The sequence below is a fragment of the Asticcacaulis machinosus genome (assembly GCF_028550435.1).
GTDB lineage: Bacteria > Pseudomonadota > Alphaproteobacteria > Caulobacterales > Caulobacteraceae > Asticcacaulis > Asticcacaulis machinosus.
Map to the genome: position 1 here is coordinate 228411 of NZ_JAQQKV010000004.1, position 57425 is coordinate 285835.

Annotated in this window: 52 protein-coding genes (2 of these 52 cut by a window edge); 18 read left to right on the forward strand and 34 right to left on the reverse strand. The window is 57.6% G+C overall.

Features of this window, described 5'->3' with window-relative positions:
• On the forward strand, positions 1 to 205 hold the final stretch of the coding sequence (locus tag PQU98_RS16330; protein ID WP_272746030.1) for a glycoside hydrolase family 2 TIM barrel-domain containing protein. The gene continues 2897 nt to the left of window position 1, outside the view; the window shows 205 of its 3102 coding nt (coding positions 2898-3102); the start codon falls outside the window, past its left edge; it ends in the stop codon at positions 203 to 205.
• Here the strand turns inward: PQU98_RS16330 and PQU98_RS16335 are convergent.
• Positions 192 to 1130 (reverse strand): DMT family transporter, encoded by a 939-nt coding sequence (locus PQU98_RS16335; protein WP_272746031.1) that lies wholly within the window; start codon positions 1128 to 1130, stop codon positions 192 to 194. The two genes, PQU98_RS16330 and PQU98_RS16335, sit on opposite strands and share 14 nt — an antisense overlap.
• 269 nt (positions 1131 to 1399) lie before the next feature.
• On the opposite strand from PQU98_RS16335, the gene PQU98_RS16340 reads away from it, so the two are divergent.
• A complete protein-coding gene (locus PQU98_RS16340; protein WP_272746032.1) occupies positions 1400 to 1888 on the forward strand; it encodes a MarR family winged helix-turn-helix transcriptional regulator in 489 nt (162 codons plus the stop codon).
• Between the two features lie 32 nt (positions 1889 to 1920).
• Here PQU98_RS16340 and PQU98_RS16345 read toward each other — a convergent pair whose 3' ends face one another.
• The 9 genes from PQU98_RS16345 to PQU98_RS16385 form a co-directional block, all read right to left on the reverse strand.
• Positions 1921 to 3108, reverse strand: a complete 1188-nt coding sequence (locus PQU98_RS16345) for a pyridoxal phosphate-dependent aminotransferase (RefSeq protein ID WP_272746033.1) — start codon at positions 3106 to 3108, stop codon at positions 1921 to 1923.
• 129 nt (positions 3109 to 3237) lie between these two features.
• Entirely contained in the window at positions 3238 to 4557 is a 1320-nt protein-coding gene (locus tag PQU98_RS16350; protein WP_272746034.1) for an APC family permease, read from the reverse strand.
• On the reverse strand, positions 4554 to 6083 hold the full coding sequence (locus PQU98_RS16355) for a S10 family peptidase (RefSeq protein ID WP_272746035.1): 1530 nt from the start codon (positions 6081 to 6083) through the stop codon (positions 4554 to 4556). The genes PQU98_RS16350 and PQU98_RS16355 overlap by 4 nt, the downstream gene beginning before the upstream one ends.
• Before the next feature lie 11 nt (positions 6084 to 6094).
• Positions 6095 to 6478: a RidA family protein gene (locus tag PQU98_RS16360; protein ID WP_272746036.1), complete on the reverse strand. Its 384-nt coding sequence runs from the start codon at positions 6476 to 6478 to the stop codon at positions 6095 to 6097.
• Positions 6456 to 8567, reverse strand: coding sequence for an amidohydrolase family protein (locus tag PQU98_RS16365; RefSeq protein ID WP_272746037.1), 2112 nt, complete (start codon positions 8565 to 8567; stop codon positions 6456 to 6458). Before PQU98_RS16365 ends, PQU98_RS16360 begins: the two co-directional genes overlap by 23 nt.
• Before the next feature lie 15 nt (positions 8568 to 8582).
• Positions 8583 to 9554 carry an ornithine cyclodeaminase family protein gene (locus PQU98_RS16370; RefSeq protein WP_272746038.1) on the reverse strand — a complete coding sequence of 324 codons (972 nt, stop codon included), beginning with the start codon at positions 9552 to 9554 and terminating at the stop codon, positions 8583 to 8585.
• Positions 9551 to 11059: a S10 family peptidase gene (locus PQU98_RS16375; RefSeq protein WP_272746039.1), complete on the reverse strand. Its 1509-nt coding sequence runs from the start codon at positions 11057 to 11059 to the stop codon at positions 9551 to 9553. The genes PQU98_RS16370 and PQU98_RS16375 overlap by 4 nt, the downstream gene beginning before the upstream one ends.
• Before the next feature lie 155 nt (positions 11060 to 11214).
• Entirely contained in the window at positions 11215 to 11700 is a 486-nt protein-coding gene (locus PQU98_RS16380) for an Lrp/AsnC family transcriptional regulator (protein WP_272746040.1), read from the reverse strand.
• A gap of 13 nt (positions 11701 to 11713) precedes the next feature.
• Complete coding sequence (locus PQU98_RS16385) at positions 11714 to 13171, reverse strand: S10 family peptidase (protein WP_272746041.1); 1458 nt, start codon at positions 13169 to 13171, stop codon at positions 11714 to 11716.
• Positions 13172 to 13546: 375 nt separating this feature from the next.
• Between PQU98_RS16385 and PQU98_RS16390 the strand changes: the two genes are divergently transcribed.
• The 6 genes from PQU98_RS16390 to PQU98_RS16415 all read left to right on the forward strand — a co-directional run bounded on the left by PQU98_RS16390 (position 13547) and on the right by PQU98_RS16415 (position 25695).
• Positions 13547 to 14755 (forward strand): aminotransferase class V-fold PLP-dependent enzyme, encoded by a 1209-nt coding sequence (locus PQU98_RS16390; RefSeq protein ID WP_272746042.1) that lies wholly within the window; start codon positions 13547 to 13549, stop codon positions 14753 to 14755.
• A 118-nt stretch (positions 14756 to 14873) separates the two neighbouring features.
• Complete coding sequence (locus PQU98_RS16395; protein WP_272746043.1) at positions 14874 to 16565, forward strand: hypothetical protein; 1692 nt, start codon at positions 14874 to 14876, stop codon at positions 16563 to 16565.
• Between the two features lie 8 nt (positions 16566 to 16573).
• On the forward strand, positions 16574 to 18274 hold the full coding sequence (locus tag PQU98_RS16400; RefSeq protein ID WP_272746044.1) for a M61 family metallopeptidase: 1701 nt from the start codon (positions 16574 to 16576) through the stop codon (positions 18272 to 18274).
• A gap of 4 nt (positions 18275 to 18278) precedes the next feature.
• The gene (locus PQU98_RS16405) at positions 18279 to 19766 is read left to right on the forward strand and encodes a M61 family metallopeptidase (RefSeq protein WP_272746045.1); all 1488 of its coding nucleotides are present in this window, start codon (positions 18279 to 18281) and stop codon (positions 19764 to 19766) included.
• A gap of 376 nt (positions 19767 to 20142) precedes the next feature.
• Positions 20143 to 23139: a TonB-dependent receptor domain-containing protein gene (locus PQU98_RS16410; RefSeq protein ID WP_272746046.1), complete on the forward strand. Its 2997-nt coding sequence runs from the start codon at positions 20143 to 20145 to the stop codon at positions 23137 to 23139.
• Positions 23140 to 23274: 135 nt separating this feature from the next.
• On the forward strand, positions 23275 to 25695 hold the full coding sequence (locus PQU98_RS16415; protein WP_272746047.1) for a beta-galactosidase: 2421 nt from the start codon (positions 23275 to 23277) through the stop codon (positions 25693 to 25695).
• Here PQU98_RS16415 and PQU98_RS16420 read toward each other — a convergent pair.
• Both PQU98_RS16420 and PQU98_RS16425 read right to left on the reverse strand, forming a co-directional pair.
• Positions 25682 to 25828 (reverse strand): hypothetical protein, encoded by a 147-nt coding sequence (locus PQU98_RS16420; RefSeq protein ID WP_272746048.1) that lies wholly within the window; start codon positions 25826 to 25828, stop codon positions 25682 to 25684. The two genes, PQU98_RS16415 and PQU98_RS16420, sit on opposite strands and share 14 nt — an antisense overlap.
• Before the next feature lie 82 nt (positions 25829 to 25910).
• Complete coding sequence (locus PQU98_RS16425) at positions 25911 to 26123, reverse strand: hypothetical protein (protein WP_272746049.1); 213 nt, start codon at positions 26121 to 26123, stop codon at positions 25911 to 25913.
• 197 nt (positions 26124 to 26320) lie between these two features.
• On the opposite strand from PQU98_RS16425, the gene PQU98_RS16430 reads away from it, so the two are divergent.
• The 4 genes from PQU98_RS16430 to PQU98_RS16445 are packed head-to-tail and all read left to right on the forward strand — an operon-like array spanning position 26321 to position 29054.
• A complete protein-coding gene (locus tag PQU98_RS16430; RefSeq protein WP_272746050.1) occupies positions 26321 to 27538 on the forward strand; it encodes an acyltransferase family protein in 1218 nt (405 codons plus the stop codon).
• Positions 27525 to 28145 carry a hypothetical protein gene (locus PQU98_RS16435; protein ID WP_272746051.1) on the forward strand — a complete coding sequence of 207 codons (621 nt, stop codon included), beginning with the start codon at positions 27525 to 27527 and terminating at the stop codon, positions 28143 to 28145. Before PQU98_RS16430 ends, PQU98_RS16435 begins: the two co-directional genes overlap by 14 nt.
• On the forward strand, positions 28138 to 28758 hold the full coding sequence (locus PQU98_RS16440) for a hypothetical protein (RefSeq protein ID WP_272746052.1): 621 nt from the start codon (positions 28138 to 28140) through the stop codon (positions 28756 to 28758). Before PQU98_RS16435 ends, PQU98_RS16440 begins: the two co-directional genes overlap by 8 nt.
• Positions 28755 to 29054, forward strand: a complete 300-nt coding sequence (locus PQU98_RS16445; RefSeq protein ID WP_272746053.1) for a winged helix-turn-helix domain-containing protein — start codon at positions 28755 to 28757, stop codon at positions 29052 to 29054. Before PQU98_RS16440 ends, PQU98_RS16445 begins: the two co-directional genes overlap by 4 nt.
• Here the strand turns inward: PQU98_RS16445 and PQU98_RS16450 are convergent.
• The 4 genes from PQU98_RS16450 to PQU98_RS16465 all read right to left on the reverse strand — a co-directional run bounded on the left by PQU98_RS16450 (position 29051) and on the right by PQU98_RS16465 (position 32634).
• Positions 29051 to 29575, reverse strand: a complete 525-nt coding sequence (locus tag PQU98_RS16450; protein ID WP_272746054.1) for a host attachment protein — start codon at positions 29573 to 29575, stop codon at positions 29051 to 29053. The genes PQU98_RS16445 and PQU98_RS16450 overlap by 4 nt on opposite strands.
• Before the next feature lie 94 nt (positions 29576 to 29669).
• The gene (locus tag PQU98_RS16455) at positions 29670 to 30434 is read right to left on the reverse strand and encodes a pseudouridine synthase (protein ID WP_272746055.1); all 765 of its coding nucleotides are present in this window, start codon (positions 30432 to 30434) and stop codon (positions 29670 to 29672) included.
• An 83-nt stretch (positions 30435 to 30517) separates the two neighbouring features.
• On the reverse strand, positions 30518 to 31228 hold the full coding sequence (locus PQU98_RS16460; protein WP_272746056.1) for a Bax inhibitor-1 family protein: 711 nt from the start codon (positions 31226 to 31228) through the stop codon (positions 30518 to 30520).
• 65 nt (positions 31229 to 31293) lie between these two features.
• Entirely contained in the window at positions 31294 to 32634 is a 1341-nt protein-coding gene (locus PQU98_RS16465; RefSeq protein ID WP_272746057.1) for a glycoside hydrolase family 27 protein, read from the reverse strand.
• A 117-nt stretch (positions 32635 to 32751) separates the two neighbouring features.
• Here PQU98_RS16465 and purD point away from each other — a divergent pair, with 117 nt between their 5' ends.
• Positions 32752 to 34020 carry a phosphoribosylamine--glycine ligase gene (purD, locus tag PQU98_RS16470; RefSeq protein WP_272746058.1) on the forward strand — a complete coding sequence of 423 codons (1269 nt, stop codon included), beginning with the start codon at positions 32752 to 32754 and terminating at the stop codon, positions 34018 to 34020.
• Here the strand turns inward: purD and lpxK are convergent.
• The 4 genes from lpxK to PQU98_RS16490 are packed head-to-tail and all read right to left on the reverse strand — an operon-like array spanning position 34012 to position 38844.
• Positions 34012 to 35016: a tetraacyldisaccharide 4'-kinase gene (gene lpxK / locus PQU98_RS16475; protein ID WP_272746059.1), complete on the reverse strand. Its 1005-nt coding sequence runs from the start codon at positions 35014 to 35016 to the stop codon at positions 34012 to 34014. The two genes, purD and lpxK, sit on opposite strands and share 9 nt — an antisense overlap.
• Complete coding sequence (locus PQU98_RS16480) at positions 35003 to 36325, reverse strand: 3-deoxy-D-manno-octulosonic acid transferase (protein ID WP_272746060.1); 1323 nt, start codon at positions 36323 to 36325, stop codon at positions 35003 to 35005. Before PQU98_RS16480 ends, lpxK begins: the two co-directional genes overlap by 14 nt.
• Entirely contained in the window at positions 36326 to 37042 is a 717-nt protein-coding gene (locus tag PQU98_RS16485) for a lysophospholipid acyltransferase family protein (RefSeq protein WP_272746061.1), read from the reverse strand. It abuts the gene before it with no gap.
• Positions 37039 to 38844 carry an ABC transporter ATP-binding protein gene (locus PQU98_RS16490; protein WP_272746062.1) on the reverse strand — a complete coding sequence of 602 codons (1806 nt, stop codon included), beginning with the start codon at positions 38842 to 38844 and terminating at the stop codon, positions 37039 to 37041. Before PQU98_RS16490 ends, PQU98_RS16485 begins: the two co-directional genes overlap by 4 nt.
• Positions 38845 to 39049: 205 nt before the next feature.
• On the opposite strand from PQU98_RS16490, the gene PQU98_RS16495 reads away from it, so the two are divergent.
• Together PQU98_RS16495 and PQU98_RS16500 are read left to right on the forward strand one after the other, a co-directional pair.
• The gene (locus tag PQU98_RS16495) at positions 39050 to 39745 is read left to right on the forward strand and encodes a fused DSP-PTPase phosphatase/NAD kinase-like protein (RefSeq protein WP_272746088.1); all 696 of its coding nucleotides are present in this window, start codon (positions 39050 to 39052) and stop codon (positions 39743 to 39745) included.
• Between the two features lie 78 nt (positions 39746 to 39823).
• A complete protein-coding gene (locus PQU98_RS16500; RefSeq protein WP_272746063.1) occupies positions 39824 to 40747 on the forward strand; it encodes a CPBP family intramembrane glutamic endopeptidase in 924 nt (307 codons plus the stop codon).
• Here the strand turns inward: PQU98_RS16500 and PQU98_RS16505 are convergent.
• The 3 genes from PQU98_RS16505 to PQU98_RS16515 are packed head-to-tail and all read right to left on the reverse strand — an operon-like array spanning position 40744 to position 43148.
• Positions 40744 to 40962 (reverse strand): DUF4170 domain-containing protein, encoded by a 219-nt coding sequence (locus tag PQU98_RS16505; protein WP_272746064.1) that lies wholly within the window; start codon positions 40960 to 40962, stop codon positions 40744 to 40746. The genes PQU98_RS16500 and PQU98_RS16505 overlap by 4 nt on opposite strands.
• Positions 40963 to 40974: 12 nt before the next feature.
• Complete coding sequence (locus tag PQU98_RS16510) at positions 40975 to 41787, reverse strand: inositol monophosphatase family protein (RefSeq protein WP_272746065.1); 813 nt, start codon at positions 41785 to 41787, stop codon at positions 40975 to 40977.
• The gene (locus PQU98_RS16515; protein WP_272746066.1) at positions 41784 to 43148 is read right to left on the reverse strand and encodes a TldD/PmbA family protein; all 1365 of its coding nucleotides are present in this window, start codon (positions 43146 to 43148) and stop codon (positions 41784 to 41786) included. The genes PQU98_RS16510 and PQU98_RS16515 overlap by 4 nt, the downstream gene beginning before the upstream one ends.
• Before the next feature lie 299 nt (positions 43149 to 43447).
• Here PQU98_RS16515 and PQU98_RS16520 point away from each other — a divergent pair, with 299 nt between their 5' ends.
• Positions 43448 to 45433, forward strand: coding sequence for a putative bifunctional diguanylate cyclase/phosphodiesterase (locus PQU98_RS16520; RefSeq protein ID WP_272746067.1), 1986 nt, complete (start codon positions 43448 to 43450; stop codon positions 45431 to 45433).
• On the opposite strand, the gene PQU98_RS16525 is transcribed toward PQU98_RS16520, so the two are convergent.
• Positions 45408 to 46943, reverse strand: a complete 1536-nt coding sequence (locus PQU98_RS16525; RefSeq protein ID WP_272746068.1) for a UbiD family decarboxylase — start codon at positions 46941 to 46943, stop codon at positions 45408 to 45410. The genes PQU98_RS16520 and PQU98_RS16525 overlap by 26 nt on opposite strands.
• Positions 46944 to 47022: 79 nt before the next feature.
• Between PQU98_RS16525 and PQU98_RS16530 the strand changes: the two genes are divergently transcribed.
• Positions 47023 to 47892, forward strand: coding sequence for an NAD-dependent epimerase/dehydratase family protein (locus PQU98_RS16530; RefSeq protein ID WP_272746069.1), 870 nt, complete (start codon positions 47023 to 47025; stop codon positions 47890 to 47892).
• Here the strand turns inward: PQU98_RS16530 and PQU98_RS16535 are convergent.
• From PQU98_RS16535 to PQU98_RS16570, 8 genes are all read right to left on the reverse strand, one after another.
• Positions 47869 to 48216: a VOC family protein gene (locus PQU98_RS16535; protein ID WP_272746070.1), complete on the reverse strand. Its 348-nt coding sequence runs from the start codon at positions 48214 to 48216 to the stop codon at positions 47869 to 47871. The genes PQU98_RS16530 and PQU98_RS16535 overlap by 24 nt on opposite strands.
• A complete protein-coding gene (locus PQU98_RS16540) occupies positions 48213 to 48860 on the reverse strand; it encodes a class I SAM-dependent methyltransferase (RefSeq protein ID WP_272746071.1) in 648 nt (215 codons plus the stop codon). Before PQU98_RS16540 ends, PQU98_RS16535 begins: the two co-directional genes overlap by 4 nt.
• A complete protein-coding gene (locus PQU98_RS16545; RefSeq protein ID WP_272746072.1) occupies positions 48857 to 49696 on the reverse strand; it encodes a DUF3298 and DUF4163 domain-containing protein in 840 nt (279 codons plus the stop codon). Before PQU98_RS16545 ends, PQU98_RS16540 begins: the two co-directional genes overlap by 4 nt.
• A 28-nt stretch (positions 49697 to 49724) precedes the next feature.
• Positions 49725 to 50654 (reverse strand): 4-hydroxybenzoate octaprenyltransferase, encoded by a 930-nt coding sequence (gene ubiA / locus PQU98_RS16550; protein ID WP_272746073.1) that lies wholly within the window; start codon positions 50652 to 50654, stop codon positions 49725 to 49727.
• 43 nt (positions 50655 to 50697) lie between these two features.
• The gene (locus tag PQU98_RS16555) at positions 50698 to 51072 is read right to left on the reverse strand and encodes a hypothetical protein (protein ID WP_272746074.1); all 375 of its coding nucleotides are present in this window, start codon (positions 51070 to 51072) and stop codon (positions 50698 to 50700) included.
• 3 nt (positions 51073 to 51075) lie between these two features.
• Positions 51076 to 51648: a hypothetical protein gene (locus PQU98_RS16560; RefSeq protein WP_272746075.1), complete on the reverse strand. Its 573-nt coding sequence runs from the start codon at positions 51646 to 51648 to the stop codon at positions 51076 to 51078.
• Between the two features lie 123 nt (positions 51649 to 51771).
• Positions 51772 to 52551, reverse strand: a complete 780-nt coding sequence (gene ppk2, locus PQU98_RS16565) for a polyphosphate kinase 2 (RefSeq protein ID WP_272746076.1) — start codon at positions 52549 to 52551, stop codon at positions 51772 to 51774.
• Between the two features lie 50 nt (positions 52552 to 52601).
• Complete coding sequence (locus PQU98_RS16570) at positions 52602 to 53195, reverse strand: PAS domain-containing protein (protein WP_272746077.1); 594 nt, start codon at positions 53193 to 53195, stop codon at positions 52602 to 52604.
• Positions 53196 to 53346: 151 nt separating this feature from the next.
• On the opposite strand from PQU98_RS16570, the gene PQU98_RS16575 reads away from it, so the two are divergent.
• Complete coding sequence (locus PQU98_RS16575; protein ID WP_272746078.1) at positions 53347 to 54114, forward strand: hypothetical protein; 768 nt, start codon at positions 53347 to 53349, stop codon at positions 54112 to 54114.
• A 235-nt stretch (positions 54115 to 54349) separates the two neighbouring features.
• Here the strand turns inward: PQU98_RS16575 and PQU98_RS16580 are convergent, their stop codons facing one another.
• The gene (locus tag PQU98_RS16580; RefSeq protein WP_272746079.1) at positions 54350 to 57223 is read right to left on the reverse strand and encodes a M16 family metallopeptidase; all 2874 of its coding nucleotides are present in this window, start codon (positions 57221 to 57223) and stop codon (positions 54350 to 54352) included.
• 114 nt (positions 57224 to 57337) lie between these two features.
• Positions 57338 to 57425 carry the end of a holdfast anchor protein HfaD gene (gene hfaD / locus PQU98_RS16585; RefSeq protein WP_272746080.1) on the reverse strand. Its footprint extends 1232 nt past the window's final position, so only the last 88 of its 1320 coding nucleotides appear in the window; the start codon falls outside the window, past its right edge; it ends in the stop codon at positions 57338 to 57340.

The following is a 57425-nucleotide window of genomic DNA, read 5'->3' on the forward strand; positions in this document are numbered from 1 at the left end:
GTACGAAGACCTCTATCTGCGTAACCCGCGCGGGACGTGGAAATCCTCGGAAATCCGCCCGCATAGTAATGGCTCTTTGCTGATCGATCTGGCGCAAACCGGCGTCGGTGGCGACACCGGCTGGTCACTGGATGGGCGGCCTCTGGCCAAGTACCGCATCAAGCTTCAGCCGCAGACCTATAGCTTTACCCTTAAGCCGCAATAGGTTTTTGCAGCCAGATGACGCCGATGGTGATGACCGCCGCTCCGGTCAGCAGCAGCGGCGTCAGCGGCTCCCCCAGAAACAGGCCCGCGCAGATGGCGGTGACGGCGGGCGACAGTGAGCCTATGGCCGACGCGCGCAAGGCCCCGATCCGGCGGATGGCAAAGGCATAGGCCAGTCCGGCCAAGAGTCCTGTGCCAATGCCGTGAGCCAGTATGAACGGCCAGGCGCTCACAAGGCTATCCATGCGGATATGGATAGGCACATAGCCAAGTCCGATAAGCGGGGCAAGCGCGGCCAGAGACGACAGACACTGCACCAGTGACACGGCAATCGGGTCAAGTCCGCTGTGGCGTACCGACAGGGTAAACAGGGCCCACAGCGCACCGGCGCTAAATACCAGCGCGGTGCCGGGGACAGACAGCGGGCCGGTGCCGTGGCTGGCAATCAGTATGGCCAGCAGCCCGCTCAAGATGAGGCCAAGCCCGCACAGGGCGTGCCTGAGAGCCGGGCCGCGCTTACCTGCCGCCTGAACCAGGCTGATGATCAGGACACTGCCGCCGGGGATCAGGGCGGCGGATATGGCCGCAGAGGTCAGGTTGGCGCCTTTGACGGCCACCAGATAAAACGGCAGGCCGCCTCCGGCAAATACCGCCAGTGCCGTCTTAAACCCGACGCGGCGTATCTGCGCCCAGCGCGTGGCTATGAATGGCGCAAACAGCAGGGCCGGCAACCCAAAGCGGATCAGGGCGGCATCGCCCGCTGTCAGATTAAGATGCCCAAGTCCGCGCGCCGACAGGCTGAAACCGGTCCAGACGGCGATGACCACCATCATCGCGGCAATCCCCATCAGGACGGATTTGCCCGTTGTAAGCCCCCGCGCCGCCCCATAGGGCCATAATCCGGCAGCCTTTGCGCCACTATTCATTCCGCGCTCCATATTGCACTGCGGCAAATTAACGGAGGGCGGGCGAAAAGATTTGTCTAAATCGCCGTAAATATCGCGGTTGCGAGGTAAATTTAGTCTCTTGTGATTTTAAATCGTATACGGTATTCATGATCGCAAATGGGGTAATATTTTGCGGTAAGCCTTTCTATGTGGAATGGTTCATGCGTAAAATGAATCAAACCGGCATTTTCGGGGTGATATTTTTCTGTTTGGCGATGCTAAGCTTTGGGGAAAAGGGAGTTTTTGGTATGCGACTGGGATTACCGGCTTACAATAACTACTTACCGCATTATCTTGAGCGGCTGGCGGCCCTTGTGTCTGATATTGCCGCCCCCGCCTATGAGGCGCGCGACCTGAGCAGCACGGAATGGCGAATCCTGGCCTTATTGAGCACGCACGAGCGCCTGCCGCAGAAGGATGTTTCACCCGGGATCGGGGTTGAGAAGGTGGTGGCGTGGCGCGCCATTACGGCCTTGCGCAAAAAGCGGTATATTTCACGCGAATTTTGCGAAGGGGATTACCGGGCCTATGACCTGTTTCTGACCGAGGCGGGGCGGCTGAAATATGAGGAAACTGTGCCGTCGGCGCTGCATAGGGCTGCGTCACTGATGCCGGAACTATCTTATGATGAACTGACCCAATTGCTGGGGCTGCTTAAACGGCTGGGCGGGCCAGATACCGGCAATGCCGACGCCGTCAATGATTTCCGTGCATCCGAGCGCGCCACGGCGGCATAAAACCGCCGTTTTGGCTTTCTGTGGGGTAGACTCTAAACGTGGCGGTACTGGCGCAGACCGTGCGTCATGCGCTCCAGCGCCGCAGTCATGCCGGTGATATCCTTGGCAAAGCCGATGCGCACAGACCCTGCCGCGCCAAAATATTCGCCGGGTGCTACGCGGACATTATGGGTTTTGGCCAGCCAGTCTGAAAAGGCGATGGTGTCGTCTATACCGGTCAGTTTCGGAAAACAGATGCAGCCATGTTCAGGCATTTGACCTTCGATCAAGCCTTCTGAGTGCCACAGATCGAAAAACTTAGCCATGACCGGACGGGTCTGCGCCATGACCTGACGGCGATAGGCGTCATAGGTGTCGTCGGCCTCCAGCACGAGGGCGGCCACCGCATGGGACAGGTTCGAGGTGGTGAAGTCATAACGCCCGGCCACTTCGCGCACCGGCGCCAAAGCTTCGGGGGTGCCCAAAATCCAGCCGCAGCGTAAGCTCGACAGGCCGTAGATCTTGGTCAGGGAGTTGATGGCGATAAAATCAGAGGAATAGTGGACGGCTGAGCGCGGACGCGCGCTGTCGGCATAGTCGCCGTAAACTTCATCGACCACGATTTTGAGGCCATAGGTACGGGCCAGTTCCGCCAGCTCGGTCAGGGTGGCGCTGTCCAGCAACATGCCCGACGGATTATGCAGGTCCGACAGGACGATCAGGCGGGTATCGGGACGGATGCGGGCGCGCAGGTCGTCGATATTGATGGCGTAGTCCTGACCGGTACGTTGAAAGTCTTCAACCTCAATGCCCATATCGAGCGCGGTGGTGGCCAAGAGGTCAAAGCGCGGGGTTTCGACCAGAATATGCTCACCCTCAGATACATAGGCGCGATAGACCAGCGCAATGGCCGTCGTGGCGGCTGAGGTCGTCAGGATATGATCCTGCGGCACATCATAGCGGCGCGACAGGGCCTTAAGCACATAGGGATTTCCGCTCACAAAGGCGGAGGTGTAGCGGTCGCTGAAACCGTCTGCGAAACCTTCACGGATCGTCTGTTGCAGCAGGGCCTTGGGCTCATCAACCGAACTATCGAACAACACAAACGCTTCGGCGCGATCGGCCAGAGCCTGACGTACCCACTGGGCATAGGACAGCGGCGGTTGGGCATCTGCGACCGAAGACAGAGGTGACGCCACAAGGCCGTTATCAGACCGGCTCAGCCGCGAGGAGATATTCATACTGATTTCCATATGTGCCAGCCTCTGGTCACAGGGCGGCTGTGAGGAAAAATTTAGCCGATAATCCGGGCAATTCTTATGTGAAGTGGGGTGGGCCAGACCCGGTTTTCGCATAAATTACATTGGATTTTACGGATTGCGGGGCTGATTTATCCGCGTGCGGATGGCCCAGTAGATAACCCCGATCACTGCCCAGACGCCCAAAAGGCCGTAAGGGCGGACATCGGCTTCGATGCCGGCCAGAATGACAACCACTGCACAGACGGCCCCCAGATAGCCCAGCCACAGGACCGAAGATTTCTTCCACTTAAGACCGGCATTGGCGTGAAGTTCGGGATGATGCTTCACTAGGTTGGTGGCCGAGATCGAGCAGGCCATATATTTCAGCATGGTCGGGATATTGACGGCCAGCAGCAGAAACACCAGATCGTCCGGCAACATAATCCCGGCAAGAGCGGCCCCCCAGCCGATCAGGATCGCCATGTAGGGGGTGCCGAATTTCGGATGGATCTTATTGAATATGGCGGGCAGGGCGCCTTCGCGGCCCATAGCGAACAATGAGCGTGAAAAGCCGAGCGCCAGACCATTGAGCGATTTCATGATCGAGATCGTCGCCGCGCCGATGATGACGGGGGCTGCCCACGGGCCGAGAGGAATTTTGGCGGCATCAAGCAGCGGGGTTTTTGTACCCGCCAGCGCGTCCGGCCCGATCAGGCCCAGAGCCGTCACGGCCACCAGACCATAGACCACCAGCGTCAAAAGCACAGCCAGCACAATGCCGCGCGGCAGGGTCTTTTGCGGGTTTTTCACTTCTTCGCCGATTTCAACGGCGGCTTCGATGCCGAGGAACAGGGAAATCATCAGTGGCACACAGGCCAGAATGGCCACCCAGCCGTGACCGACGATCGGCTGAATGAGATCCATAGTGGTCAGTGGCAGGCCGGTAAAGGTAAAGGCCGCCAGCACGAGCAGCAACAGCCCCATCAGTATGGTCTGGATGCCCGCGGCGATCGATACCCCGAAATAGTTGAGCGCAAAGGCAATGGTAATGGCCGCCGCCATTGTGGCTTTGCGCGGCAAGTCAAACGCCATACCAAGATAACTGACCAGAACCGATGACAGGACGATCACCGCCCCGACATTGGCGACGATCCGCAGCCAGGCGATCATAAAACCAATAAACGGGTGGATAAACCGGCGCGGCCACTCATAGGACGCACCCGACGTCGGCAGGGCCGAGCCCATGAAGGCGTAGGATGAGGCAAACAGGATCATCGGAATGGTGGCGATCAGCATGGCGATCAGAAGGCCGGAGCCTGCGACCTGTGCCGCCGGTTGCAGAACCGAGAAGATCGACACGCCGATGGCGCTGCCCGCGCCAAACATGACCACGCCGGTCAGGCCGACATTCTGTTTCAGGTGGCGAGAGGGTGTGGTCGGTTCGGTCATTGGGCGCTGGCGCTTTCGATAAAGGTTCTGAGATCAGCCGACAGGGCCTTGCGGCTGTCGGGGCCCATATAGGGCATATGGCCGGATTCGTAGGTCTTAAACGTGACGCTGCTCAGGTCGATCCCTGAGTGGGCGATGGTGTATTCCGCCGATCCGAGCGTGGTCACCAGATCATAGACGCCGGTGCCGACCATCAGTTTAAGCGAGGGATTGCGGCGCATGGCGACGGCCAGATCGGTGGCATAGTTCTTTGACGGCGGCACACCGGCCCCGCCACCCCAATCCCAGCGGGCATTGATGGTACGGAATTCAATGGCCTTATAGGAGGCATCGATTTTGACGCCGAGGTTCCTGGTGAAATGCTGATCAAGGGCGGCCAGATAGCCCGGCACATACTGGCCCATCGCCGGATCATCGGCGACCGGATCACCGCCGGAGGATTTCAGCGGCAGGGTGTAACGGCCGTCATACATGCCGATCTGGATGTTTTTCGAGGCCAGAACCTCAGAGGCAAATTCATTCAGACTGACGCGCAGGTCTTGGCGCAGGATATAGTCTTGCGTCAGGCCGGTCAGGGCCGACAGCTTTGTGGCGACGGCGGCTTTATCAGAGGGCGTGGCGCGATCCCCCAGGTAGAGCACGCGTAAGTAATCACCGGCGGCAAAGCCTTGCGCATCCTTGATCTGCTGGGGCAGTGTGGTCGCGGATTTATCGACCGCGCCATGATACCAGGCGGTGGCGGCCATGGTCGGAAGGCCCGTAAGGTATGGCGTATCGCCTTTACCGGACATATCCATCGCCTGACCCAGCAGGATGACGCCATTGAGCGTAATGCCGGTCATGGAGCCGGTTTCCGAAGGGCCACCGGCCAATAGCTTGGCCAGACGGGCAGCGCGGATGGTGCCATAGGATTCGCCGACCACGAATTTCGGGGCACCCACGCGATCATATTGGCGCAGCCAGCCCTGAATGAAGTCGGCAGTGATTTTCGCGTCCTGTTCCACGCCGAAGGATTGGGCTTCCTTACCGGCTACGGCCTGCGAATAACCGGTGCCGGGCGGATCGAACAGCACGATATCGGCGACATCGAGCGGGCTTTCCGCATTGTCGGTGATGTTGAACGGCGGCGTGGTCTCAGGCTTAACGTCGTCTTTGAAAGCCACCCGCTTGGGGCCCATGATGCCCATGTGCAGCCAGACCGAGGCCGAGCCGGGGCCGCCGTTGAACACAAAGATCACCGGCCTGACCGTGCCTTTGGGGGTGTCGGTGCGGATATAGCTGGTGGCCACAATCTGGGCGACAGGTTGGCCGTCGGCGCCGATGATGGAAGTTTGTTCAACCACGGCCTTATAACGGATAGTCTTGCCGCCAAAGGTGCCGGAATGGTGGGTTTCAAAGCGCAGCGGAACAGGCGCTGTCGCAGTGGTTTGAGCGAGGGTTTGAGCCTGAGCTTGGGCCGGTGCGGTGGCAACAGGCGTCACCATCAGAATGGCGGCCAGAACAAGTTTGGATACAGCCGTGGTCATTGATGGTCCCCTTAGACTTTCAGACTGACTTCGATTTCGACCTGCGCGCCGTAAGCCAGAGCCGATACCCCAAAGGTCGTACACACCGGCAGGCGTAACGGTTTGAAATAAAGCCGGTAAATCTCAAACACGTCCTCAAGACGACTCATGTCGGTCAGCATCAGCCGGCACTTGAACACATCATCAAAGCTGGCCCCGACGGTTTTCAGCGATGCCGCGACATTGCGCATCATCTGCTCGGTCTGCTCGGTCAGAGTATCCGCCACATGGCCGTCATCGTCATCACCGATATGGCCGGACAGGTGCATTATACCGCCGGTGGCCACAGCCTCAGACGCGGGCAGGTCGAAATCGTACGGAAAATGGACGATGTCAGTAGTGGAAATGGGCGCCATCGGACTCTCCGTGATCAGAGTGATCGGATGTGGCGACCGGGCTTGCGGGTCTGATGACCTTAGGCGCCGTCGTGAATGGTGTGATCCCCAGTGCGTCATAGATCTCGTTCGGGAAATAGACAAAGCCGCCTTTGAGCACCATGCGGGTTTCGCGCAGCGCGCTTAAGTCCTTGGTCGGGTCACCCTTGACGAGGAAGAAATCGGCCAGCTTGCCGCGTTCGATCGTCCCCAGTTGCTGGTCACGCCCGAAATAGACCTCCATGTCGTAGGAGCCAACTTTCAGCGCCTCAGCCGGAGTCATGCCGGCTTTGACATAGAGTTCCAGTTCGCGCTTGACCGAAAAGCCGAGCGTATCGTCCGTACCGGGCAGTAGCTGGATGCCGTTCTGGTGCAGCATCTTCATGATATCGACCAGCTTATCAAAGGCGGTAAAATAGCTCTTGTCTTCGGCGGCGTCCTTCAGTGGCACATAGGTGCGCTTACGGTAACGCTGATAGCCGATCGGCATGTTCTTGAGGTACCATTCATCGGCCGGATTGACCTTGCCTGCGCGGCTGAGCATCAGGCGCTCAACGATCACGGCGGTGGTATCAAGGCCCATGCCCTGAGCCTTCATGGTCGCAACCGATGCCTGCACGGGGGCGGAGTTGAGGTCAAGCGTGGCGGCGCGGGCCAGAGCCGTCAGGCGCAGCGGCGTGCGGGTATCTTCACCGTCTTTCAGCAGCCAGCCAAGCACCAGCTGGTTGATGTGGGTGATCTCATCGTAGCCGTCTTTCATGCCGCGGTCGGGCGTATAGAAAGCCGGAATGTGGCCGACTACATCCATGCCAAGGCGGTGGGATTCAGCCGCGACCGCCGGAATCCAGTCGGGGTTGAAGCTGTTGTAGATTTTGAGCTGGTAATAGCCGTGATCGGCATACCAGCGCACGGCCTTCATGGCCTCATCCAGCGAGTTGACCACAAAGCCGTGGTTGGCGGAATAGGGGCTCTTGCCTTCGATAAAACCGTTACGGACAATGCGGGGGCCGGCGACCGTGCCTTCAGCCATTAGGCGGATCTGGGTATCCAGAAACCCGTTGTCATTGCCCATATCACGCACCGAGGTGACGCCCGATGCCAGCAGGAACAGGCCCGATGAGCGCGTGGTGTGGGAGTGCATGTCGTGCAGGCCGGGCACCAGCGTGCCGCCTTCGCCATCGATGATCGTCTCATCCTTCGGGGCATTGGTAGCGGCCTCGGCTTCGGGCAGGATGGTGGCGATGGTGTCGCCATTGATCACCACGCTCGACAGGCCGCTAAGTTTGCCGGTTTTCGGATCGAACACGCGCACATTCCTGATGCGCACCGGTCCGTCGAAGCGATGCCCCAGTTCGGCCTGAAGGGTTTTCTGGCGCTCGGCCTCAAGTTCGCTGTTGAGGCGGCCAAGGGATTTGATTTCGGCCTCATAGCCTTTGCGCACCATATTGCCTGCTGCGAACAGTTCGTTCTGCTCATCCAGCAGAATATAGGCGGGGGCGAGGTCAAGGCCATCCAGACGATAGATGGTGACTTTCAGCGCCTGTTCGCCCTGACCAACGTTTATGGACTTTACGGCTTGCAGGCGTACCGATCCGCCGGGCAGGGCGTCCGCCGTCTGGTTCGGCTGGGTCAGCAGGTAGCGGGCATAGATAGCCAGATCATAGGGGTTGGAATCGTTGACGACATAGAGCTTGGGCGTTTTCAGCGCCATCTTGCCTGCGTCGGCCTGCGATGACCAGGTAAAGGACGTGCCCTTAATGGCAAAACTTTCCGCGACCGTCCCGCCCATCAGGGAGGTGCCGCTGATCTGGCCTGCCACCGGCAGGCCCTTGTCGTTCAGGGTGATGGCTTGCTTGTGCTTGGGGCCACGGCCATTGTCATCGACAAAGTAATCGATATTGAGGGTCTTGCCCTTATCGGCAGCGGTTTCCACCACCTCGACATGGCCGACGGTTTCGCCGTTCTGGATGATCACAAAGCTGGCGTCGGCAAAGGCTGGAACCACAAAGGCCGGGGCCACAAAGCCCAGTCCGAAAACGGTCGTCAGCAGGGCGGAACGGATCAGGGACATGGGAACTCCGTAAACTTAAGCGGTGGCTTTGGCGTGGATATAGGCGGCGGAACAGAGGTCCTGCACCACATGGCCCAGGGATTTATAAAAGGTGATCTCGGTGTCGTTACGGCGGCCAACGACGGTGTCGTTCAGGACTTCGCCGATTTCCGCGACAATGTGGTCGTCCGTTATCAGGCCGGCCTCTTTGGCGACCAGAAACTCGGCCCCTGCCGCCAGAACCGAGCGGCGGCTGTCGGCAATATAGCGTGAGGCGACGACAAGGTCGTTATCGACCTCAACCGGGCCGGGGCCGGAGGAGCCAACGATATTCAGGTGGGTGCCGTCCTCGACCCAGTCGCGGAACAGAACGGGCTCAGACGATCCGGTGGTGGTGCAGATGATGTCGGCACCCTTACAGGCATCGGGGGCATCAGCGACAGCATAGACCCTGAGGCCGGTGGACAGCGCCATGTCGGCGGCAAAGGTGGCGGCCTTATCATAGTCGCGCGCCCAGATGCGGATGTCCTCCAATGCACGGACATGGCGGATAGCCTCGACATGGGATTTGGCCTGAGCGCCCGCACCAAATATGGTCAGGCGTTTGGCATCCTTGCGTGCCAAGGCATCGGTCGCCACCGCTGAGGCGCAGGCCGTGCGGATTTCGGTGACTTCACCGGCATCAGCCGAGCACACCAGTTCGCCGGTTTTCGGGTCAAATACGATGACCAGACCATGATGCTTTGACCGGCCTGTGTTCTCAGGATTACGCACGACCGAAATGATCTTTCCGCCATAGATGCCAAGCTTATCAGCGGCGGCTTCATCCATCAGAAAGCCCGGCATGAGCGCGAGGACTTTCAGCGGGGCCAGCGGAATGATGGTGCGCAAAGGCTGGGGCGCTTCGGAGGCTGAAAACGCGGCCATCGCCTGACGCACCGCCGCGATACAGCCGGGATAGTCCAGCCATTTGATCACGGCGGCGGGATCATAGTGGGTGTAGGTCATTGGCCGTCCTTGAGGAAGGCGCGGATATCGACGCCCAGCTTTTCCAATGCTTTTGAATTGGAATAGTTCATATGGCCGCCTTCATAATAGGTCAGGCGGGTATTGGCCTTGGGCCAGTCGGCCTGCTTCAAAAGGTACTCTGAGCCGCCGACGGTGGTTTGGGTATCGTACCAGCCGACGCCGACCATGATCTTCATCTTGGGCTGGGTTTTCAGCACATCGCTCAGCATCGAAAAATACGGCCAGTCGCTGAACGGCCCCTTGCCATAACCCCAGTCCCAGCCATCAAGGCCACCGGTGACAGGGCTGTTGGTCAGATATTTGACCTCGGTCTTGATGTTCAGGAAATCGCGGGCATAGGGAATAAAACCATCCTGCATAGCCTTGGGGCCGACAAAAGACGGATCGCCGCCTTTTTCGAGCGGGCCGGTGTAGCGGGTATCGGCCATACCGATGATCAGGCCCTTGTCCTTAAACAGCAGGCGACGATAGGCTTCTTTGGAAATGCGCAAACGCGCATCGGCAAAGGTCTGGGCGGATACGCCGGTAAAGCCTTCCAGCTTATTCGCCACGGCCATCAACTGGTCGTCAGGCAGGTCGCCACCTTTATAGAGGGCGGCCAGATATTCCGTATCGGCAAAGCTGCGCGCTTCGGCCACAAAGGCCTCAAGCGACAGGCCGCGGGTGTCGACGGCCTTGTGATACCAGGCGGTGGCGGCCAGCGTCGGCAATGACACGACATAGGACACGATATTGGTCTTACGCTGCACATAGTCGGTGATATTGGCGGCTTGTCCAAACAGAACCACCCCGCCAATGGTCAGGGGCGTCTCGTCTTCAGCCAGCTTCTTGGCGATCTGAGGGGCGCGCATGGTGCCGTAGGATTCACCGAAGATATAGACGGGGGAGGCTTCGCGGCCACGCGCTTTGACCCACTGGGTGATGACCTGCGCGAACTGTTCCGCGTCCGCTTCGACCGAGAACCAGTCTTTCAGGTTGGTGCCATTAAGCGGGCGGCTGTAGCCGGTGCCGGCCGGATCGATAAACACCAGATCAGCGACCTCAAGCGGCGCGTTCGGGTTATCGACCAGTTGAAAGGTCGACGGATCGGCGCTCAGGTCGTCGGGCATATGCACGCGCTTGGGCGCAAAGGCCCCCATGTGCAGATAGACCGACGGGCTGATCGGGCCGCCGTTGAAGATAAACATCACCGGGCGGTTCGCGGCTTTGGTTTTGGCCTCATAGGAAAAGGTCACGACCGACAGGGCGTCGCGGCCTGAGGCATCCTTGACCACATAGGAGGCGGCGGTAGCGGTATAGTCGATTTTCTGGCCGCCAAAGGTGCCCTTGTGTTTGGTCACCACGGCGGCGCCAAAGTCTGCGGGCGCAAAGTTTTCAGCCACAGATGGCGGCGGCGTTTGCGCATAGACGGGCAGGGCGGCGCCTGCACACAGCAGGAGGGCCAGTGTGCTGACAGCAGCTTTACGGACGGTTTTCACAGTCATGATCAATTCCCCTGCTCATGTTTTGTGACGGTTTCGCAAAGGTACGCTACGACGGTCTTTGCGAATAAATATGTTTTTCTCAGTCGCGTGCTTGCGGTTATGAGCATAAATCCGGTTGCAATTGCGACTAAGTGGTTAATTCATGCCGGTGGCGTTCACAGCGCCTTGGCACCGCGCAACGGGATGGCGGTGGTTGATTTCAGCTCGCTCAGGGTCACGGTCGATTGAATATCGACCACACCCGGCAGCTTCAGGATCACGTTGAAGATGAATTTCTGGTACCATTCCATGCTGGGGGCCACGACCTTGAGCATGATGTCCTTTTCCCCGAACAGGGAGTGACACTCCAGAATTTCCGGCGTCGCTTCGATCTTACGCAGGAATTCGGCGCGCTTTTCGTCGGTCAGGGTGGTCATCTTAAGGTAGGCAAACAGCATCAGGGACGCGCCGAACTTATGGCGATCCAGCAGGGCGACCTGTCCCTTGATATAGCCCTCATCCTTAAGGCGCTGAAGCCTGCGCCAGCACGGTGACTGCGACAGGCCGACCCGGTCAGCCAGATCGCTGGTCGACAGGGAGGAGTCCTTCTGGATCTGCTCCAGAATGCGGATATCGACGCTCGATAACGGTTCTTCGGCCATAGGTTACGCTCCGTTATTTGATGAAATTGCGGATCTGATCGGCCTTGGCCGTCAGGTTATCGGCGGGGTTAAAGACGGAATGACCGGCGGCGTAGGCGTTGAACGTCACGCGCTCCAGCGGGATATCGGCGTGCTCGATCTCATAGCGGGCCGCCCAGACAGGGGTGGCCAGATCGAAATAGCCACCAACCACCATCATCTTAAGGTCTTGGCGATCGTTCATAAGTTTCGCCAGATCGGGGGTGACGTTCATCACAAACTGCCGGTCCTTATTCACATCGTCCCAGTTCCATTGAAAATTCAGCTCCAGCGACAGGGACACATAGTCGTCGCTGGCCGGAAACTTCAGTTCGTCCTTGAGGTAGCTGGTGATCAGGGCCGATTTGATGACGTTGGACTTACCAAGCCCAAGCGAGGGATCATTGGCGGCGGCGGGGCGGTTCGGATTGGCGGGCGGGGCCTTGGGCGCCACAACCCGCATATCGAGGCGGCCGGTCAACTGATCCTTATCGGCATTGAGGGTTTCAAGATAGGTCTGGCTGTCGACCCGCAGATTGGCCTTGAGGATCGTCTCTGCCGGCAGGCCGATCAGGGCGGACAGGCCGTTGGCGACCTCGGTTTTCTCAGCGTCGGTGATCTGCGCCCCCTTGAGCAGGGCCGGGGCGTAGGTCGAGATGGCAAAGGCTTGCGCATCGGCAAAGGTGGCCTCAAGGCTGCGGCCCTTGCGGTCGATTTTGTTATGATGCCACGCACCGGCGGCCAGAGTTGGCAGTTCCAGAATCTGGCCCATGTCGCGCGATTCCGACATGTTGAGCGACGGCGAAATCAGGATCAGCCCTTTGAGGCCCGGCAGGGTTTTGTCTTTGGCGATCTGGCCCGACATGACCGCCAGCCGGTAGCCGCCATAGCTTTCACCAGCGATATAGAGCGGGGAAGCTTCGCGGCCATTGGCCTTCAGCCATTTGGCGATCAGGTTATGGACGGCCGTAGCATCGCGGTTGACGCCCAGGAAATTCCGCAACTCATCGGGTTTAAAACTGCGGCTGAGACCCGTACCCACCGGATCGATAAAGACCATATCGGCGGCATCCAGCAGCGTGTCGGGATTATCGATCAGGGCGTCCTTGTCACGGATGCGCGGACCAAAGGCTGACATATGCAGCGGCGACGACGAAGCGCCCGGGCCGCCATTGAAAAAGACGATGACGGGGCGGGTGCTGCGATCCTTTACGCCGTCACGGACATAGGAAATGGCCGACAGGGAGACCACGGCCTCACCCTTATCGTTTTTCAGGATCTCTTCGGTAAAACCGGCGGTATATTTGAGGGTGGTTTTTTTCTGGGCCAGAGTCTTATTCTGGGTCAGGGTTTTGGGCGTGCTGACGCTGATCGCGTCCTGTGCGGTGACAGGTGCCCCCAAAAGCCCCAGACACATTGCCACTGCCGCTACGAAGATACAGCTTTGCCGCATGACCGAACCCTCCTTGATAAACTAATCCCTTACAGGAAACATTATCACCGATGGGGGATAGTTTATCGCTTTTTTGACGGAGTGGCGGCGGTAAAATGTATAAATCATGCGCCCCGTGCATGGATTCTGCATTTATTATTCTGTCGCTGGGTTTTGCGATCGGCATAAATCATGCGCAATGCTGTGGATTTTAGAGGCAAGTCAGCGCTTATTGGCTGCAAGGGCTGTGAGTTGGGCTAAAAATTTCAACGATTGCTTATATCATTGCGGTCATATTGAGTTTGAGCAAGGGGCATCCTTATGCCGGTAACGCGTCGTGATTGGTTGAAAACTGCGGGAGTAGCATCGGTGGGCAGCCTGGGAGGCATGGCGGGAATGGGGAGCGCCAGCGCGCAAACCGTTGCCGCGTCGTCTGCCGATCCGTTTGCCGGGCCGGATACGCCGGTAAACTTTCCGGATAAGGCGTCCTTTGGGCCGATGGAGGTGACCTACCTCAATTCAGGCACCATGCACCCGTTCAGCAAGGGGGCAAAGTCTGCGCTGGAGGCCTATCAGGCCAAGCGCTTTATGGACCCGGCCCATCAGGGCGTGCAACTGAATGATAAGCGGGTACTGGAAAAATTCGCCAGACTGATCAATGCTGAGGCCGATGAAGTTACCTTTGTGCAATCGACCACAATGGGCGAAAACATGATTGTGGCGGGGCTGGGGCTGGCCGACCAAAAGGCGCGGATCGTCACCGACACCCTGCATTTCTTTGGCTCGATCCCGCTCTATGAAGAACTGGCCAAGCAGGGCTGTGAGGTTGTCTGGGTGCGCGACCGTGACGGGCGCATCGACCTTGAGGACATGAAAAAAGCCATCACGCCGGGCACGAAGTTTGTCGCCCTGTCGCTGGTCTCGACCATCAACGGTTTTGAGCATGACCTTAAGGCGGTGTGCGATCTGGCTCATGCGCAGGGGGCGCTGGTCTATGCCGACATTATTCACGCGGCAGGCTGTGTGCCGGTCGATGTTAAGGCCACCGGCGTCGATTTTGCGGCTTGCGCCAGTTATAAGTGGCTGATGGGCGATTTTGGTATGGGCTTTGTCTATGCCAGCAAGGCCGCCCAGAAACATCTGAAACGCCCGTTTGTCGGCTATTACGGCATGAGCGCGTTCAAGCCGCATATCTATCCGTTTGATGAGCCGGGTACGACCATTGCCGACTACGCCTTTGATGGCGGGGCGCGCGGTCTGTTTGCCGTGGGCACCAGTTCCGAATCCCTGCTGGCGCAGCTTGATTATTCGTTGGGTTATATATTGACCAATGGGGTGGAGCGCATTCAGGCCCATGCCCAGACCCTGACCGATCACCTTAAGGCCGAGTTGCCCAAGCGCGGCTATAGGCTGATGACGCCAAAGGATGCCAAAACGCCGATGGTGGCCTGTGTGCTGGAAAATGCCCGCACCAAACTCAATCCGGCGCTGGAGGCGGCCAAGATCAGGATCACGGTGTCGCAGCACCGCTTCCGCTATTCGGTGTCGGTGTTCAATGACCATGCCGATATCGAGCGGGCGCTGAAGGCCCTGCCGAAGGTTTGATTCTGGGGTCTAAAATCTGGCCGTTACGGGCATAAAGATTTCGGCTTGAGCGCACAATTCGCAAAGACGTACCTGCGCCGCCGTGGAAATATACGCGAATAATGCAGGGGATTTGCTTATGAAACTTAAGATTGCCGCCACGGTCGCTGCCCTCGGCCTGATGTCCACAGGCGCGCTGGCGCAAGGTGCGCCGCCGAAACTGGATATTCTCCTGAAACCGCACGCGACCGCCGCCGGTGCCGGTGACTATGTCGATGTGACGATTAAGCTTGAGGCGCCGAAAGCCGCCGCCGGTGAGACTCTGGCGCGCCTGCCGCTGATGATCGTGTCCATGCCGGGGATAAAGCTCGATGCCAAAGACCTTAAGGTCACCGACGCCAAGGGGGCCGTGGCTATCACTCAGGCCGATCAGCCCGCGACCCCGCAGTGGCAGTACCGTCATTTCAATGCGGGGCGCGCGACCGTTGGCGATGTGACCCTGACCTACCGCGCCCATGTCCGCGAAGTCTCCGGCACGACCCGCATGGGGCCTTTGTTTGATTTCCGTGGCCAGCCCGGCGGCGTCAATGGCGCGGGCATGACCTTTCTGGCCCTGCCGGACAAAAAGACGCCCTATAATGTGACCTTGAACTGGGATATGTCGGCGTACCCCGCAGGCGCCAAGGGCGTGCACAGTCTGGGGGAGGGGCAGGTCAGGCAGATCGCCCCGACCGACCTGTGGAACTTCAGCTATTATTACGCGGGCAACGTCCAGACCTATTCGGCTGACGGGTTTTCGATGTACTGGACGACGACCCCGCCGTTTGACACTAACGCTGTGGCGCATAAGATCGGCGCGCTTTACGGGCAGATGACGTCCTTTTTCAGAGCGGAGGGCGGCAGCTACCGCGTCTTTGTGCGGGAAAACCCGTTCAGCGGCATGGGCGGGACGGCCTTGGCGTCGTCGTTTATCTTTGGCTATGATGCGAATAATCCGCCGACGCTGGATAAGCTTCAGGCCTTGCTGGCGCACGAAATGGCCCATAACTGGCTGAAAATCGGCGGTGAGCATGGCGATTCTGCCTGGTACACCGAAGGCACGGCCGAGTATTATTCGATCATGCTGGCGCAGAGAGCTGGTCTTTTGACGCCCGCTCAGGTTGGTGAGATGATCACTGACCGGGCCTTCAGCTACTGGTCAAACCCGTTGAGCGCGCTCAGCAATGCCGATGCGGCTGCGGCCTTCTGGAAGGACAACAGCGCCCAGACCATCCCTTATGGCCGCGGGCTGTTGTACCTGATCAATACCGACGCCAGGATTCGCGCGGCCACCGGCGGGGCCAAGACGCTTGATACGATGGTACAGGCCATGATCACCAAGCAAAAGGCCGGTGAAACCCCCGGCATCGATGTCTGGCTGGCGCTGGTGGGGGCCGAGATCGGGGCGCAGGCTAAGACCGACTATGACAATATGGTCGCGGGCAAGCCGCTGATGCCGGTCGCCGGTGCTCTGGGGCCATGCTTTACGGTGGTGCCCGCCACGGTGCGCCGGTTCGATCTGGGCTTTGATCAGCCGTCACTCGATAAAAAACTGATCAGCGGTGTGCGGGGGGGATCAGCAGCCGAGACGGCGGGACTGAAGGACGGCGATGTGGTCATTGAAGCCACCAGCGTGTTCGATGCCCAGCGGACTCAAACCAGTCAGATGAAACTTAAGATCAAACGTGGTGAGGCCGTCATCGACATATCCTATCTGCCGCGCGGTGAGGCCGTGGCCGCCCATCAGTGGCAGCGCAAGGCCGATGTCGCGGATGCCGCCTGTAAATTGTGAGGCCTGACATGCGTAGTTTGTTGTTAAGTGCGTCCCTGATGGCTTTGGCCGCAGGGGCGGTGGCTGAGCCGCTAAAGCTTGATCTGACCCTGACGCCGCAGGTGTCAGCCGAGGCCGTTACCGGCTGGACGGTCGAGAGCCGCTTTGACACGGTGGCGGGCGATCCGGCCCTGCGCTTTACGATCCCCAAAACGCTTGGGCCATTGCAGCGCATCCCTGACCGCATCAGCCTGATCACCGCCCGCGACGATCAGGGGCCGCTTACCCTGACTATATCGGACGGCACCGGCTATATGGGCGCGCCCGCACAGGTGTTCACCACGGATCGTGCCCCGGTCGGTGATGTGATTTTGCGCTATCAGGTCGCAACTTCGCAGGAAACCATTTCCGGCCCCAACTGGGAACTGCGCTCAGAAGGGCTGGGGTCGAGTGCGCAGGGATCGTCGATCCTGCTGCTGCCGGATCAGGAAAAGCCCTATCAGGTCAGTATCAACTGGAACCTCAAAAACCTGCCGCAGGGGGCGCGGGCGATCACCTCCTATGCCCGCGATCCGAAGACGGTGACCGAGCCGATCAGCCGCCTGCGCCAGACCTATTTCATGGCCGGAAATCTGATCTCTACGCCTGATGATCTGACGACGCCCAGCGTTTTTCGTGCCGCCTCCACCGCCATCAATAATCACCCGCAGAAGCCGTTACTCGACTGGTCATCCGACGCCTATACCCGCATGTCGGGCTATTTCGGATTTCAATCGCCGCCGCCGTTTACGGTGCTGATGCGCTCCAACATCTATGGTGGAACCAGTGGCACGGCCGGCCCGGAAGGCCTGATCGCCACTATGGCCCCGCAGGCCAGCGAACTGGGGATCAAGAGTCTGATTTCCCATGAGATGGTCCATGTTTATCTGCATGGTCTGATGGAAGCCGACGACAGTGGCCGCAACCCTGATGCCGGCTGGTTCACCGAAGGCATCGCCGTCTATTATCAACGCCGCGCGCCGTTTAAGACCGGCCTGTTTACGCCGGATCAGTTCCTTGAGGACTTTAATGAAACCGCGCGGGCCTATTATTCCAATATCCGCATCAACGTGCCGATGTCGGAGGCGATCAAGAATTTCTGGACCGATCCGCGTCAGCGCATCCAGCCCTATAACCGCGGGGCGATGTATTTCCATGTCCTCGACGGTCAGATCCGCGCCAAGTCAAAGGGTAAGCGCACGCTGGATGATGTGGTGCGCCCCTATCTGAAGCGCCACAATGACGGTCTGTCGGTGACCGAAAAAGACTGGATGGATTTGCTGGTGGCGGAACTGGGGCCCAAGGCGAAAACCGATTTTGAGGCCATGATGAACGGCGCGGTGCAAATCCCTGCGTCGAATGCTTTGGGAATGTGTTTCAAACGCGTCGAAACTCAGATGCCGGTGTTTGAACTGGGCTTTGAGATGCCGAGCCTGATCAACCGTCCGCGTGTGATTGCGGGCCTTGATCCGGCCTCTCCGGCGGCAAAGGCGGGCTTAAAAGACGGCGATGTCGTCACCAATACCCTGATCCTCGATGCCATCCAGCAGGACCCGCGTGAGCCGATTACACTGAAAATCGAGCGCGGCGGGGAAAAGCATGACATCACCTTCAGCCCGCAGGGGCATTTGACTAAGGGCTATCTGTGGCAACACGTCAAAGGTGTTTCCGATGCAAAATGTGCGGAGTAAATTTATGAAAATTCTGTTCGCGGTTGTCGCGGCTCTGGCGGCGGGGACGGCTCATTCACAGGTACTGGATATGACCTGGAAACCAGTGCGTGATGCTGCCGGTGAGGTGGCGGCCATCGAAGTGACGCAGGTCGTCAATGGTGTGGCCGGTGATAAGCCGTTCGGGCTGAATGCGCCGGTGACCTATGCCGCGGTGACCGGTGTGGCCGATCGTATTTCGGGATTAAAAGTTACCGACAGTGCGGGCGAAATCACCTTTACGGTCTCAGAAGATAAGCCCATCTCCGGCGGCTTTCCCTATTACCGGCACTGGACGGCTACGCGGGCGGTAAATTACCCCGTGACCGTCAGCTACAGCGCTTTGGTGCAACCGGTAAACAGTCCCGGTGGGCCGGCCTTTGGTATCCGGCCTTCGGGGGGCGGGGTGTCGGGCTCAGGCGGCGGTTTTCTGATGCTGCCGGAAAATGCCGGTACGACCACGTCAAAAGTCAAATGGGACCTAAGCGGACTTGCGGCCGGATCGGTCGGGGTGACCACCTTTGGCGAAGGCGCGTTTGAGGTCAAGGGGACGCCACAGACCCTGACCGGCGGCTGGATTATGGCCGGGCCCGCGCAACACTATTCTATTCCCGGCGATAGCCACTTTAATGCCTACTGGCTGGGCGGATTGCCGTTTGATGCCGAGGCCGAAATGGTGTGGGCGTCCAAGGCCTATAAGGTGCTGTCGACCTCATTCAAATATATGAACCCGGCGCCCGATTACCGGGTGTTTCTGCGCGGACTGAAGACCCCGCCGTTTGGGGGCGGCACGGCGCTGGGTAACTCCTTCATGTTTTCGATGAGCGAGGCGGCGAAAAAAGACATTCACGATATCCGCATCACCATCTTCCACGAGATGGGCCATCAGTGGGTCGGCGGGATCGAAGGCGGGGTGGCCGACAACTGGTTCACCGAAGGGCTTAACGTCTATTACACCACCATTCTGCCGCTACGGGGCGGGCTGGTCAGTGTCGACGAATATGCGGCACTTTTGAACGAGCAGGTCGCCAATTACTATACCTCTCCGGCGCGCAACTGGTCAGCGGAAAAGATTGTCGGCGTCGGTTTTGGCGATGAGAAAATCCGCCATACCCCCTATGTGCGCGGGGCGTTGTACTGGGCCGACCTGGATGTGCAGATCCGCAAAAACTCCAAGGGGAAGCGTAACCTTGATGCCTTCCTGGCACCGATGTTTGCCGCCCGCCATAAGGGGGAGCGCTTTGATCGGGCCTATTTTGAGGCCATGTTGACGGCGGAACTGGGGTCAAAGGCTGTGGAAGATTTCCGCGCCATCAATATCGACGGCACCAAAACCCTCGATCCGTCGCCCAAGGCTTTCGGGCCGTGTTTTACCCGCAAGGCCACACAATTGCCTGCAAAAGACGGGGCGGTGGACGGCTTTCAGTATATTCGCCTGAAAAGCGTTGCGAATAAAAAATGCGCACGCTGGTGATGGCGGTGTTATAGGTCTTTGGGCGATGTATGACGCCAGATACCGCGCAAAGGCTTATATCTCTTGAGGGTGTGGGTTTAATGACACAGGAATTCTTGTGTCATTTCCATTTGTGATGAGATTGGCACAGTGGCGGTTTGTTGAATAAAAATTGTCACGGTCTTCTGCTAACCGAATAAAAATTTTATGTCGCTAATGTGACGGCCTTAAGAAAGGCATGAAAAACCGCGTCGCCCGTCCTACCGTTAATGTCAGAGGCATCATTTGACTACGCGGTGTGAAGGGCCTCCTTTTTCAGCACATGAACCTACGGCAGGGGATAGTAAATGCCGGGTTCAGGTATCATCCGCGGGGTTAAGGCAAGAGGGATATGAGAGTGACCAATCGTAATAAATTAATGGCTTCGACGATTTTTGGCGGCAGCATAATTTTGTCGGCCCTGATGGCGTCGGTTAGCTATGCGCAGGACGCTGTGCCGCCCGCCGAAGAAGAAGTCGTGCAGGAAGTGGTCGTGACCGGATCGCGTATTCGTCGCGCCAGCACCAGCACCTCCGCGCCCGTGACCATGATTGATTCTCAGGCCCTGACGGATCGTGGCGTGGTTCAGGCGGGTGAAATGCTCAACCTGACGACCTCAATCGCTGCCTCTGTGCCGCTGGCTGACAATACTGGCAACGATGCGGGTACGGGGCAGCAGTTCCCGAACCTGTTCGGTATGGGGACGGGCCGTACACTTACTCTGGTCAATGGTCGCCGCTTTGTCGCTTCGCAGGCCGGCATGGATGGCAACGCGGTTGACACCAACATGATCCCGTCGGGCCTGATCAAGCGGATTGACGTGGTTCAGGCCGGTGGGGCCGCTGTTTACGGGTCTGACGCTATCGCCGGTGTCATCAACTATGTGCTGAAGGACGATTTCGAAGGGGCAGAACTGGATATCCAGACCGGCATTTCATCGCGCGGCGATTACCCGAAAAACTCTATTCGCGCCACGTTCGGCCATAACTTTGCCGATGGCAAAGGCAATCTGGCCTTTGATGCCGGCTGGTCCAAGACCGACCCTCTGTACTATAGCGACCGCCCGCGCAGCGCCCTTGGCCGCGTCAACGTCTCCAGCGGCAACACCAATCCCAGCGACGGCATCCCGACCGTGCGCGAAAACCTCGATACCCGCTTCTGGTCGTTCAATACCAATGGCGTGATCTTTGCCACAGCACCAGCACCGGCCCTCAATGCCGACGGTACGCCGCGCTTTATCCTGAAAAGCAATGGCACCTACACCCAGTTCAATGATGCCGGTACCGGCCTTGCCGCCTATGATTCCGGCACACCGGGCGGGATTCCGTTCTCATCCGGTGGTGACGGTTTCAGCTACCGCGAACTGGCCGCACTTTATACCGGCGTTAAACGCAGCACCGCCAACCTGGTCGGCCACTACGATCTGACTGATCGTATCAAGCTTTATGGCGAGGTGAGCTATGCCGAAACCGAAGGTTATGATCCGTATCAGTCCTATCAGTCGAATACGGTGCTCAATGCGCCGGCGACCGGTTCGGGCTATATTGCCTTTACCCGCAACAACGCCTTCCTGACGCCGGAGACGATCACGGCGCTGACTGCCGCATCGCCGTCGTTTGGGGTGGGTGCACCTCTGTTCCTGTCCAAGCTGTGGGCCGACCTGTGGCCATCGCGGGCCGGTGAATACACCACCGAAAGCTACCGCACACTGGGCGGGATTTCCGGTGATTTCGATGCTTTTGACCGTAACTTCTACTGGGATGTGTCCTATAGCCGTGGTGTCACCGAAGGTGAGCAGCGCGGATGGGGCACCATCACGGCGAACCTGGCCAAGGCCGTCAATGCGGTGAAGAACTCATCGGGTCAGATCGTCTGTGCGGTCAATGCCGATGCCTCGACTGCCAATGACGACGCGGCCTGTGTGCCGATCAACATGTTCGGCACCGGCAATGTCACCGATGCCGGTCGCGCCTATGTCTCGGCCGAAGTCGGTTCGGACTACAAGAACACGCAGGATGATTTCCTGGCAACGATCGGTGGTGACCTGTTCAGCCTGCCGGCCGGTATGGTCAACTTCTCGCTGGCCTATGAGCACCGCAAGGAAGAGGCCGAATTCAATCCGTTACCTGCCAACCAGAATGGCACGGTCGGCGCCGGTACCAAGACCCTGCCGACCGCCGGTGAGTACAAGACCGACGAATATTCGGCCGAAGTCCTGATCCCGATCATCGGCGGCGACTTCACCCTGCCGTTGGTCAAGGCTCTGGAAGTCACGGGTGCCTATCGTTATGTCGATCACTCGATCGCCGGTAACGAAGATGTCTGGGGTGCCGGTATCCGCTGGCAGGTCGTCGATTCGTTCGCCTTCCGCGCCAATCAGAGCCGTAACTTCCGTGCGCCTACCCTGACACAACTGTTTGCCCCGACCTCATCGGCGCTGGGCAGCGTAGGGCAGGATCCGTGCGATTTCCGCTACATCAACTCTGGTCCGGCGCCAGCCACCCGTCTGGCCAACTGTCAGGCTGAATGGACGGCGGCTGGCCGCAATCCGGCAGCGCTTACGACCTTCCAGAACGACTCGACCAACTTCTCTTCGGCTATGGTCACCACAGGTGGTAATCTTGATCTGAAAAACGAAGTGTCGGAAACCACCACCTACGGCTTTGTGTTCCAGCCGACCTTCCTGCGCGGCCTGACCGTTGTGGTCGACCGCTTCGAGGTTGAACTGGAAAACGGCCTGTCTGCCTTCCTGCCGGTTAACTTCATGGCGACCTGCTATGACTCGACGGTGCGTCCGGCTGATGTCTGCGCCTCCTTCACCCGTGATGCGACCACCGGCAATGTCATCACGGCTATGACGACGACCTACAATGCCGGTCTGGTCAACATGGAAGGTGAGACCTACAACGTCAACTACACCTTCCCGCTGGGGCAATACTTCGGTGACCGTGATCTGGGCCGTCTGGAACTGGGTCTGGAAGCCACCCATCTGGCGCTCTATGAAACCTCGGTCACCGGGTTCGATCTGACCCGTACCGATGGCACGACTGTGCAACCGGCATGGACGACGCGCTTTGACATCAACTGGTCAAAGGGCCCATACCGTGCGACCTATTCGGCCTTCTACCTGTCGGAAGGCAAGGTCAACCGCACGGACACGATCGAAAATACACCGACACCGAACATTGACGCCAATCTGCGCCACAGCATCTCGGCTCAGTATGATGTAAATGAAAAGCTGACCCTGCGTGGTGGTGTCACCAACCTGACCGACGAAGAGCCGTCCTATCCGACCCTGAGCTACGGCGATATCCTTGGCCGTCAGTACTATGTCGGCCTGAAGGCGAAGTTCTAAAGAACTAATTGTAAATGGAAGTACAGAAAGCGCGGGCCGGAAGGCTCGCGTTTTTTGCGTCCGATTGTGATTATAAATGATTGCATCTGCTCTGTGTTCCGGCCCATATAGGTCAAAACATTCAGGAGCAGGGACATGAAGACATCAGCAGCGATCAGCGCACTTGTGTGGGCTTTGGCGGGGGGCGCCGTGGCCGAAACGCTTGTTTTGGATGCTTCGGCACCAGCCCCGACACCGGTTGAGGGCACGTTGAAAATGGGCGCGGGTCGTGCCCCCGACGGTACCGTCATCCATGTCAACAACCAGTATCTGCTGATCGGCGGCAAACCCGTCGTGCCGGTCATGGGCGAATTTCACTACAGCCGCTTTCCGCGCGCCTATTGGGAAGAGCAACTGCTGAAAATGAAGGCGGCGGGCGTCAATGTCATCGCCACCTACGTTATCTGGCAGCACCACGAAGAACAGGCCGGTCAGTCCGACTGGGACGGTGATCTCGATCTGCGTGCCTTTATCGAACTGTGCCAGAAGCATGGGCTCTACACTTACCTAAGACCCGGTCCGTGGGCTCATGCCGAAGTACGCTTTGGCGGTATCCCTGACTGGGTGGTCGATTCCGTGCCGACGCGCTCTAACGATCCGACTTATTTGAGTTATGTCGAAGCCTTTTACGGTAGGGTGGCGGAACAGTCCAAAGGCCTGCTGTGGAAAGACGGCGGGCCGGTTATCGGCGTGCAGCTTGAGAACGAATATAACCGCAATGGTTATCTGCAGGGGCGCGACCATATCTCAAAACTGAAAGAGATCGCGCTGAAAGTCGGGCTCGATGTGCCCCTCTATTCGGTGACGGGCTGGGATAATGCCCTGTTTCCGCGCGGTGAGGTTATTCCGGTGTTCGGCTCATACGTGGATGAGCCTTGGTCAGCGTCCGCCACCATCCTGCCGCCGAAATCAAGCTATATGTTCCAGTTCGGGGTGCGCAACGAAAAGGGGCTGGGGGCGCAGGGCTCAACCTCCACTCAGGATGACGGCTCCCGCGACACCGACATCACGCCGTTTTTCGGAGCTGAATACGGCGGCGGGGTGCCGACCATGTACCGCCGCAGACCGATCATAAAGCCCGATGATATCTCGAAAATGACCCTGACCAAGATCGGCTCAGGCGTAAACCTGATGGGCTATTACATGTTCCAGGGCGGCCAGAACCCGCCGGGATCTCCGACCCGCGAAGAAACCGTCGCCACCGGCGGTTATAATGATATGGCCAAGCTGGGCTATGATTTTCAGGCCCCACTGGGCCAGTACGGTCAGGCCCATCCGGTGCTGCATCAGCTTAAGCCGATCCATTATTTCCTTGAGGCATTCGGGGATCGGTTGGCGCCGACCCACACCTATGCACCCGTGACGCAACCGTCCGGTTCTGATGATCTGAAAACCCTGCGCTGGTCATACCGAGGGCAGGGGGATGCGGGCTTTGTGTTCGTCAACAACTATATCCGCCAATACGATATGGCCGCGCATCAGGACGTGCGGTTTGCAGTCAAACTGGCCGGCAAGACTGTGACCCTGCCATCAAAGGGCGTGGATATCGACAATGGCGACAACTTCATGTGGCCGGTCAATTTTGACCTGTCGGGGATAAATCTCAACTGGGCGTCGGCGCAGCCGGTGACCAGAATCACGGACGGTGAGGGTGATATCTATATCTTCGCCCAAAGCGGAGATATTGCGGCTGAATTCGCTTTTGGGGCCGAGGTGACGGTCAAAGGCGCAAAGCTGAAAGAGGGGCTACGTATTGTCTCGGCGAAAGCTGGTAAAGGATCGGTTATCCGGGCAACGCAGGCCGGTAAAACCGCACGCATTCTGTTGTTGACCGACGATCAAGCTAAACACCTGACCAAGGTCGATCTGGGCGGAAAAGCTCATGTTGTGTTGAGCGACGCCCATGTCTTTGGCAATGATCAGGGCGGGTTTGAGTTGCGCCAGACGGGTAAGGCCGATTTCAATTTCAGCATCTATCCGGCGCCGGATAAGGCTCCAACCGGAAGCGCCGCGCTGAAATCCGCTAAAAAGGACGGCATTTTCACGGTTTATCAGGCGAAATTGCCCACCAAGACCTTAACCGCTGAGTTGACGCCGCTGCGGCCCGCGCAAAAAGCGCCACCGCTTAAAACCTATGGGCCGCGTAATACACCGGTGGTGCCGGAGCCGGAAAGCTTTGCGGCATCTGCCGGCTGGACGATCAAAGTGCCGTCGGATGCGCTGAGCGGGGTGGCTGATGCGTACCTTGATATCGCCTATCAGGGCGATGTGGCCCGGCTATTTTCAGGGGCGCGCCTGATCGATGATGAGTTTTATAACGGCCTGACCTGGCGGATCGGCTTAAAACGCTATGCGGAGATCATCGATAAGCCGCTGACACTGACCATCATGCCGATGCGTGAGGATTCAAAGGTTTACCTTGACGCCAGCGCCCGCCCGCAGTTCACGGACGGTCAGGTGGCGAAGGTTACGTCTGTGACCCTGACCCCGGAATATGGCCTGACTATAAGGCCATAAGGATAAACAGCCCCAGCCCCATAACCCCCGCCACACCCAGAGCGCAGATGCGGGCAATCTGTTCGATATCATTGACTGAAAGGGTCGTAGCCTGACGGCTGCGGGGTGCGGTGAGGGCGTGGGAATGTGACATGACTACCGCCTTTTTTGAGTTGTGATCTATGGCCCGATGATGTTGCCGCGGGCCATAAAATCTCAATGGGGTTTAGAGGCCATCAGATAAGCTCAATGATCAGGTCGGGCGAATCGGGTGTAGCCTTCGCTTCTGCTGGCGGCGCCGGTTGGGCGGCGGTGGTGACGGTCGATACAGATAACCACGCGACGATTAACACCACGCAGGCCACGATGAACCATTTCAGGCGGCGTACATCCGCGTGGGTGGTTGCGGGGTGGTGGTCACGTTCAAGGCTGTTTGAATCAGTAGGCATATCTGATCTCCTTACCCTTTACGGTGTGGGTGCGGAGTGTGCGCTGCGCAGTGTAAGTAATCTGTAGGTCCATCAAGCGAAATCATAAGGCGCGTGCGAATCTCATCACGTTTTTACGAGCGTGAAAAACATGTTTGTAAAATAAACCAGTTTGTGTATATCGTCGTTATGTTGAAAACGCACCGAGGAGGCGGGACATGACAGACACATTGAAAACGGTAGATGAAGGGCGATACGGTGCGCTTGATGCCGTCAGGGCCGGGGCACTAATGTTGGGGGTGGCTCTGCACGCCACCATGTCCTATACCGATCCGCCGTTCTGGATCGTGCAGGACGCGCAGAGGGATAACGGCTTCTGGATCGGCTTCTTTGTCATCCATATCTTCCGCATGAGCCTGTTTTTCATGCTGGCCGGCTTTTTTGCGCGGCTGGTGTTTCATAAATATGGCCTCAAAGGCTTTGTCGCCAATCGTTTCAAGCGCATCGCGTTGCCTTTGTTAATTTTCTGGCTGCCGGTGATTGCGGCGATTATTACGCTGGCCGTTATGACCTCAATGAAGTTCGCCGCGGCCGGAGGTGTGGTACCTCCCGCGCCACCACCGCCGACCTTAGCGACGTTTCCGCTGACCCACCTGTGGTTCCTCTATATGCTGCTTGTGCTTTATGTCGGGATGCTGGCCGTGCGCGGGATTGTGGTGCTGATTGATCGTAAAGGGGCCTTGCGTGAGGGCATGGGCAAGGTGCTGGGGTGGGGCGTCAAAACCGGCGTGGCCATACCTGTGCTGGCCCTGCCGCTGGTGTTGGTGACAGCGCAGGCGGATGACTGGATGCGCTGGATCGGCATACCGACGCCTGATACCGGCTTTGTGCCTAATCTGATGGCCTTGACCGGCTTTGGGGTGGCGTTTGTGTTTGGCTGGGGCCTGCATCGTCGGGCTGACCTGTTAGCCACCCTGGCGCAGCAATGGATGCTGAACCTGCTGGCGGCGGTGATCTTCACCACCTATTGCCTGTGGGACATGGATGCGACGGCCAGCTTCGATAAGGTCGCAGGCCGTGATCATCTGCTCTATGCGGCAAGCTATAGTCTGGCGATCTGGACGTGGAGCCTTGGCCTGATCGGGCTGGCGATGAAAACCCTGTCTAAGCCGAGTCAGGTCTGGCGCTTTTTATCAGACTCGTCCTATTGGGTATATATCGTCCACCTGCCGCTGGTGCTGGGATTTCAGTATCTGCTGATGGATCAGAACTGGCCGGCGGGGGCGAAATTCGTCGCCGTGGTGGCGGGGACTCTGGTCATCGGGTGGGTCAGCTACCGGTTCGGGGTCAGGTACACGATCATAGGTACGTTACTGAATGGCCGCAAACGCGCGCCTCACAAACTGAAACAGGCGGCCGCCCATGCCACAAACTAAAAACAATCCTGAGCGATCCTTTGCCGCAAGTTTTGCGGATGAGGGGCCACGCTCTCAGGCGGCGACCGGGCTGGTGTTTCTGTGGGCGGGGTTGCTCTATGGGGCCCAGACTCTGGCTTACGGCGCTATAGAAGCGGGCCTGTTCGCCCTGTCAGGTAGCGGGGGGCTTATTCTGGCGCTGGCACCGACCATCCCTTTTCTGGCGGTCATTGTTTATGTGAGCTGGCAGGGCCGCACATCTCAAAAAGGGGTGGCGACGCGCGCGCTTAACGCCTGCTACACCTCGGCAGGGCTGGTCAATCTGGTGATCGCCATTGCCTTTGGCGTTCTGGCGGCGCGAAAGCAAAACATGACCATATGGCTGTTATATCCGATCGTCATCTGCGCCATGCAGGGGGCGGCCTGGTATGCGGCCTGCGCGATCCGGCGCAAGGTCTGGCTGGGCGCGATTTCAGCGGGGTGGTTTGTCGTGACGGTGATTTTAACGCTGCTGGTGACCCGCATTGAGGCCTATCTGCTGGTGCTGGGACTGGCCCTATGGGGTCTGATGGCCGCGCCCGGCTATGCGTTGATGAAACGGGCCGCAACGGAGCCGGACAATGCGTGAGGTAAACCCACAATCGGCCCGCGACGATCTGGCCTTTATCACGTCTTTGGTAGGTGAAGGGGCGCGGGCTCAGGTCTCTGGCGGGGTTCTGCTGCTGAGCGGCGGTATTCTTTACGGGATACAATGTCTATGCCACTGGGCCGATATGGCCGGGTTTATCCGTCTGGGGACGGCGGGGCATCTGATCAACGGCATATTGCCGTCGGTGCTGTTTCTGGTGGCCGTTGGTATTGTCATGTGGCGCGACCGCCATAAGACCCACACCGGCGTGGCCAGTCGCGCGCTGAATGCCGCTTTTGGCGGGGTGGGGCTGGCCAACCTGTTTATGAATTTTGTGTTCGGTTATACGGCCCTGACGCATAAGCTGTGGTTTATCTGGATGCTGTACCCTATCGTGTTGTGTTCGCTTATGGGGGCGGCGTGGTATGTGGCGGTCATCATCCGGCGAAAGCTGTGGCTGGGGGCAGTGTCCGCCGGCTGGTTTGCAGCGGCGTTCGCCTTGATGTGGCGGATTGAGACGCCGGACTATATGCTGATCCTGTCGGCGGCTCTGTTCCTGCTGATGGGCGTGCCGGGCTATGTGTTCATGCGGTTGGCAAAGGCGCAGGCGTGAGCGGTTTCGATGTCAATCGTCTGGATGACGCCATTCACGGACGCCTGCGTCTGGGGATCATGGCCTATCTGGCCGATGCGGAGACGGCTGATTTCAATGAGTTGAAAGCGGTGCTTGAGGCTACTCAGGGCAATCTGTCGATCCACCTGCGCAAGCTTGAGGATGTCGGCTATATCGAAATCATCAAAAGCTTTCAGGGCCGAAAGCCTCTGACCCGCGCACACATTACGCCCGCGGGTCGTAGGGCTTTTTCGAACTATATCAAGGTCTTATCGGGACTTGTAGGTAAGGCTTAAACCAGCTCTGTGAGGTGAGAGGCAAGCTGATGCGGGCTTTCGGCTGTCAGATCCTTTGGGATTTCAGCCTCAATGGTCGCTAGTACGCCCTTACTGAACAGCTTGCGCAGTTCACCCAGCAGCTTGGCGGGGGCGATGACGGTCAGGCGCTCAAACCGGCCCGCCAGATGGGCACCATTAATGGCCTCAGCCGCCGTTTTCATCAGGTCGAGCTTGACTTCCTGACGGGCATCTATGGGGGGCTCGGACATGCTGCGCTGTGAGGAATAGCTCTGAAAGACTCGCCCCAGCTTATCCGGATTGACATCATAGATGGCCTCGGCGGATTGCGCCTGCCAGGACAGGCCATCCACGGCTTTCAGGCTCTGACGGGTTTCGATCGTGCCGGGGCGGTTGGGCTGGGCGGTCGTCGGCACCTCAGCGTTGTCGGTTTCGCGGCCATAGACAGTGGCGGATTTCCCGCTGGCAACCAGAACCCATGACACGGCGGTTTTGCGCGCCGCCGGTTGAAAATCAGGCATATTCAGATCCTTTCAAGGTGTGAAACGATCCCCCTTTAGCCGGGGTAGATTATGCGCCGATGTCGAAAAGATTCAATGCGGTAAGCTTATCCGGTCAGGACTGTCTGATCAGCGCGGCTCGTTCGTCTGCGGTCATATGCCGCCACTGACCTTCGGGCAGGTCGCCCATGTGCAGAGGCCCGATCCGGTCGCGATAAAGATCAATAACCCGCAGTTCGACCATCTCGCACATGCGCCGTATCTGACGGTTGCGGCCTTCTTTCAGGATAAAGCTTAAGGACTGTTCGCCGGTCTGGGTGACGATGGCGGGCTTAAGCTTACGCCCATCCAAGGTCAGGCCATGCCGCAACCATTTCAGTTTCTCTTCAAACAACGGCCCGCGCACCCGGACATGATATTCTTTTTCAAGATCACTTTCGGGGCCGATAATGGCTTTGGCCAGCACGCCGTCCTCGGACAGGATCAGAAGGCCGCGCGAGTCCTTATCCAGCCGCCCGACCGGCGCCAGCTTGGAATGATGGTCCGGGAAAACCTCAGCCGGGCCATAGACATTGGCGCGCCGGATCATACGCACCGCCGGTGTTTCACCGGCCTCCGGCGTGCCGGAGACGATGCCGATCGGCTTGTGATACAGGATCGTCATCCGGCTATCTAGGGCGTCCTTACCGGAATCGTCGATGGATACCGTCTGGCCTTTTTCGATCTTGCGTCCCGCATCGGTCACACGCACACCGTCGACCAGCATCTGGCCACGCTCGATCAGACTGTCGGCTTCACGGCGTGAGCACACCCCTGATTGCGCCAGCCATTTGTTGACGCGCACCGGTTCATCGCCATTGTAGATTCGGCTCCAGGCCATGAATATCTCCTGATCTGCCGGCCTTATTAGCTCTAACCGTCAGGTCATGCCATAGCTTTATCGGACTTAAAGCGCACGATGCTTTAGTCGCTCATGGCATCCAGCAGTTCCAGGAACAGGTTAATGACATCGAGGTAAAGCTCAATGGCCATGTTGGTGGCGGTGTTCCAGTCATTTATGCCCTGAGACTGGAGGCGCGACAGCGTATGAAAATCGTAAATCAGATAGACTGTAAATAAGGCTACACCGATAAGGGCGGCAAATCGCTGAACATTGCGGGGGATGGCAATGAATATGCGAATGAGGTTGAACAAAATCAAAGCTATAAGGCCGACGAGCAGGTAATTACCGAAAACCGCCATGTTCAGGCCAAATGGTGCAATCATTGCCGTTATAAGAACCACGGAAACGGTAATAGCCAGAACGTTAGCGCCTAGATTTTCATCAACGGATATAAGCGCTATGGCTAACTGCACGCCTATCAGTGTGGACCAAAGTGAAAATACAGCCAGAGCTGTCCATAAGGGCTGATGCTGCCCCCAGAAATACAACAAAAAGAATGCGCCCAAGCTGAAAAGGCTAAGGGCCGAAAAGCCAGACCGGATGGCCTCTTTCGAGACGTGCATATCAGTCTGGCCTTTTTCGTTGGTGGTCGCGCTAATCCAGGTGGCGCCTTCATCCAGATATTGGCGGAATTTAAGAAGGGTCAGTTTTGCGCTCAGCCATGTCATAAATAACTGAACAGCAAGCACAAAAAATGTCTTCGCATACAGCGTTGAAAACAGCGTGTCCATAATTCCCCCCGAACGTGATCTGTGGCTAGGACACGGCGACCCTTAAAAAATGTCAATAGTTGAAATCAGGTAAGATGATAAAACGCGCTGGCATGGGGACGTAGTTCGGTTTTCAGCGCTGTTTCCATTACCCCTATATCCTTGCGGGCCCAGATGTCGCGCACCTTCACCTTATTTTTCAGGCCCATAAGTTTGAACATCTCAGTAAGCGTCTGAGGTTCATCGGAAATGTTAAATAGCGCCAGATAGCGGCCTTTAGGGGCATCGGCGATCCAGCCAATCTGACCGCTCCGTTTAAACAGCACGCGATTATTAGCGCTTTTCTGATTGACGGCAATGACTTCCGGGTTGGTCAAAAGGTCAAGTGTGGCCTGATCCATAGAGCGCAGATCACCGCCCATGATCAGCGGAGAGCGTGCAATCGACCACAGGGTCATCAGGGTTTGCTGCTCATCCGGCGTAAACTTGGTCTGGCGCTTGCCCATCGCCAAAAGCCCCAGCGGTAGCATATCGGCATCGGGCCAGGCGCCGGCCTTGCGATGCGGGTTCCAGTTTTCCAGCCGCTGGAACTGATCGCGCAGCAGGTGCCATTCATCCCAGAAGTCATCGGAGATCCGCCACATCTGGGCATATTTCGGCACATGGTGGGCCCAGTTCAAATCGGTCTCACCGGGCGACAGGCTTAAAATCATCGGGCGTCCTGAGGCGGCAATGGCCTTATGGGCAGCTTCGATCTCGCGCCAGTTGTCGCCGTAAGGGCGGGACATGTCGTCCATCTTGACGAAATCGACGCCCCAGTCGGCAAACAGTTTAAAGACCGAGTTGTAATAGGCTTGCGCGCCCGGCTTGGTCATGTCGACGCCGTACATATCGCCGTTCCAGGTGCAGGTGGAATTGGTGTTGGCGATGTCCTGCGCGCGGACTGTGGTGCCCAAAATAGGGACGTTCTGTGCCACGGCCTGACGCGGGATGCCGCGCATAATGTGAACGCCGAATTTCAGACCCATTTTGTGAACCTGATCGGACAAGGGTTTGAAGCCCTTGCCATTTTCAGACGACGGGAAACGGTTGGGCGCGGGCAGGAGGCGACCATTGCCATCCATGCTCAGCGGGGCGTCCTTGCGGTAATTATAACCGTCGGCATTGGGCTCATACCACTGGATATCGACGGTAAAGACATCGTAACCGGACGGCAGCAGCTTATCGGCCATGATGTGCGCGTTTTCCACGGCCTGAGCTTCGGTGATGGTGGTGGCGAACGAGTTCCAGCTATTCCAGCCCATCGGCGGGGTCGGGGCCAGCACCGGCTGTGCTGCAAAGCTAAGGCCGGATGAGGCCGCGAATGTCGCGGCCGATGCGCCGCCGATCAGGGCGCGCCGGTTGAGTTGCCATTTTCCTGTCATCATGACCTCCGTTATTTTGTCTGACTATTGCAGTGGTCTGGCCAATTTGCCAACCCTTTTTTCGGGAAAAATGTCGAGGGCTCTTGACGGCAGCGGCTGCCTCGACCAAGCCATTGCGCCATGAATATTCTGCTGATCGGCTCGGGCGGCCGCGAACACGCCCTCGCATGGAAAATCGCCCGAAGCCCGTTGCTGACGCGTCTGGTGATCGCGCCCGGCAATCCCGGCATGGCCGCATTGGGGGAATGCGTCGCCATCAAGGTCACCGAGGTTGATAAGCTGGTGGCGCTGGCGCAATCGATGAACGCCGATCTGGTCGTGGTGGGGCCTGAAAGTTCTCTGGCCGAGGGTATCGCCGATGCGCTGATGAAGGTCGGTATTCCGTGCTTCGGGCCTACCCAAACCGCCGCGCAACTGGAATCGTCGAAAGCCTTCACCAAGGACTTCTGCAAACGCTACAATATTCCAACGGCGGCCTATGAAACCTTTGAGGATATCGCGGCCGCGAAAGCTTACCTTAAAACCTTACCCGCGCCCTATATCATCAAGGCTGATGGTCTGGCGGCGGGTAAGGGTGTGGCCATCTCAAATGATTTGCCCGATGCCTACGCCGAACTGGAGGCCATGATGTCGGGTAGGTTTGGCGCGTCGGGGGCGCGGGTGGTGATCGAAGAGTTCATGACCGGCGAAGAAGCCTCGATCTTTGCGCTCTGTGACGGCGAAACGGCGCTGCTGTTTGGCTGGGCGCAGGACCATAAGCGCGCTTTTGATGGTGATACCGGCCCCAATACCGGCGGCATGGGCACCTATAGCCCGGCGCCGATTGTGACCTCACAACTGCTGGATATTACCCAGCGTGACATTCTTGACCCGACCATGCTGGGCATGAAGGCCGAGGGCAATCCGTATAAGGGTGTACTCTATGCGGGTCTGATGGTCGAAGGCGGCAACCCGCGTCTGGTCGAATATAACGCCCGCTTTGGCGATCCGGAATGCCAGGTGCTGATGCTCCGTCTCAAGAGCGATATTGTGCCGTATCTGCTGGCGGCGGCTAAGGGCGGGCTGAAAGATCTGCCAGCCCCCGAATGGCATGATGAGGCAGCCGTATGCGTCGTCTATGCCGCCAAAGGTTACCCTGATAGCCCGATCGGCGGTTCGATCATCAAGGGCGCTGAGCAGGATTTCGGAGAAGGCGTCAGCGTATTCCATGCCGGAACTTCGCGGGCCGAAGATGGCTCATTGCTGGCCGCCGGTGGGCGCGTGCTCAATGTCTGCGCACGCGGAGCAACGATCAAAGAGGCGCGTGATTCCGCCTATGACGTTGTCTCAAAAATCCAGTGGCCGGGTGGGTTTTATCGTACCGATATTGGCTGGCGCGCTTTATCTTAAGAGGGCCGCCTTAAACGCGGCTTCATCATCAAAGCGCGCCCGAATGGGTAGATAATCAATTGTTGATTTCCAGTGTTCAGGCAGCTTAACCCAATCTTTTTCCGTGGTAATCAGGCGCGCCGATTGTTCTTCAGCGGCGGCTTTTAGGATGGTGAGATCCGCCTCGGATATGGGTGCGTGATCGGGATAGGCTTTGAAATCTATGACTTCACAGCCCAGTCGTGTCAGCGTGTCCTGAAACTTCCACGGCTTGGCAATGGCGGCAAAGGCCACCACGTGAGCGGGTTTCATAACGGCGGTTAGGCGAGCGATAAAGACCGGCTTGCCCTCAAACATAGCCAACAACTCAGGATCAACCGACTCATCCTCTGACGGCAGCCACAGGATAATGATATCGGCCCGCGCCAAGCCTTCATTCAGCGGTTCGCGCATCGGCCCGTAAGGCACCACGCCGCCGTCCCCGAATGGCCATGCGCCGTTTGAGGTATCGCCGTCAACCACGACGATACTGATATCTTTGGCGATGGTCAGATTTTGGTGGGCATCATCAACCACCGCGATGCGGGCGTCCGTGGCCTCAATCGCCCGCAGTCCGGCGGCGCGACCCCTAGCCACAAAAAACGGAAATTCACGCGCCAGCATCCACGCTTCGTCGCCTACTTCGGCAGCGGTGTGGATAGTTGTGTCAATATTAATCGGGCCATCAAGCGTGCCGCCATACCCCTTGGACAGGCCAACTGCGTTCGGCAGCAGTCGCAGAATTTCGCGGGTCACCGGCGTCTTGCCCGACCCGCCAACCGTCAGATTGCCGACCGAAATGACCTTAAGCGATGACCGGTAGGGCGTGGCTTTTTTGGCTTTGGCACTACCGGCGGCGATCCACAGTTGCGACAATGGCCACAGTATCGGCCGCCACCACGGCGCACCGGCGGCGTTTTTTTTATACCACCATTGGGGCGTTCTTAAGGTCTGAGCCAAGATTTTAAGCCGCCTCATCCTGAGCGGGAGCGGGCGGCAGCAGCGGTTCAAGACAGCGCCAGACCATCGGCAGGGTATCGCCGTCTTTACGCGCCAACCGCCGCGCCAGGGTATTAGCGGACTCAATGATTTCGGGATTGGCCAGCAATTGCTCGACAATCAGCCGCAGTTCATCGCGGCTATTCGCCTTCCAACCGGCCCCCAGTTCCAGCATGTCATCATAGACCGCCTGCCAGTTGTAAAGCTCCGACCCAAATATTACGGCTTTGGATAATCGCATGGCCTCCAGCGGGTTGTGACCGCCGATGCCGGTTGAAAAACTGCCCGCCATGATCACCACATCGGCCAGCCGGAAAAACACCCCAAGTTCGCCCAGAGTATCGGCCAGATAGATATGGGTATCCGGTGTGATAACCTCGGCCTTTGAGCGCTGGGCGACCGTAAACCCCAGCGCTTCCAGATCAAGCCGGATATCTTCGGCGCGGATCGGATGGCGCGGCACGATAATCAGCAACGGTTCGTCCGGAGATTTAATTATCGTCTCTAAGGCAATGGAAATATAGGCGTCTTCGGTCGGGTGGGTGCTGGCGGCCACGATAACCTGCCGCGCACCGATCTGTGCGCTCAAAGCCTCACGCGTGGTGATATCATCCTCCAACGGCGCGCCCAGGGTCTTGAGATTAGCCTGAGGGGCGACATGGCGGGCGACCGGATCGCCCAGACTTTTGAGGCGGGCCTCAGAGTCCTTATCCTGCGCCATGATCAGATCGAAACCGCTTAAGGTATAGGTGATCGCGTCTTTCAGCCGCATCCAGCCCTTATAGGTTTTTTCAGTGATGCGGGCGCTGAGCAGGGCGTGTTTGATGCCACGTTTCTGCAAGGCCCCGATCAGGTTCGGCCACAGGTCGCTTTCGATAAAGATCGCCAAATCCGGCTGCCAGTGATCCAGAAACGCGGCGACCGCCTGCGGGGTGTCGATGGGCGCATATTGATGCGTGATGTCGCCTAAAGCCGCCAGCCGTTTGGCTAAAATTTCCGCTGAGGTGGTGGTCGATGTGGTCAGCAGAAACCGCACATCGGGCCGTTCCGTTTTCAGGCGCTCAATTACCGGCAGAACCGACAGGCTTTCGCCGACACTGACGCCGTGCAGCCAGATCAGTGTGCCGGAGGGACGCGGGATGTCCGTGCGCCCCAGACGCTCCCGAAACCTTACCGGATCTTCCTTACCGCGCTCAAGCCGTCTGCGCAGGACAAACGGTGCTTGAGTATGAAACAGGCTCATCAACCATTGATAAGCGGTCAGAGAAAGCGGTTTGGGGCTGCGCATCTAAAGCGGCGCCCCCGCCACACGGTCGGCTTCATCGGTCACGCGTGTCAAAGCATCACCCATGTGGGTCATCAGGTCTTGCAAGCGGTCGGCGTCGATATCGGCCGGCACGGGGTCATGAACCTCCCACACAATCGCCACATGTCCAAACGGCAAAGGTACGCGCATCCTATCCCAGGTCTTAAATTCGATAAAGCGGGAGGTCGATAAACCTACTGTGATCATCACAGCGCCCGTCATTTGCGACAGTTTCAATGTACCTTCGGTCATTTCGCGATGGGGGCCGCGCGGTCCGTCAGGGGTCATGGCCACGCATCGACCCTCGCCATTCGGGGCGCTGCGCATCCAGCGCAGCATCTCGCGAAAGGCCTGAGCGCCGCCTTTTTGTTTGGTCGGATCGGATTTTTTAGCCGAAGACCCGCGGATGGCATGATAGCCAAAGCGCTGATTGATCAGGGCGCTCTGGTCGCCGCTTTTGGACAGTGAGGCCAGCACACACACCGCTTGTGCCCGATCCAGTGGCCAGCAGGCATGGGTCAAATGCAGGCGGCCGTGCCAGAACATCAGTACAACCGGCCCTTTGGCGGCCCAGATGGCTTCGACAGCGGCCTGATTGACACGCGTGAAACGGGAGGTGCGGTAGCAGAATTTCAGATAAGCGACCACGAGGATGGCGATCAGGTTCTGAACCGGTTTTGAGTTTATAAGGGACTTCATGACGCCACACCTGCTGCCATTTGCGGGTTATTGTGTGGCATATCAAACTGTTGCCGCGCCAGATCGGCATAGAGACCGCCGGATGCAATAAGCCCGTCATGGGTGCCGCGCTCCACGATCCGGCCTTTGTCGAGCACCAGAATCTCATCGGCATGGCGGATGGTCGACAGGCGGTGGGCGATCATGAAAGTGGTGCGCCCGGCCATCAGCCGTTCCAGCGCTTCCTGCACGCGCGCTTCGGATTGGGTATCAAGCGCCGAGGTGGCTTCATCGAGCAGCAGCAGGGGGGCGTCTTTCAGGAAAGCACGGGCAATGGCGATGCGTTGTTTCTGCCCGCCCGACAGGCGCGAACCGGCCTCACCCACGCGGGTATTGTAGCCATTGGGCAGATCCATGATGAACTCATGGGCGGCGGCGTCACGGGCGGCTTTTTCGATAGCGGCGGGGGCAGCATTCGGATTGCCATAGGCGATATTGACCGCGATGGTGTCATCGAACAGGAACGGGTCTTGTGTCACCAGCGCAATATTTTCGCGCAAGGATTTGAGCGTAAACGACTTTTGGTCGCGATCATCAAAGCGGATATGGCCATGAGTGGCATCGAAAAAGCGTGGCAAAAGGTTGAGCAGGGTCGATTTGCCGGATCCTGACGGCCCGACCAGAGCGATGGAGCGCCCGGCCTCAGCGGTAAAGTTTATGCCGGTAAGGGTCGGCATATCTGGTGCATATTCAAAACCAACATCGTCAAAATGAATAGTTTTGAAATCGCGCGGCAGGGTCATCGCACCCGGCGCATCCGTGATGTCGGGCTGGATATCCAGAACGGCAAACAGGCGTTGGGCCGCCGTCATGCCTTCGGACATAATGGTTTGCAGGCTGGCAAGTTGGCGAAGGGATTGTGCGGCTGACCCCAGCAGGGCCAGGAACGCGGTAAAGCCGCCGACGGTCATTTCCCCAAGCCCTGAACGCCAGCCGGCATAGGCGATCACCAGCGCGATCAGCACGGTCGTCAGGGCTTCGGTGACGGGGGCGGCCGAGGCGCGGGCATTGGCGCCCTTGATGATGTGTTTCTGACGGCGGGCGATGACTTCGTTGACGCGGCCTTCTTCAAAGCTTTCCTGATGGGCGATTTTGACGATTTTGACCCCGTCAAGGCTTTCCATGATGGCCGACGACAGGCTGGAGGTCTCTTCCATCGCCCCTTTAGCGGCCTTTTTGGTGCGCTTCATGTAGCCCGATAAGACCTGACCGATGATCGGGCCGATGACCAGAACACCTAGCGTCATTTTCCAGTCGATAAAGGCCATCGCAATCAGGGTGTAGATAACCGTCAGGCCATGCTGAGTGTAGTTGACGACGCCGTTAGTGGTGGCTTCGCGCATTAAACCGGCATCGAAAAGAACCGAGCTAAGATATTGTCCAGAATGAGCCTTTTGCAGGCGGGCGAGGTCTGCCCGGATCAGGTTGGCAAACAGTTGCGATTGGATGTGCCCGACCAGTTGATGGCCAATGCGGTTGACGAGGGTAACCTGCCCCAGTTGCGCGCCCAGCCGTATAAAGCCCATGATGACGATGATGAGCGGCACCATCAACAGTGGATTGTTGCTGATAAAGGCGGGCACATTTGTGGTGGCCGGACCGGTTTCGCCGAATAAAAGCTCTACGCCGGGCTTAAGCATCAACAGAACCGCGGCAGTCGCCAGCCCGACCAGGGCCGCGCATAGCATGGAGGTCAACAGCGCGCCCTTTTGCGGGCTTAAATACTCACGCCAGACACGGGTCATCAGGGCCTTAGTGGCCATGTGCGCAGAAGCCGGTGAAGATGCAGGATCAGCCATTCGGTACAGATAGGGTGTTTACGCTATAACCATAGCCTTTAAGGTGATTTTTCACAAAACCAATAGGTTTCGTTGCGGCCAATCCACAAAAGACCTTATCACTGCGTCAAAAATGTCTATATGAGGGGCCGTGCGGATCACCGCTATCCTTAAAAAACATTTCGAGTTCATGGTCAAAATATTCAAAACCCCAAAGACCCATAAGGTTTACGACACGTCCTCAAAATGGGGGCTGTTCAAGACCTATATGGCCTTTCTGTGGGGCGATCATGCCTATCTGAGGCTCGGTTTTACCAATGCCCATTGGATCGACGATAAGATGCTGCGCGCCAATCAGCCGTGGCCGTTTCAACTCAGGTGGTTTCAAAAGCATGATGGCATCAAGACCGTCATCAATCTGCGCGGACAGCGCGGGTCGTTCTATGCGCTCGAAAAACATGCCTGTGCGCGGCTGGGGCTGAAACTGGAGGATTTTAAGGTGACGTCGCGCGACGTGCCGTCAAAAGAGGCCATTCTGGCGGCCAAAGAGATGTTCGAGCGGATCGAATATCCGGCCCTGCTGCATTGTAAATCGGGTGCAGATCGCGCGGGAATCATGAGCGTTTTGTACCGCCATCTGCATCTTGGGCACCCCATCGAAGAGGCGATGTCTGAGCTGGGTCTGCGCACCCTGCATATGAAGGCGGGTAAAACCGGCGTGCTCGACTACATTTTTGAGCGTTACCTTGCGGTCGGTAAGCCACAGGGCTTAAGCTTTGTCGAATGGACCCAAAGCGAAGACTATGATCCGGTGCGCATCAAATCTGATTTCAAAGCGTCGTGGTGGGGGACGCTGCTGACCGAGAAAATCTTCCGGCGGGAATAGTTAACGCAATGTGACACCAAGCATAGACAGCTTCGCAAAACCCTGTAATCTGAAGTCCGGGTTTTGAGGGGGCTAATCATGCAGGGCATCGACCTCTACGCACCAAAACAGCCGGGACAACGTCTGACCTGGACGCCGTTTGCCTTCGCCGTCACCTTTATCGCTATTGCCATGTGCGCGCTGGTGGGTATCCGGCTGATTTACCTGTTCGACTGGGAGCATGGTGAGGCTCACATCTGGCCCTCCTTGTCGGTGCAACTGGTCACCGGCTTTGGCATGTCGGCCGTGTTGATCCTGATCTGGGCCTGGTTTTATGAGCGGCGCGGGTTCGCGGCCAACGGGCTTAATCAAAAGGGCCTGACGCGGTTTGGCCGCGGCTGGCTGATCGGTGTTGGCTTTGCGCTTGTTATTGTGGCCATAGCCATGATCAGCGGCGTCTATGAGGTTGAACATTCCGGTTTTCGCGCTGAACCGAGCTGGCTGGGGCTGATTCCGTTTATCATCCTGCTGTTAGGTTTTGTCGTGCAGGGCTCGACCGAAGAAATCCTGATGCGCGGCTATCTGATGTCCGTACTGGCGTCACGGCATGGGCTGATGCTGGCGGTCACGCTCAACAGCGCCTTTTATACCCTGCTGCACAGCAGTAAATTCAGCCTGACTTTTGAGCTGATTATTATGGTGTTCAATATACTGCTTCTGGCCCTGTTCATCAGCCTCTATGCCATTCGCGAGCACTCGATCTGGGGAATTTGCGGCTGGCATACGGCATGGAACTGGTTGTTGGGGGTCGGTTTTGGCTTTGATATTGCCGGCCGTAACTTTGGCGTTGAGCCCTTGCTGGTCGACCTCAAAGCCGCCCCCGGTCAGCCGTGGTGGCTAACGGGCGGGGCTGTCGGGCCAGAAGGCAGCGTGATCACCAGTCTGATCCTGTCAGCCGGCATCGGTTGGCTGTTGTGGCAGGGCGGCTGGAAGATATTCAGACCGTCCACCTCTGCGGTTTAGGCATCCGGGTTAAGTAGCTTATGGGCGTGGATAACGAAATAGCGCATCAGGGCGTTATCAACCGTTGATTGCGCTTTTGAGCGCCACGCCTTGACTGCTTCTTCATAGGTGCCATAGGCGCCGACAAATTCAACGGCCTTAAGATCTTTGAATTGTGTCTTGGTCAGGTCGGACAGTTCGCCGCCGATGACAATATGCAGGAGTTGTTCGCTCATAGCCGATAAGCCTCAAGTGTGGTCAAGGGATAGTAGATGCTCGCAGCGCCTGATGATGTCCGCATAAAGGGGTTCGCAGGCGCAGACGAGCGAGGGTTTCAGACTTGACTTACCATTGAAATGATAAGGATTACCTAAATGGTCAGATACACGGGCGCCAGCCTCCGTCGCAATCAGGCAGGCGGCGGCGATGTCCCAGTCGCGTTTCGGCGTAAGCGCCAGTGTGAAATCAACGCGCCCCGCCGCCACGCAGGCCATACGATAAGCCACGGATGGACGTGATGACACCAGCATTCTGGGCCAGTCACCCTGCCATATGTCTTTGGCGAATATACGTGCGTCACCGATAACGTGCGCGCCTTCCAGTGTTTTTTTGCCGCTGGCCCGGATCGGCTCACCATTCAGGGTCGCCCCCAGTCCAAGCCCTGCGGCGTAAAGTTCCTGAGCCTCCGGGGCATAGACAACGCCGGCGACCGGCTGTCCGTTATCCACGATGGACAGGGCGATCGTCCAGTAGGGACTGCCCTTGGTCAGGCCCATGGTGCCGTCAATCGGATCGAGGACAAATACGCGCGACTTGCTGAGGCGCACCTCGGTGTCGGGCGATTCTTCGCTCTGCCAGCCATAATCGGGCCGCACCTGCATCAACGCTTCTTTAAGCCACAGATTGACCTCAAGATCGGCATTGGTAACGACGGAGCCATCGGACTTGTAATCGATGATCAGGCCTTGCGCCTTGACATGCAGCGCCAGAGCGCCGGCCCGCCTGACCTTATCCACAAGCAGCGCCAGCTCTTCCTCAATGGAGGCAGGGGCCTTGATCATTTCCCCCCCAGCGACAAACCATCCACCAATATAGAGGGGGCATCGTTTGACCCTTTGATCTCCAGATCACTGCCGGGGATCAGACGGGCAAAGATATCGATGAGGTTTCCGGCGACCGTCATTTCGTTGATCGGGAATTGAACTGCGCCACCCTCGAACCAAAAACCGGACGCGCCGACCGACCAGTCGCCGGTGTCGGGATTGACGTTGGGCCCGAACATGGAGGTGACCAGAAAGCCTTTGCCAGCGTCACGCATCATATCGGTTTGACTGAGTATCCCCGGTAGCAGGGTAACATTGTGGGTGGAGGTGCCGGCAGGCCCAGCCAGACCGCGTGACGCGTGGCCGGTCGACGACATACCCAGTTGACGCGCCGAGGCTGTGTTCAGCAGCCAGGTCGTCAAAGTGCCATTGTCAACCAGATTGCGTTTCTGAACGCGCACGCCTTCGTCATCAAAATGACTGGACGCCAGACCGCGCAGCCGGAACGGATCGTCCGTTATGGTAATGCCTGTGCCGAACACCTGAGTGTGCAGCCGATCCTTGAGGTAGCTGGAGCCACGGGCAATCGCAGGCCCAGAAATGGCCCCCAGAAACAAGCCGATGATCGATTTGGATACGCGCGGGTCAAATATAACCGCAGCCTTCGTGCTGTCGATGCGGCGTGCACCCAAAGCGCTCAGGGCCCGCTCAGACGCCAGGGCTCCGGTGCTTTCAGGGGCGGGCAGGTCAGCGTAAAACCGCTTTGAGCGGCCTTCGCCGTCACGTTCCATCTGCCCGTTGGCGTCCGTGGCGATCATGCGCGCCGACTGAAAAAACACGGTCGAGCTTTGCTGGCCGCTGAAACCGCCAGAGGTGAGGATATGCCAGCTATTACGGCTAAAACCCGCGCTGGCGCTGTCGGTTGTGATGCCTGGAATCGCCAGACCCGCCGCTTCGCAAGCCAGAGCCCGGTCTTTAAACGCTTCGGCGGATACGTCTGTGGGATCCAGCAATTGCAGATCCGCGGCATCATGATCGTGGTGGTATAATAACGCCGGATCGGCCAGGCCGGTATAGGGATCGTCCGGCGAGATACGCGCCATGATCATGGCACGCTCAACGGCCCGATCAAGTGTTTGGGGTGAAAATTCGGAAACAGACACCACGGCCTGTTTCTGGCCGACAAAGACCCTGAGCCCCAGATCCTGAGTCTCGTCACGCTCAACTGTTTCGATCTGCGCGCCTCGCACGCCGACGCTTAAAGACTGGCTTTCCGCAAAGACGGCCTCGGCCGCGTCGGCACCGGCACTGTGCGCAGCGGCAATGAGGCGTGAGAGCCGGTCACTGATCGAGGACGTATCGTTTCGCGTTTGCAACATGATCTTTAATTAGGCCGCGTCTGGTGTGTAGGCAAGTCTCAAATGTGACGAATGAGTCTGCCGACGAATGATGGGCCTGACTATTCCGCACTCTTCGAAATAAAACCACCCCTCAGAGTATTGTAATCACAGCTTATCTCAAAACCTCAACACTCATAAGCTTGGGGAAAGGCCTGTAATCTTAGCGTGAAGGGTTAGGGGTTTCTTTAACACTCTAAGGTAGTTTTTTGCCTGTATCGCGATATGGACACAGGCGCTTCAATAGCTTGTGGCCGATTCGCGAAGTGGTGAAGGTGGTAATGAGTATCGGTCAGGGCAGGCTATCGCAATTCGGGCACAGTCTTGTGGCGAACACGGTTGCGTTCCTGCGGGGCGGTTCGCCTGATAAATCCGAAGCTGTGCGCCGTGCGGAGGTCGTTGCCGTGCGCCCCGTGGTGCGCGGTTTTTCTCTTGGGGTAGGCAGTTACTACATACTTATCACGGTTGCGCACCTTTTTTATGAAAAAGGGCTGGCTCTGTGGGTGCTGGATGGTCTGGCGGCCCTGACAATGGTGGCCTGCTTCTTTTTCTTTCATCATACCCGCAATACCCAACGGCTTGAGCCGCTGGAACTAACGTGCCTCACCTTATTTAGCCTGATGTACCTCAATGTGGTGACGTATCAGTATTTTCACGTTGAGCCGGCCAAGCTGGTCTATTTCGTGTTGATGATACTGGTGTTTTCGACAGCCGGGATCACGCCACGGGTGGTAGTGCCGTGTGCGGTCGTGTGTTTGGTGACCATGTACGGGCTGGCGCACAAATACGGTATTTTATCCCAGTATATCTGGATCGGTCTGGCTGGCGTTGCCACAGCCCTGGGTATGAGCGTTCTGCTGCGTCAGGCCATTTTGCGTGCGGTTCATGCGCGGGTTCAGGCCGATACCCTGCGTGATGAGGCACAGGCTCTGGCCAACTGCGATGTGCTGACCGGCCTGCCCAACCGGCGGCGTTTCTTTGATGAAATGAGCCATACGTTGAGTATGCAAAAGCAGGACGGGGTGGAGTTTGATCTGGCCCTGATTGATCTTGATGGGTTTAAGCCCGTCAATGATATCTATGGCCACAGTGTCGGCGATGCGCTGCTGGTGGCGGTGGCGGGACGCCTGCGGACATTGTGCGCCGGACGTGGTTTTGTGGCACGTCTGGGCGGAGATGAGTTTGCGATCATTCTGACCGGTGTGGCGGACGATGAGGCCCTCAAAGGCTTTGGAGCGCATTTGTGCGATGTGCTCAAAGAGCCATATATGCTGTCAGGAGTGGCGGCCAACATCTCCGCGTCGGTTGGGTTTGTGCGTAGCACCGGGCCTTTTCTTACAACGTCGCAATACCTTGAGCGGGCGGACTATGCCCTCTATTACGCCAAACAGAATCTGCGCGGCGCCCCGGTCATTTTCTCGCAGAAACACGAAACCGAGATGCGCGATTTCGGCCTGATCGATCAGACTTTGCGGTCATCCGATCTGGAGCGTGAGTTGTTCATCCTGTTTCAGCCTCAGTATGATGTGGTCGAAAACCGCACCATCGGCTTTGAAGCTCTGGCGCGCTGGAACAGCCCAAAACTAGGGCTGGTCCGGCCTGATATTTTTATCCGGGCGGCGGAACGATCGGGGCTTATTAGCCAGATTACTCTTTTGTTGCTCAGAAAAGCGTTGGCCGATGTCAAATCATGGCCACAGGATATGCGGGTATCTTTTAACCTGTCGACCCGCGATTTGCGCTCCACCACTTCGATTGCCGATATCTGTCAGACCGTGCGCGAGTCAGGGCTTGATCCTAAACGGATCGAGTTTGAGATCACTGAAACCGCCATGCTCAGCGATTTTGAGCAGGCCTGTGAAGCGCTTAATCGCCTCAAGGCGATGGGGTGCCGGATTGCACTGGATGACTTTGGCTCAGGCTATTCGTCGTTCAGCTATATTCACCGCTTGCCGGTCAACAAAATCAAGATTGACCGCAGCTTTGTGGTGCAGCTTCTGAAGCATCAAACCGCGCAGAAAATCATAAAGACGATCATAGATTTGTGCAAAAATCTTCATCTGGATTGTGTGATCGAAGGTGTGGAGACCGAAACTGAGTTGAATAAGTTACGTCAGGTCGGGGCGCGTTACATCCAGGGGTTCCTGTTCTCTAAGCCCCTGACGGCTGATGGGGTGGATGAATATCTGAGCATGGAGGCCCGCCAAAGCCAGACAGGGCAGCATGATACGACGGGCTTATTTATGGCCAGATCGGTGGTTTCATAGTGGGCGGCAGGCCCATTTCAGCCCATTTTTCGCTCACCCGATCGATTACATCCTGATCCATGTAAAGCTCTTCGCCCCATTCGCGGTGAGTTTCAGGTGTCCACTTGTTAGTGGCATCAAGCCCGATCTTGGAGCCCAGACCGCTTTCGGGGGAGGCGAAATCAAGATAGTCGATCGGCGTATTTTCGATGACGGTGATGTCACGCGCCGGGTCCATACGGGTCGAGACGGCCCACATGACATCCTTCCAGTCGCGGCAGTTGATATCGTCATCCACGATAATCAGCCATTTAGTATACATGAACTGGCGCAGGTACGACCACGCGCCCATCATCACCCGTTTGGCGTGACCGGGATAGGCCTTCTTCATCGAAATCACGGCGATGCGGTACGAACACCCTTCGGGCGGCAACCAGAAATCGACGATTTCCGGAAACTGCTGCTGGATCAAAGGTATGAAGACCTCATTTAAAGCTTCGCCTAAAACGGATGGTTCATCGGGCGGGCGGCCGGTAAAGGTCGAAAGATAGATCGGCTTCTTGCGCATGGTGATGGCGCTGACCTGAAAGACCGGAAATTTTTCGACCGAATTATAATAGCCGGTATGGTCGCCGTAGGGGCCTTCGTCGGCATAGTCATCCAGCAGGACATGACCTTCCAGCACGATTTCAGCCTCAGCCGGCACCATCAGCGGCACGGTCTTGGCGGGCACTAACTCTGCCGCCTGACCGCGCAGAAGCCCTGCGAACTGATATTCCGACAGCGTATCGGGCACGGGGGTGACGGCGGCCAGAATAGTGCCCGGATCGGCGCCCAGCACCACACAGGCGGGTAGGGGCTCTGTCTTTTTGGCCTTCTTCCAGCGGGCATGATGCTGCGCGCCGCCGCGGTGGGCCAGCCAGCGCATAATGGCGCGGTCCTTGCCCAGAACCTGCATCCGGTAGATGCCGAGATTGAAATCGTCTTCGCGGGCTTCGGACGGGCCCTTGGTGACCACAAGACCCCAAGTGATCAGCGGCGCGGGCTCACCCGGCCAGCAGCCCTGAATCGGTAGTTTGCTCAGGTCGATGTCATCGCCTTTGAGCACGACTTCCTGAACCGGCGCCTTTTTGACAGTCTTCGGGCGCATGCCGAGCACGGTCTTGGCCATCGGCATCAGATCGAACGCATCTTTCAGGCCGCGCGGCGGTTCCGGCTGGCGCAGAAAGGCCAGAAGTTCACCCACTTCGCGCAGTTCCTGCGGTGTGGTGCGCTCTTTACCCTCAAGCGTGACGCCCATCGCCACGCGCTTGACCGTGCCAAACAGATTGACCAGCACCGGCATGTCGGAGGGCGTGCCATCGGGCAGAACCGGATTTTCAAATAATACCGCAGGCCCTTTTTGTGCCAGAAGCCGGGTCTGAATTTCCGTCATCTCGAGATGGGTCGAAACGGGGGTGGTGACCCGCACCAGTTCACCGGCTTTCTCCAGCTTTGAAATAAAGTCGCGCAGGGATTTATAGGCCGCCATAGGTTTGACTCGTATGGATTTTTCAATGCTGATGACATAGGCTCAATCGCAATTGAAGACCAGTGGGTATGTGGAATTGATGCCGGAAAAATGCCTGATCGTTGGGGTGACGTCGCTGGTCGGGGCGCGGCTTGCCGGGGCACTCCGCGCGGATGGTCAGGGCTTTGAGGCCGCCTTTACTACGCGCCGGCCCAAACGTCCGGATGAGCTGTTTTTTGATCTGGCCCATCCCGAATCGTTTGACGGGCAGGGCTTTCGTCAGGTCATTATTACCGCTCCGGTTTGGCTGGTAAGCGAGGCCGTATTGCGGCGGTTATGGGCGCAGGGGATGAAGCGGCTGGTGGTGTTTTCGTCGACCAGCCGGTTTTCCAAGACCTTTTCGCCGGAACCGGAAGAACGCAGGATTGCCGATCTTCTGGCCACATCCGAAGACCGGATTATGGCGTTTGGCGCCATTCATGATGTGGGGGTAACGATCCTGCGGCCTACCTTGATCTATGATGAAGGCCGCGACCAGAATATCAGCCGGATCGCCAGATTTATTGATAAATATGGGGTCTTTGCTGTGTGCGGTCAGGCATCCGGCCTGCGTCAGCCGGTGCATGCCCGCGATCTGGCCACGGCGGCATTACAGGCGGTCAGGTCGGATGCGGCCGCCAATCAGGCTTATGATCTGTCAGGAGGCGAGACCCTGAGCTATCGCGACATGGTAGTGCGAATATTCGAGGCCAAGGGACGCTCACCGCGTATTATTTCGCCACCTGTATGGATATGGCGGCTGGGGTTTGGGGGGCTTGGCCTGATCCGTCCCGGCCAGAACCTCAAATCGAACGTCAATATGGCGCTGCGGATGAATATTGATCTGGTGTTCGATCATTCATCCGCCACGGCTGATTTTGGTTACGCCCCGCAACCGTTCAGGCCATCATTTATCCGACCAGATGCCTAACTCATTACCGGAAGGATCGGTAAATTGAAAGCGGCGGCCGCCGGGGAAGTCGAAGATATCGAGCGTCAGGGTGCCGCCTGCGGCCAGCACATCTTCGCGGCTTTGCTCCAGATTTTCGCTGTAGAGAATGACCAGAGGCTTGGCCGGGGCCGCGGGGGCTTCGGCCTGAAATCCGCCGTCCAGGCCTGCGCCGTCAAGGGCCGCATAGGTCGGGCCATAATCTATAAATGACCAGCCGAACGCCTTGGCATAAAAATCCTTGATGGGCGAAAGATCTGTGGCAGCCCATTCGATATAATCAATAGCGTGGTGGGTTTTGGTCATGGTCTAAGTCTCCAGACGGTTGCCGGTTTAACCGGTTTGTCCTCAATGTCGGTTGAGGTTTCAATGTCGTAATCAGCGCAGCGGATAAACCCGGTTTTCGGAAAATAGGTCCGGTGAGGATCGCCGACATACACAGCCTTACCTTCCACGGCGGCGGTACGCAAAACTGTCAGCATGGCCTCAAGCATTGGTTTTTCATAGGCGATATCACCGGCCAGAATGACGTCGACATCGGGCAAGCCAAGGCTCAGTAAATCACCGGCCTTAAATTCAATGGAATACCCATTAAACTCTGCATTGAGGGCGACAGCAGCCTCACAATAGGGATCTATATCATTACAGATGACCTGCGCGGCACCGGCTATGTGGGCGGCAATACCGACCAACCCTGACCCGCACGCCAGATCAAGCACACGCTTGCCCGCGACCATTTCCGGATTGTCCAGCACATATCGGCTCAGAGCCTGACCGCCCGACCAGGCAAAGGCCCAGAACGGTGGCGGCAATTGGTTCTGATCCAGATCGGCTTCGGTCATCTGCCACAGGGCCGTGGAATCGTCAGCCTGATAAAGGCTGATTTGCGGGACGGACGGCACGGGGCGCGCCACCGTATGGGCAGTTATAAACGCCTTATAGTCCCTCATTCCTGATCGGGAGAGAGTGCCTCAGGCGGCAGTTTTTCCTCAGGCAGAGGGGCCGGATTGCCGCCGAACTGCGCGGTATAGGCGGGCGCAATCACATCCTGAATAACCGAATAGGGCAAGCGGATCTGATAGGTGCCCTCGGCATAGGGGCCGACTTCATAGGGTGCAAACAGCACATCAATGGCGGCGGCCTTACCGGCTTCGGTCGATGGGATCAGCACATAATGGGCGGATTTCAGCTTGGGGCAGCCAAAGCCGGAATTGGCCTGAGTGATCGGGGTTTCAGCGCGTTTTGACCGTTCGGCCTCGACCTGACGGCACAGATAGGTTTCAGCCGGTTTCAGGTCAGCATTTGTGGCAAACAGGGTGTCCGGGTTTAGCGGTTTGTCGCTGGCCTTGTCCCACAGGACGGGATGGAAGGCGAGGTTACCGTGGGCGCCACCGGCATATTCCTCGATCTGGGAATAGACCGAAATCAGGCCCGCCGTTTCTGATGTCAGGTGCCAGACAATTTTGCGGAAATATTGCGGCTGTTCAAATCCGTCATTGGCCAACTGGGCGCGGTCGGTGACGGCCTGATTGGCGAATTGTTTGAGCGCGTCCTGATCCTGTGCTGACAGGGTTTCATGCAGGGTGGCGTGGGCCTTGAACGACTCCGGGAAATAGAGCGACGCTTCGGCATCGACGGTGTTGTGGGCATAGCTTAAGGGGGCTGTCGATTCGCGTTTGGCTTCAGCGGCCTTTGGGGGCTGTTCAGGTTTTTTCTGACAGGCAGTAATGCCCGCACTGATGATCAGGGCAGTAAGGGATAGACGGGACAGGAGCGCGCGCGACATGGTAATCTTTCGGAAATATGGCCGGATTTTAGCGGGTAAATCCGCATAAAATAAGGCCAGCCACCCATATTAGACCGGCATCGCGATTCGATTTAAACAGTTTTAGTGCCAAGGTACCATCTTCCGGCCGTAAGGTGTAAACCTGCCACGCCAGATGTCCGCCGATCAGGGCCTGAGCCACATAAAATGGCCAGGCGAGCGGTGCCAATGCCGCCGATATCGCGGTCAAAACAAAACACAGCACATAAATCAGGGTAATACCTTCGCGCGCTTTAGCTCCCAGCGCGCGGGCGGAGGATTTAACCCCGGCCATGACGTCGTCCTCGATGTCCTGCAAGGCATAGATAGTGTCATAGCCAATTGTCCAGAATACCAGACCGGCGTAGAACAGAAGCGCGGGCAGGGTGATCTCGCCCGCCACGGCGGCATAGGCCATCAGGAAGCCCCAGTTAAAGGTCAGACCCAGCCACGCCTGCGGCCACCAGGTGATGCGCTTCATGAACGGATAGGCGGCCACCAGCGCCAGCGATCCGACACCTAAGCCTATCGCCAGCGTACCCAGTTGCAGCAGGATGAGCAGGCTGATCAGGCAGCAGATGATGATAAACGCCATCGCCTGTTTCGGTGTGATCTGGCCCGACGCGATCGGACGGTTGCGGGTGCGCTCGACCTTTGCGTCAATATCCCGGTCAACAAGGTCGTTAAATGCGCATCCCGCCGCCCGCATCAGGGCCGAGCCAATGGCAAACAGGATCAGGAAATATAGGGGAAACGCCGTGCCCGTTACCGCGCTGGCATAGGCGAGCCCCATGGCACCGGGCAGGAACAGCAACCAGATTCCGACCGGACGGTCAAACCGGCCCAGCCTCAGCCACGGGCGCCAACTTAGCGGGGCGTAGATATCCACCCAGTTTTTAGGGGCGGCATCGGGTAAGGTTACAGGGTCGCGGGGCGTCATAAGGCCCTAGATGCTCTGACTGCCCATAAATGTCGAGAGGGATTTAGGTGGATTGGACGAGAAGGCTTAAAGCCTCTAGCGTTTCCTCATGCGTAGGTGGTCTACTATCATCCTCAATGAAATGAATTGCGTCCCGCACAATATCATCCTCAAATTCGAAGTCATCACTCATGATGATGCAGTCGGCAACATAACTCGCCAACTCGAATGGTAGGCGGTTATAAGCAAAGGCTTCAAGAAGTCGCTGGCCGCCATCGCGGGTCACTATCTTAGGCGGACCGTCTGATATGACGATATGCCCAATGTCACCGGATTTTAACGCCTCATTGCATGAAGCTACTTCGTCCGCGATTTCACCTGCTAGCGTTTCAGGAGAAAGTGTGCCATCCAGAAACTGAACCAAGGTTTCATATTTCATATCTTAAGCCCGACGCCGTGTGGGCGCTTTTTTCTGGGGGATGACGCGCACGAACGGACGCGGGCCGAACAGGCTGTCTTCCATGCCGGTTTCCAGTGTATCGCCGCGCTTGGGATTAGAGATATTCAGGTCTTCGGTTGGGGTGACCACCCACAGACCGTCGGTTGAATGGATCAGCACCAGCCCTTTGGTCGGAAACACTTCCGACCACAGCTTGATCTGCTTATAGTAGGGCTCAACCCGCCAGGCATTGGGACGGCCATGATCGACATCAATATTGAGCGTGGTGCCGTTGGGATCAAGGCGCAGGACAAATCCCGCGATATCGGGCCGCCACAGCGCATTCAGATCATCATGTTTCAGCCACAGACATTTGAAATCCTGACAGATTTGCGGATGAAGACCCCAGACGCCGCAGCCCTTGACGTGACCGGTGTGCTGGCACATGTGCCCGGCCTTTTTGCCCAGATCATCAATGTCATAAACTTTGCAGCACAGGTTGCAGTCACCGCATACCTTGAGCGCGGCTCGTGGCTTAGGCGGCACGTGTCCGGCCTCATGCGATTCTATGTTCATAACCCGATCCCGAACTTCTGTTCAGTTACGCCCACCAGCCTGTTTCAAGGCCGGTTGCCGAGGGCGTCCCCTTAGACAGGGTGATTCTGGCAAATCAGAGTCAATAAATGCTTAATGAGCCGTTTATGGATTTAAGCTGCGCTTGCCTTTAGTAACGGCATCAAACGAAAAAACGATATCTGGATCGGGTTTAGGCACTGGGTTGGTATATTGGCACTCATCAATCATTGATAATATGTGGCGGATGATGTTTTCACGGGCTGCGGTCTTGTCATCCGTCTTGATGCAGGTCCACGGCGCATGTTTTGTGTGAGAGGCTTTCAGCATCTCATCGCGGGCTGCGGAATAATCAGCCCATTTTCCCTGCGCCACCGCATCGAGGGGAGACACCTTAAGCCGTTTCAGTGGATCGGCGCGGCGCTCATCTAGCCGTTTTTTCTGTTCGTCCCGAGATATGTCAAGCCACAGCTTGATCAGGATAATATCGTCATGAATCAACATGGATTCAAACTGTGGCACATCCTTGATGAAGCGGGCCTGTTCTTCGGGTGTGGAAAAGCCCATAACCTTTTCGACCCCGGCGCGATTGTACCAGGAGCGGTTAAACAGCGTCCATTCACCGGCAGCCGGCAGGTGAGGGGTATAACGCTGGAACCACCACTGGGTCTTTTCGCGGTCGGAGGGTTTAGGCAGGGCGACCACCTGAGTTTGACGAACCGCCAGATGCTCAGTGATGCGTTTTATAGCGCCGTCCTTACCGGCGGCGTCGCGGCCTTCAAACACAATACAGATGCGTTTTCCGGCACTTTGTGCCCAGATCTGGGCATCGACCAGATTGACCTGTAAGGCCTCCAGCCGGTCTTCGGCGGCTTTCTTTTTGTCGGATTTTCCGTTTTGTGCCATTTTGAGCTCCTGTTTAGGCAAGAGTGACGCAAGCGGGCCAGGATCGCAAGTCAGGCGATTAACTGACCCCGGACACTGACCAGACGCAGATGGCTTTCGCGGGGCAACCGCTCAGGATCGTAAAGCCTGACCGAATGCAGCGTCATGGTGGTGACCGTGGCGCGGCGTAAGAACGGGATCGGCCCCTGCGGCTGATAAAGACCGACCATGCGATCGACGTCACCAGACGCATTGCGTAAAGGGGCGAGGGCGATATCAAAACGCACGGTCTCGTTTCGGGACGTTGCAGCCGAGGCGGTCAGGATCAGCGGCTGCTGGCGATGGGTGGCCAGATTGAGCGCGACCTTTAGCTGCTCTTCATGGGCCGGTGCGAACAGTTTGGTGAAGGATGTGGTCTTAAGTCCCGCGCCATGCAGGGCGACCAGAAAGCCGCCTGTCAGGCGAAATCTGTAGTCATTTCCGCTGGTTGCGATCATCATCATCTGCGGCATCAGGTCTTTGAGCTGCACCGGATCAAAGTCGGCCCGCAACGGCGCCAACTGTGAAAGCTCAGGCGTTTCAATGCGCAACGGGCTGTTCTGGGCGGCGCCCTGTTGCAGGGCGCGCCAGTAGCTTAAAAAACTGACTGTGCTGGAATGGGACATGGGCGTCTCCTTTCCAGCCGTCATGCGCAAAAACCACGCCGACGCGGGCGAAAAAATGTGATTTTACCGGTTTCCATTAGGAAAAAGGCAAGTTTGGTACGGTATGGTTTTTGCTTAAATTTCGCGAGAAACATGAGGAGCGTCTCAAAATATGCGCGCAAATAAATCTCTTATCGGTCACGGCTCACTTATCGCTTTAGGTGTTTTGCTGGGATCGCTCGCGGCCGGTCAGGCATCGGCACAATGTAATTCCGGCTGTGCGCCACCGCCTCCGCCCAGCCCCCCGTCTCATCCGTCAAAGCCGTCCATGCCGCACGTCAGTGCCCATGCCTCAGCCTATGCCAGCGCGCACGCGTCGGCCAATGCGTCGGCAGGCGCCACCGGCTCTGTCTATTATGGCGGTGGCTATGGCAACTGGTCGCAGGCGCAAGGCATTCCGGCGGTCACCGGTGGGCTCAATGTCGAAACCGGACATGAAATGGCGGCTGAGTCCTATCAGGCCTCGCGTCAGGTGACGAAAACGGTCACGCTTCAGGCGTCCTGCATTGACGATAAGGGCGTGCCCCATCCGGCCTCACAGGTCTTTGGCGGTAAGGACGTTAAGGGCAATTACCGCGGCGAGCTATATCGCTGCATCGCCGGTACTCGCCTGCAATATATTGCCGATGGCAAAAGCTATGACTGCGGTAAGAGTGATGCCCTGTGGCATGAAGGCGGGATTGTTGGGTGCCGTCGTCAGGCTGCGGCGCGCGCCTGCAATGAGCGCTCACTGCTGCGCCGTTTTGGGGCGGGTGTGAAGATACTGACCCTGACCACGACCGAAACCTATATGGCCAGCCGTCAGGTCGAGAAGAAGTCATCGTACAGCGCAGCTTCAAACATGGTGTTTGATGGTGGCGTCGGTGGCTTTGTTCAGTAAGATTATCGGAAATAATAAGAAACGACTATAAAACTATAAGAAAACCCCGCAGATTAATCTGCGGGGTTTTTTGTTCTCCTCCCTATCCGATAGGATGGGGAGGTGGATTTTTGGAGGCGAGCCTTCAAAAAGACGGAGGGGGAATTCCGCCGGTTGGATACCCCTCCGTCTGTTCGCTGCGCTCACAGCCACCCGCTCCGGCGGCCCGGTCCCCACTTCGTAGGGAGGAGAAACACTATTTCGCTTCCGGCTTGGCCTGAAGCCTCAGGGCCTTTTCTTTGACGAGATAGGCCTGGGCCAGCTTTTGCAGATCGGTGGCGGTGACCTTTTCCAGTTCGGCCTTACGGGTGCGGACGGCCTCGACCTTGCGCGGATCGGTCGATGAGCCCGGCAGGACACCCGCCCAGAAACCGTTGGTTTTCAGGGTGACTTCGTATTTGTCCAGCACGGGCTTTCTGGCCCGCAACAGTTCGTCCTCAGTAACACCTTTGGTTTTTAGGTCGTCCACAATGGCCATGACAGAGGTATAGAATACCTCATCCTGATCCGGTTTAACGGTGGCTGAGGCGCCGATATAGCCGAACCCCTTGAAAGCGTTGGAGGCGACGGATGAGGCGGACGAGCCATAGGACGCGCCTTGTTTTTCACGGATTTCCTCGATCAGGCGCAGGGTCATAACTTCGGACAGCAGTTCAAGGCCGCGTGCGGTCTGGGTACTGGCGAAGAAGTCGGTGGTCGGGAAGGCGATGTAGGACAGGTTCTGGTCTTCGCGGCCCTTGTGGGTAAAGACCTGATGCAGATTGGTGGTCGGGAATTTGACGACATTACCCTTCGGCGCGATGGCCAGGGCTTTGCGCGGGGCAAGGGTGGCAAAGGTCGCATCAACCTGTTTCAGCGCCTCTTCTACGGTAATGTTGCCGACAAAGGTGATCTCGACCGGTGATTTGGTAAGCAGGGTCTGAGTAAAGGCCTTGACCTCATCATTGGTGGTTTTCAGGAATTCATCCTGTGAGGGGATGCCGAAACGGTCATCGCCGGAGCGGATCACGCGCGGGGCGTTGACACTGAAAACGCTGTTGGGGCTGGACTGGAGCTGGGTATAGTAGTTCGGCACAAAGGCTTTCAGGCGCGCGAACGCATCGGCGCGGAAGGCCGTATCGGTGGTGAAGGCCATCAGCACCTGCATCTGGGTGGTCAGGTCGTCCTTGGTGGTGCCGCCGGCTAAGGTCGCCGAATCTTCGCCAATATTATAGCTGAGGCCATAAATCTTACCGGCCAGAGTTTCCTTGATTTCTTCGGCCTCAAGCTTGCCCAGGCCGCCTTCGAACACACCGGCGGATGAGGCCTCGAACACCGGTGCGCTGGAGCCCGGAGCAATGGTTTGCAGACCGCCGGCAAACCGCACGGTGACCAGAATTTCATTGTCCTTAAAGGTAGTCGGCTTGATATTGACCCTTACACCATTGGCATAGGTCACCTGCGTGATGCCAAGATCGGCCAGGGTTTCGGTCTTGACGACCTTTGACGGGGTGCCGAACTGCGCATAGGGCCAGGGCTTTTTATCAATCGCCAGTGGTTCAACCACATTCTGCGCCATCAGGGTCTGGTAGGTTGCCTGAATGGCGGCCTGATCGAATTTGGCTGCATCCGAGCCCTGACGCGAAATCAGCGGGCCGTCGCCCAGATCCAGCCCCTTGATGCGGGCATTGATGGTCTCAAGCGTCAGCCGGGGCTTGATTTTATTGAAGAAGGCCAGATTTTGGGTAGGCGAGGTCAGCACCTCATTGTCGCCTAAGGTGCCAATGATCTGTCCGGCAATGGCGCCGGTGTTGCGGGTCTTCTCCCCCTTGACGGCGGCATCGAGGCCGGCGGCAAATTCGGTCAGGACGCGATCAAGTTCGGCCTGAGAGACGCCGTAAGCCTGAAACTGGCGCAGGGTCATTAAAGCTTGCTCCAGCGCCGCCTTGTCCTGACCGGGCTTGGGGGTAATCATCAGGCTGTTGGTTTCAGCGGTCTTGTTGACGCTGCCACTGCCGAAGCTGGCCGCCGCAAACTGGGTTTCCGGGGCTTTCGACTGGCGCTCCAGCCGCAGGTTCACAATGGCGGCGATAATGTTGTCGAGGGTGTCATCAAAATCGCTGGCCTCGGTTTCCACACTGCCGTCAAAGGGCTTGAACCATGATACTGACAGCGAATCGGGCAGGCCGGACTCGGCATAGGTATGAACGCGCTGGCCTTTGTTCGCATAGGTGCCGAAGCTGGTCAGGGCGTTTTTCGTCTGGGGCTTGCCCTGCCAGTCGCCGAATTTGGCCTTGATCTTGGCCTCAATCTCATCGGGATTGATGTCGCCGACGATCACCAGAGTGGCATATTCCGGCCGGTAGAAATCATGATAAAAATCGACAAAAGCTTGTGCTGGCGCCGTTTTGATCACCTCGACCTGACCGATGGGAAGGCGCTCAGGATAGGGCTGACCAGCAAACGCTGACTTGGCAAAGGCTATATAGGCGCGCATCCCCGGTGAGGCGCGGGCGCGTTCTTCGCCCAGAATGACGCCGCGTTCAGCTTCAATGGCCTTGGGATCGAGCAACAGATTGCTGGCCGTTTCGCGCATCAGCATCAGGGCGGTGTCGACGATTTCCGGATCGACCTTCGGCAGGTCCAGCATGTAGACCGTCTCATCGAACGAGGTATAGGCGTTGGTGTCGGGGCCGAATTTCAGGCCGTGACGCTCCAGGATTTTGATCATCTCGCCTTCGGGCACATTCTTTGAGCCGTTAAAGGCCATGTGCTCAAGGAAGTGAGCCAGTCCCTGCTGGGCGTCGGTTTCCATCAGAGATCCGGCATCGAAACGTAAACGCACCGCCGCTGTGCCCGGAGGGGTGGCGTTCTTATAGATCACATAGGTCATGCCGTTGGAAAGCTTACCAAAACGGGCGGCAGGATCAGGGGTAAGGTCACTTTTGGTTTGCGCAAATCCGACCGGCGGATTGGCCTTGAGGGCTTGGGCGTGGACGGCCACGGGAGCCAGAGCGGTAGTCAGCGCCGTTGTGGACAGGGCCAGGGCCAAAGAAAAGACAAAAATTCCGCGGGTTTTGCGCAAAAGCATCAGGGTCGCCTCATAAGTTTCTTATGAAAGCGACCCTGTATTATGTTCGTGGTTTTGAAAAGGCGTCAGGCTTTGGATTACGAAAATGTAATCCTGCGAAGCGGGGAGGAGAGACTACGGATTGCCGGAAGTGTAGTAGGTCGCCGTATTACCGGTGGCGCGGGCAACCGACACAATCGAGCGGCCAGTACCGGTGATATTG

Coding starts and splice junctions, on each gene's coding strand:
- PQU98_RS16335 (WP_272746031.1), bottom strand. CDS start 1,130: ATGAATAGTGGCGCAAAGGCTGCCGGATTATGGCCCTATGGGGCGGCG.
- PQU98_RS16340 (WP_272746032.1), top strand. CDS start 1,400: ATGCGACTGGGATTACCGGCTTACAATAACTACTTACCGCATTATCTT.
- PQU98_RS16345 (WP_272746033.1), bottom strand. CDS start 3,108: ATGAATATCTCCTCGCGGCTGAGCCGGTCTGATAACGGCCTTGTGGCG.
- PQU98_RS16350 (WP_272746034.1), bottom strand. CDS start 4,557: ATGACCGAACCGACCACACCCTCTCGCCACCTGAAACAGAATGTCGGC.
- PQU98_RS16355 (WP_272746035.1), bottom strand. CDS start 6,083: ATGACCACGGCTGTATCCAAACTTGTTCTGGCCGCCATTCTGATGGTG.
- PQU98_RS16360 (WP_272746036.1), bottom strand. CDS start 6,478: ATGGCGCCCATTTCCACTACTGACATCGTCCATTTTCCGTACGATTTC.
- PQU98_RS16365 (WP_272746037.1), bottom strand. CDS start 8,567: ATGTCCCTGATCCGTTCCGCCCTGCTGACGACCGTTTTCGGACTGGGC.
- PQU98_RS16370 (WP_272746038.1), bottom strand. CDS start 9,554: ATGACCTACACCCACTATGATCCCGCCGCCGTGATCAAATGGCTGGAC.
- PQU98_RS16375 (WP_272746039.1), bottom strand. CDS start 11,059: ATGACTGTGAAAACCGTCCGTAAAGCTGCTGTCAGCACACTGGCCCTC.
- PQU98_RS16380 (WP_272746040.1), bottom strand. CDS start 11,700: ATGGCCGAAGAACCGTTATCGAGCGTCGATATCCGCATTCTGGAGCAG.
- PQU98_RS16385 (WP_272746041.1), bottom strand. CDS start 13,171: ATGCGGCAAAGCTGTATCTTCGTAGCGGCAGTGGCAATGTGTCTGGGG.
- PQU98_RS16390 (WP_272746042.1), top strand. CDS start 13,547: ATGGGGAGCGCCAGCGCGCAAACCGTTGCCGCGTCGTCTGCCGATCCG.
- PQU98_RS16395 (WP_272746043.1), top strand. CDS start 14,874: ATGAAACTTAAGATTGCCGCCACGGTCGCTGCCCTCGGCCTGATGTCC.
- PQU98_RS16400 (WP_272746044.1), top strand. CDS start 16,574: ATGCGTAGTTTGTTGTTAAGTGCGTCCCTGATGGCTTTGGCCGCAGGG.
- PQU98_RS16405 (WP_272746045.1), top strand. CDS start 18,279: ATGAAAATTCTGTTCGCGGTTGTCGCGGCTCTGGCGGCGGGGACGGCT.
- PQU98_RS16415 (WP_272746047.1), top strand. CDS start 23,275: ATGAAGACATCAGCAGCGATCAGCGCACTTGTGTGGGCTTTGGCGGGG.
- PQU98_RS16420 (WP_272746048.1), bottom strand. CDS start 25,828: ATGTCACATTCCCACGCCCTCACCGCACCCCGCAGCCGTCAGGCTACG.
- PQU98_RS16425 (WP_272746049.1), bottom strand. CDS start 26,123: ATGCCTACTGATTCAAACAGCCTTGAACGTGACCACCACCCCGCAACC.
- PQU98_RS16430 (WP_272746050.1), top strand. CDS start 26,321: ATGACAGACACATTGAAAACGGTAGATGAAGGGCGATACGGTGCGCTT.
- PQU98_RS16435 (WP_272746051.1), top strand. CDS start 27,525: ATGCCACAAACTAAAAACAATCCTGAGCGATCCTTTGCCGCAAGTTTT.
- PQU98_RS16440 (WP_272746052.1), top strand. CDS start 28,138: ATGCGTGAGGTAAACCCACAATCGGCCCGCGACGATCTGGCCTTTATC.
- PQU98_RS16450 (WP_272746054.1), bottom strand. CDS start 29,575: ATGCCTGATTTTCAACCGGCGGCGCGCAAAACCGCCGTGTCATGGGTT.
- PQU98_RS16455 (WP_272746055.1), bottom strand. CDS start 30,434: ATGGCCTGGAGCCGAATCTACAATGGCGATGAACCGGTGCGCGTCAAC.
- PQU98_RS16460 (WP_272746056.1), bottom strand. CDS start 31,228: ATGGACACGCTGTTTTCAACGCTGTATGCGAAGACATTTTTTGTGCTT.
- PQU98_RS16465 (WP_272746057.1), bottom strand. CDS start 32,634: ATGATGACAGGAAAATGGCAACTCAACCGGCGCGCCCTGATCGGCGGC.
- purD (WP_272746058.1), top strand. CDS start 32,752: ATGAATATTCTGCTGATCGGCTCGGGCGGCCGCGAACACGCCCTCGCA.
- lpxK (WP_272746059.1), bottom strand. CDS start 35,016: ATGAGGCGGCTTAAAATCTTGGCTCAGACCTTAAGAACGCCCCAATGG.
- PQU98_RS16480 (WP_272746060.1), bottom strand. CDS start 36,325: ATGCGCAGCCCCAAACCGCTTTCTCTGACCGCTTATCAATGGTTGATG.
- PQU98_RS16485 (WP_272746061.1), bottom strand. CDS start 37,042: ATGAAGTCCCTTATAAACTCAAAACCGGTTCAGAACCTGATCGCCATC.
- PQU98_RS16490 (WP_272746062.1), bottom strand. CDS start 38,844: ATGGCCACTAAGGCCCTGATGACCCGTGTCTGGCGTGAGTATTTAAGC.
- PQU98_RS16495 (WP_272746088.1), top strand. CDS start 39,050: ATGGTCAAAATATTCAAAACCCCAAAGACCCATAAGGTTTACGACACG.
- PQU98_RS16500 (WP_272746063.1), top strand. CDS start 39,824: ATGCAGGGCATCGACCTCTACGCACCAAAACAGCCGGGACAACGTCTG.
- PQU98_RS16505 (WP_272746064.1), bottom strand. CDS start 40,962: ATGAGCGAACAACTCCTGCATATTGTCATCGGCGGCGAACTGTCCGAC.
- PQU98_RS16510 (WP_272746065.1), bottom strand. CDS start 41,787: ATGATCAAGGCCCCTGCCTCCATTGAGGAAGAGCTGGCGCTGCTTGTG.
- PQU98_RS16515 (WP_272746066.1), bottom strand. CDS start 43,148: ATGTTGCAAACGCGAAACGATACGTCCTCGATCAGTGACCGGCTCTCA.
- PQU98_RS16520 (WP_272746067.1), top strand. CDS start 43,448: ATGAGTATCGGTCAGGGCAGGCTATCGCAATTCGGGCACAGTCTTGTG.
- PQU98_RS16525 (WP_272746068.1), bottom strand. CDS start 46,943: ATGGCGGCCTATAAATCCCTGCGCGACTTTATTTCAAAGCTGGAGAAA.
- PQU98_RS16530 (WP_272746069.1), top strand. CDS start 47,023: ATGCCGGAAAAATGCCTGATCGTTGGGGTGACGTCGCTGGTCGGGGCG.
- PQU98_RS16535 (WP_272746070.1), bottom strand. CDS start 48,216: ATGACCAAAACCCACCACGCTATTGATTATATCGAATGGGCTGCCACA.
- PQU98_RS16540 (WP_272746071.1), bottom strand. CDS start 48,860: ATGAGGGACTATAAGGCGTTTATAACTGCCCATACGGTGGCGCGCCCC.
- PQU98_RS16545 (WP_272746072.1), bottom strand. CDS start 49,696: ATGTCGCGCGCGCTCCTGTCCCGTCTATCCCTTACTGCCCTGATCATC.
- ubiA (WP_272746073.1), bottom strand. CDS start 50,654: ATGACGCCCCGCGACCCTGTAACCTTACCCGATGCCGCCCCTAAAAAC.
- PQU98_RS16555 (WP_272746074.1), bottom strand. CDS start 51,072: ATGAAATATGAAACCTTGGTTCAGTTTCTGGATGGCACACTTTCTCCT.
- PQU98_RS16560 (WP_272746075.1), bottom strand. CDS start 51,648: ATGAACATAGAATCGCATGAGGCCGGACACGTGCCGCCTAAGCCACGA.
- ppk2 (WP_272746076.1), bottom strand. CDS start 52,551: ATGGCACAAAACGGAAAATCCGACAAAAAGAAAGCCGCCGAAGACCGG.
- PQU98_RS16570 (WP_272746077.1), bottom strand. CDS start 53,195: ATGTCCCATTCCAGCACAGTCAGTTTTTTAAGCTACTGGCGCGCCCTG.
- PQU98_RS16575 (WP_272746078.1), top strand. CDS start 53,347: ATGCGCGCAAATAAATCTCTTATCGGTCACGGCTCACTTATCGCTTTA.
- PQU98_RS16580 (WP_272746079.1), bottom strand. CDS start 57,223: ATGCTTTTGCGCAAAACCCGCGGAATTTTTGTCTTTTCTTTGGCCCTG.